General features: G+C 55.4%; 54 protein-coding genes and 1 other annotated feature (1 of these 55 cut by a window edge). Of the genes, 9 read left to right on the top strand and 45 right to left on the bottom strand.

Features of this window, described 5'->3' with window-relative positions; genetic code table 11:
* Positions 1–139: 139 nt before the first annotated feature.
* Positions 140–928 (top strand): hypothetical protein, encoded by a 789-nt coding sequence (locus tag ACAF76_RS16075; protein ID WP_400161872.1) that lies wholly within the window; start codon positions 140–142, stop codon positions 926–928.
* Positions 929–978: 50 nt separating this feature from the next.
* Here ACAF76_RS16075 and amt read toward each other — a convergent pair whose 3' ends face one another.
* The 25 genes from amt to ACAF76_RS16200 form a co-directional block, all read right to left on the bottom strand.
* The gene (gene amt / locus ACAF76_RS16080; RefSeq protein ID WP_400162077.1) at positions 979–3,279 is read right to left on the bottom strand and encodes an ammonium transporter; all 2,301 of its coding nucleotides are present in this window, start codon (positions 3,277–3,279) and stop codon (positions 979–981) included.
* 230 nt (positions 3,280–3,509) lie between these two features.
* Positions 3,510–4,022, bottom strand: coding sequence for a hypothetical protein (locus ACAF76_RS16085; protein WP_400161873.1), 513 nt, complete (start codon positions 4,020–4,022; stop codon positions 3,510–3,512).
* A gap of 72 nt (positions 4,023–4,094) precedes the next feature.
* Complete coding sequence (locus ACAF76_RS16090; protein WP_400161874.1) at positions 4,095–5,786, bottom strand: hypothetical protein; 1,692 nt, start codon at positions 5,784–5,786, stop codon at positions 4,095–4,097.
* Positions 5,787–5,789: 3 nt separating this feature from the next.
* Positions 5,790–6,719, bottom strand: coding sequence for a hypothetical protein (locus tag ACAF76_RS16095; RefSeq protein WP_400161875.1), 930 nt, complete (start codon positions 6,717–6,719; stop codon positions 5,790–5,792).
* Positions 6,716–7,747 carry a bifunctional N-acetylglucosamine-1-phosphate uridyltransferase/glucosamine-1-phosphate acetyltransferase gene (locus ACAF76_RS16100; protein WP_400161876.1) on the bottom strand — a complete coding sequence of 344 codons (1,032 nt, stop codon included), beginning with the start codon at positions 7,745–7,747 and terminating at the stop codon, positions 6,716–6,718. Before ACAF76_RS16100 ends, ACAF76_RS16095 begins: the two co-directional genes overlap by 4 nt.
* Complete coding sequence (locus tag ACAF76_RS16105) at positions 7,744–7,953, bottom strand: hypothetical protein (RefSeq protein WP_400161877.1); 210 nt, start codon at positions 7,951–7,953, stop codon at positions 7,744–7,746. Before ACAF76_RS16105 ends, ACAF76_RS16100 begins: the two co-directional genes overlap by 4 nt.
* Positions 7,954–7,996: 43 nt before the next feature.
* A complete protein-coding gene (gene glmS / locus ACAF76_RS16110) occupies positions 7,997–9,829 on the bottom strand; it encodes a glutamine--fructose-6-phosphate transaminase (isomerizing) (protein ID WP_400161878.1) in 1,833 nt (610 codons plus the stop codon).
* A 53-nt stretch (positions 9,830–9,882) separates the two neighbouring features.
* The gene (locus ACAF76_RS16115) at positions 9,883–11,244 is read right to left on the bottom strand and encodes a nucleotide sugar dehydrogenase (protein WP_400161879.1); all 1,362 of its coding nucleotides are present in this window, start codon (positions 11,242–11,244) and stop codon (positions 9,883–9,885) included.
* 29 nt (positions 11,245–11,273) lie between these two features.
* Positions 11,274–12,053, bottom strand: coding sequence for a PleD family two-component system response regulator (locus ACAF76_RS16120; protein WP_400161880.1), 780 nt, complete (start codon positions 12,051–12,053; stop codon positions 11,274–11,276).
* Complete coding sequence (locus ACAF76_RS16125) at positions 12,050–13,495, bottom strand: glycosyltransferase (protein ID WP_400161881.1); 1,446 nt, start codon at positions 13,493–13,495, stop codon at positions 12,050–12,052. Before ACAF76_RS16125 ends, ACAF76_RS16120 begins: the two co-directional genes overlap by 4 nt.
* 17 nt (positions 13,496–13,512) lie before the next feature.
* Positions 13,513–14,682: a HEAT repeat domain-containing protein gene (locus ACAF76_RS16130; protein WP_400162079.1), complete on the bottom strand. Its 1,170-nt coding sequence runs from the start codon at positions 14,680–14,682 to the stop codon at positions 13,513–13,515.
* 25 nt (positions 14,683–14,707) lie between these two features.
* Complete coding sequence (locus ACAF76_RS16135) at positions 14,708–16,873, bottom strand: hypothetical protein (protein ID WP_400162080.1); 2,166 nt, start codon at positions 16,871–16,873, stop codon at positions 14,708–14,710.
* Between the two features lie 508 nt (positions 16,874–17,381).
* Positions 17,382–17,630, bottom strand: a complete 249-nt coding sequence (locus ACAF76_RS16140; protein ID WP_400161882.1) for a glutaredoxin family protein — start codon at positions 17,628–17,630, stop codon at positions 17,382–17,384.
* 24 nt (positions 17,631–17,654) lie between these two features.
* Complete coding sequence (locus ACAF76_RS16145) at positions 17,655–18,578, bottom strand: NAD(P)/FAD-dependent oxidoreductase (protein ID WP_400161883.1); 924 nt, start codon at positions 18,576–18,578, stop codon at positions 17,655–17,657.
* 242 nt (positions 18,579–18,820) lie between these two features.
* Positions 18,821–20,032, bottom strand: coding sequence for a diguanylate cyclase (locus ACAF76_RS16150; RefSeq protein ID WP_400161884.1), 1,212 nt, complete (start codon positions 20,030–20,032; stop codon positions 18,821–18,823).
* 25 nt (positions 20,033–20,057) lie between these two features.
* On the bottom strand, positions 20,058–20,387 hold the full coding sequence (locus ACAF76_RS16155; protein WP_400161885.1) for a DUF3870 domain-containing protein: 330 nt from the start codon (positions 20,385–20,387) through the stop codon (positions 20,058–20,060).
* A 381-nt stretch (positions 20,388–20,768) separates the two neighbouring features.
* Positions 20,769–21,674 (bottom strand): N-acetylmuramic acid 6-phosphate etherase, encoded by a 906-nt coding sequence (gene murQ / locus ACAF76_RS16160; RefSeq protein WP_400161886.1) that lies wholly within the window; start codon positions 21,672–21,674, stop codon positions 20,769–20,771.
* Positions 21,667–22,650, bottom strand: coding sequence for an N-acetylglucosamine kinase (locus ACAF76_RS16165; protein WP_400161887.1), 984 nt, complete (start codon positions 22,648–22,650; stop codon positions 21,667–21,669). The genes murQ and ACAF76_RS16165 overlap by 8 nt, the downstream gene beginning before the upstream one ends.
* A complete protein-coding gene (locus ACAF76_RS16170) occupies positions 22,637–23,461 on the bottom strand; it encodes a carbohydrate ABC transporter permease (protein WP_400161888.1) in 825 nt (274 codons plus the stop codon). The genes ACAF76_RS16165 and ACAF76_RS16170 overlap by 14 nt, the downstream gene beginning before the upstream one ends.
* Before the next feature lie 46 nt (positions 23,462–23,507).
* A complete protein-coding gene (locus tag ACAF76_RS16175; protein WP_400162081.1) occupies positions 23,508–24,446 on the bottom strand; it encodes a carbohydrate ABC transporter permease in 939 nt (312 codons plus the stop codon).
* Between the two features lie 69 nt (positions 24,447–24,515).
* A complete protein-coding gene (locus tag ACAF76_RS16180) occupies positions 24,516–25,814 on the bottom strand; it encodes an ABC transporter substrate-binding protein (RefSeq protein ID WP_400161889.1) in 1,299 nt (432 codons plus the stop codon).
* 62 nt (positions 25,815–25,876) lie between these two features.
* On the bottom strand, positions 25,877–26,920 hold the full coding sequence (locus tag ACAF76_RS16185; protein WP_400161890.1) for a serine hydrolase domain-containing protein: 1,044 nt from the start codon (positions 26,918–26,920) through the stop codon (positions 25,877–25,879).
* A gap of 11 nt (positions 26,921–26,931) precedes the next feature.
* Positions 26,932–27,789 carry a MurR/RpiR family transcriptional regulator gene (locus ACAF76_RS16190; protein ID WP_400161891.1) on the bottom strand — a complete coding sequence of 286 codons (858 nt, stop codon included), beginning with the start codon at positions 27,787–27,789 and terminating at the stop codon, positions 26,932–26,934.
* A 188-nt stretch (positions 27,790–27,977) separates the two neighbouring features.
* Complete coding sequence (locus ACAF76_RS16195) at positions 27,978–28,673, bottom strand: metal-dependent hydrolase (RefSeq protein ID WP_400161892.1); 696 nt, start codon at positions 28,671–28,673, stop codon at positions 27,978–27,980.
* 167 nt (positions 28,674–28,840) lie between these two features.
* Positions 28,841–29,035 carry a hypothetical protein gene (locus tag ACAF76_RS16200; RefSeq protein ID WP_400161893.1) on the bottom strand — a complete coding sequence of 65 codons (195 nt, stop codon included), beginning with the start codon at positions 29,033–29,035 and terminating at the stop codon, positions 28,841–28,843.
* A 324-nt stretch (positions 29,036–29,359) separates the two neighbouring features.
* On the opposite strand from ACAF76_RS16200, the gene ACAF76_RS16205 reads away from it, so the two are divergent.
* Positions 29,360–29,950 carry a hypothetical protein gene (locus tag ACAF76_RS16205; RefSeq protein WP_400161894.1) on the top strand — a complete coding sequence of 197 codons (591 nt, stop codon included), beginning with the start codon at positions 29,360–29,362 and terminating at the stop codon, positions 29,948–29,950.
* 68 nt (positions 29,951–30,018) lie between these two features.
* On the opposite strand, the gene ACAF76_RS16210 is transcribed toward ACAF76_RS16205, so the two are convergent.
* Together ACAF76_RS16210 and ACAF76_RS16215 are read right to left on the bottom strand one after the other, a co-directional pair.
* Positions 30,019–31,212 carry a M20 family metallopeptidase gene (locus ACAF76_RS16210; RefSeq protein ID WP_400161895.1) on the bottom strand — a complete coding sequence of 398 codons (1,194 nt, stop codon included), beginning with the start codon at positions 31,210–31,212 and terminating at the stop codon, positions 30,019–30,021.
* A 70-nt stretch (positions 31,213–31,282) separates the two neighbouring features.
* Entirely contained in the window at positions 31,283–32,518 is a 1,236-nt protein-coding gene (locus ACAF76_RS16215) for a Zn-dependent hydrolase (RefSeq protein ID WP_400162082.1), read from the bottom strand.
* Positions 32,519–32,693: 175 nt separating this feature from the next.
* Positions 32,694–32,964 (top strand) — a binding site (T-box leader).
* 60 nt (positions 32,965–33,024) lie between these two features.
* Here ACAF76_RS16215 and trpS point away from each other — a divergent pair.
* Positions 33,025–34,011, top strand: coding sequence for a tryptophan--tRNA ligase (trpS, locus tag ACAF76_RS16220; protein ID WP_400161896.1), 987 nt, complete (start codon positions 33,025–33,027; stop codon positions 34,009–34,011).
* A 68-nt stretch (positions 34,012–34,079) separates the two neighbouring features.
* On the opposite strand, the gene ACAF76_RS16225 is transcribed toward trpS, so the two are convergent.
* Positions 34,080–34,760, bottom strand: coding sequence for a queuosine precursor transporter (locus ACAF76_RS16225; protein WP_400161897.1), 681 nt, complete (start codon positions 34,758–34,760; stop codon positions 34,080–34,082).
* A gap of 167 nt (positions 34,761–34,927) precedes the next feature.
* On the bottom strand, positions 34,928–36,220 hold the full coding sequence (locus ACAF76_RS16230) for an NCS2 family permease (RefSeq protein ID WP_400161899.1): 1,293 nt from the start codon (positions 36,218–36,220) through the stop codon (positions 34,928–34,930).
* Positions 36,221–36,363: 143 nt separating this feature from the next.
* On the opposite strand from ACAF76_RS16230, the gene ACAF76_RS16235 reads away from it, so the two are divergent.
* Positions 36,364–37,233 carry a LysR family transcriptional regulator gene (locus ACAF76_RS16235; RefSeq protein WP_400161900.1) on the top strand — a complete coding sequence of 290 codons (870 nt, stop codon included), beginning with the start codon at positions 36,364–36,366 and terminating at the stop codon, positions 37,231–37,233.
* Here the strand turns inward: ACAF76_RS16235 and ACAF76_RS16240 are convergent.
* The 7 genes from ACAF76_RS16240 to ACAF76_RS16270 all read right to left on the bottom strand — a co-directional run bounded on the left by ACAF76_RS16240 (position 37,195) and on the right by ACAF76_RS16270 (position 43,882).
* Positions 37,195–37,683, bottom strand: coding sequence for a DUF523 domain-containing protein (locus ACAF76_RS16240; protein WP_400161901.1), 489 nt, complete (start codon positions 37,681–37,683; stop codon positions 37,195–37,197). The two genes, ACAF76_RS16235 and ACAF76_RS16240, sit on opposite strands and share 39 nt — an antisense overlap.
* Positions 37,684–37,714: 31 nt before the next feature.
* Positions 37,715–38,638, bottom strand: a complete 924-nt coding sequence (gene coaA / locus ACAF76_RS16245; protein WP_400161902.1) for a type I pantothenate kinase — start codon at positions 38,636–38,638, stop codon at positions 37,715–37,717.
* A 195-nt stretch (positions 38,639–38,833) separates the two neighbouring features.
* The gene (locus ACAF76_RS16250) at positions 38,834–39,292 is read right to left on the bottom strand and encodes a Dps family protein (RefSeq protein WP_400161903.1); all 459 of its coding nucleotides are present in this window, start codon (positions 39,290–39,292) and stop codon (positions 38,834–38,836) included.
* Positions 39,293–39,398: 106 nt separating this feature from the next.
* A complete protein-coding gene (locus ACAF76_RS16255) occupies positions 39,399–40,601 on the bottom strand; it encodes a M20 family metallopeptidase (RefSeq protein ID WP_400161904.1) in 1,203 nt (400 codons plus the stop codon).
* Entirely contained in the window at positions 40,598–41,530 is a 933-nt protein-coding gene (locus ACAF76_RS16260) for an LD-carboxypeptidase (RefSeq protein WP_400161905.1), read from the bottom strand. Before ACAF76_RS16260 ends, ACAF76_RS16255 begins: the two co-directional genes overlap by 4 nt.
* 86 nt (positions 41,531–41,616) lie before the next feature.
* A complete protein-coding gene (locus ACAF76_RS16265; protein WP_400161906.1) occupies positions 41,617–42,324 on the bottom strand; it encodes a response regulator in 708 nt (235 codons plus the stop codon).
* Positions 42,325–42,328: 4 nt separating this feature from the next.
* A complete protein-coding gene (locus ACAF76_RS16270; RefSeq protein ID WP_400162083.1) occupies positions 42,329–43,882 on the bottom strand; it encodes an ATP-binding protein in 1,554 nt (517 codons plus the stop codon).
* A 123-nt stretch (positions 43,883–44,005) separates the two neighbouring features.
* Between ACAF76_RS16270 and ACAF76_RS16275 the strand changes: the two genes are divergently transcribed.
* Positions 44,006–45,055 carry a DctP family TRAP transporter solute-binding subunit gene (locus tag ACAF76_RS16275; RefSeq protein WP_400161907.1) on the top strand — a complete coding sequence of 350 codons (1,050 nt, stop codon included), beginning with the start codon at positions 44,006–44,008 and terminating at the stop codon, positions 45,053–45,055.
* Positions 45,056–45,063: 8 nt separating this feature from the next.
* Here ACAF76_RS16275 and ACAF76_RS16280 read toward each other — a convergent pair whose 3' ends face one another.
* Both ACAF76_RS16280 and ACAF76_RS16285 read right to left on the bottom strand, forming a co-directional pair.
* A complete protein-coding gene (locus ACAF76_RS16280) occupies positions 45,064–45,750 on the bottom strand; it encodes a response regulator transcription factor (RefSeq protein WP_400161908.1) in 687 nt (228 codons plus the stop codon).
* A gap of 151 nt (positions 45,751–45,901) precedes the next feature.
* Entirely contained in the window at positions 45,902–46,651 is a 750-nt protein-coding gene (locus ACAF76_RS16285; protein ID WP_400161909.1) for a stalk domain-containing protein, read from the bottom strand.
* Between the two features lie 324 nt (positions 46,652–46,975).
* On the opposite strand from ACAF76_RS16285, the gene ACAF76_RS16290 reads away from it, so the two are divergent.
* The gene (locus ACAF76_RS16290) at positions 46,976–48,232 is read left to right on the top strand and encodes a dicarboxylate/amino acid:cation symporter (protein WP_400161910.1); all 1,257 of its coding nucleotides are present in this window, start codon (positions 46,976–46,978) and stop codon (positions 48,230–48,232) included.
* An 89-nt stretch (positions 48,233–48,321) separates the two neighbouring features.
* On the opposite strand, the gene ACAF76_RS16295 is transcribed toward ACAF76_RS16290, so the two are convergent.
* The gene (locus tag ACAF76_RS16295; protein ID WP_400161911.1) at positions 48,322–48,585 is read right to left on the bottom strand and encodes a hypothetical protein; all 264 of its coding nucleotides are present in this window, start codon (positions 48,583–48,585) and stop codon (positions 48,322–48,324) included.
* Positions 48,586–48,817: 232 nt separating this feature from the next.
* Here ACAF76_RS16295 and ACAF76_RS16300 point away from each other — a divergent pair, with 232 nt between their 5' ends.
* From ACAF76_RS16300 to ACAF76_RS16310, 3 genes are all read left to right on the top strand, one after another.
* A complete protein-coding gene (locus ACAF76_RS16300) occupies positions 48,818–49,315 on the top strand; it encodes a cation:proton antiporter regulatory subunit (RefSeq protein ID WP_400161912.1) in 498 nt (165 codons plus the stop codon).
* A gap of 2 nt (positions 49,316–49,317) precedes the next feature.
* Positions 49,318–50,547: a cation:proton antiporter gene (locus tag ACAF76_RS16305; protein ID WP_400161913.1), complete on the top strand. Its 1,230-nt coding sequence runs from the start codon at positions 49,318–49,320 to the stop codon at positions 50,545–50,547.
* 159 nt (positions 50,548–50,706) lie between these two features.
* Entirely contained in the window at positions 50,707–51,054 is a 348-nt protein-coding gene (locus ACAF76_RS16310) for an antibiotic biosynthesis monooxygenase family protein (protein WP_400161915.1), read from the top strand.
* Here the strand turns inward: ACAF76_RS16310 and ACAF76_RS16315 are convergent.
* The 6 genes in view from ACAF76_RS16315 to ACAF76_RS16340 are tightly spaced (at most 41 nt apart) and all read right to left on the bottom strand, a layout consistent with a single transcriptional unit that may run on beyond the window.
* Entirely contained in the window at positions 51,032–51,670 is a 639-nt protein-coding gene (locus tag ACAF76_RS16315) for a bifunctional precorrin-2 dehydrogenase/sirohydrochlorin ferrochelatase (protein WP_400161916.1), read from the bottom strand. The two genes, ACAF76_RS16310 and ACAF76_RS16315, sit on opposite strands and share 23 nt — an antisense overlap.
* Positions 51,671–51,711: 41 nt before the next feature.
* The gene (gene cobA, locus ACAF76_RS16320; protein WP_400161917.1) at positions 51,712–52,482 is read right to left on the bottom strand and encodes a uroporphyrinogen-III C-methyltransferase; all 771 of its coding nucleotides are present in this window, start codon (positions 52,480–52,482) and stop codon (positions 51,712–51,714) included.
* Positions 52,479–53,528 carry a nicotinate-nucleotide--dimethylbenzimidazole phosphoribosyltransferase gene (cobT, locus tag ACAF76_RS16325; RefSeq protein WP_400161918.1) on the bottom strand — a complete coding sequence of 350 codons (1,050 nt, stop codon included), beginning with the start codon at positions 53,526–53,528 and terminating at the stop codon, positions 52,479–52,481. The genes cobA and cobT overlap by 4 nt, the downstream gene beginning before the upstream one ends.
* The gene (locus ACAF76_RS16330; RefSeq protein WP_400161920.1) at positions 53,525–55,048 is read right to left on the bottom strand and encodes a cobyric acid synthase; all 1,524 of its coding nucleotides are present in this window, start codon (positions 55,046–55,048) and stop codon (positions 53,525–53,527) included. Before ACAF76_RS16330 ends, cobT begins: the two co-directional genes overlap by 4 nt.
* Positions 55,045–56,418, bottom strand: a complete 1,374-nt coding sequence (locus ACAF76_RS16335; RefSeq protein ID WP_400161921.1) for a cobyrinate a,c-diamide synthase — start codon at positions 56,416–56,418, stop codon at positions 55,045–55,047. Before ACAF76_RS16335 ends, ACAF76_RS16330 begins: the two co-directional genes overlap by 4 nt.
* On the bottom strand, positions 56,415–57,230 hold the 3' portion of the coding sequence (locus ACAF76_RS16340; protein WP_400161922.1) for a cobalt-precorrin 5A hydrolase. 324 nt of this gene lie beyond the right edge of the window; only the last 816 of its 1,140 coding nucleotides appear in the window; its start codon lies off the right edge, out of view — the gene reads right to left on this strand; its stop codon occupies positions 56,415–56,417. Before ACAF76_RS16340 ends, ACAF76_RS16335 begins: the two co-directional genes overlap by 4 nt.

A 57,230-nucleotide genomic window follows, 5' to 3' on the forward strand; every position in this document is an offset into this window, starting at 1 on the left:
CCTCGCGTTTATCGGCGAGATGGCAGCCTGTTTGTCGATTTTTGCGCATGATTTCGCCAAATGCGAATACTTTTGTACCCGGCTTGTCATGCATCATCTTGCAAACCTTGGAAAAAATATAGGCAGGAGGTGGTCACAGATGACCTACAATCAATTTTTCAATCAACCAACACAAGCATTCCAATCTGGCTTTTCCCAACAATCAGCAGGAGCCATGTTCCAACCCGGCTTTGCCGGAACCAATGCGCAGGAAGTACAGCAGCAAAACCAACCTCAATTCTCCCAGGTTTCGTCCGCAGGTACATACGGTTTTTCCAACGCGGGCGGATTTGGCGGGGCACAAGCAATGTTTCAGCCTGGTTTTGCCGGTACTAACGCGCAAGAGGTAAGACAGAACAACATGCAGTCCCAGCAAAATCAAGGTGCACAGCAGCAATTCGGCGGATTTGGCCAGTTCCAGCAGCCTTCGTACCAATCTGCCTTCTCCGGTCAGGCTGGCTCGATCTTCTCGCCAGGCTTTGCCGGAACCAATGTGCAGGAAGTTCAGGCACGCAACAACAACAGCTTTGGCGGCTACGGTTTGGGCAGCTTCGCAGGCGCATCCGGCTTCGGACTGAACAACCAGGCGACCAACAGCATCTTTTCTCCGCAATTTGCCGGCACCAACGTCCAGGAGGTCCGCCAGCAAAATCAGCTGTCCGCACAAAACCAAACAGGCTACGGAGGACAGTTCCAACAGCAGCAACAATACCAGCAGCAGCAGCAGCAGTTCCAGCCGCAACAGCAATTCCAATCGTTCGCCAATTCGGCCGGCATCGGCATGAATCCGCAAGCGATGTTCCAGTCTGGCTTCGCTGGCACGAACCCGCAAGAGGTACGCGCCCACTTTTCTCCCTTTGGCGGTTCGCTGACACAAGGCAGCTTCTAAGACGAAAAAACCGTGATTGTCCAACGACAGTCACGGTTTTTTTCATGCGATCAGGATTCGGGGAGAGAACGGCCCGTTTTGAAGGTTTTGACCATTTGATCCAAAAGGCTGCTTTCACTCCGCAATTCGTTTACGGTGCCATTGATCTGGAAGGAATAATCGTAATTTTGCTCGATCCGTTCGATGACTTCCCTCATCTGCTTCATCAGTTTTTCAAACTCTGCTTGCTGCAGCAGCCGGTTTTCCTGCATGCTGGCAGTATTGGTCTGAACCAGCTCCATGCTTTGCTGGAAGCCGAGAACCTTTTTGTACATGTCGCCGATCCCTTGCGCCGATTTACGGATTTTATCGGGAACACTGGTCAGTTCCTGATTCAGCTTCTGGAACACCTCGCGAAAATGCACAATGTTTTCCTCTCCGCTCACGATCACTCTGCCTGTATCGTCCATCACGCCACCGATCTGATCGGCGGACAGCCGGGATGCGGCAGCCAGCTTTTTGATTTCATTGGCGACGACGGCAAATCCGGCACCGTACCGACCAGCCCGCGTAGCTTCGATGCTGGCATTGAGCGACAATAGATTGATCTGGTCGGATATTTCCCGGATCGTATTGGTCACATGCTTGCTTTCCTCGGACGATTTGGAAATTTCGTGCATGGACATAACCAGCCCTTCTACCGCTTGCCGCGCCTGTTCCAAGTGCTCCTCCACGCTTCCGATGTAAAAAGCCATATCGCTCATTCGCTTGCTCATTTCCTGCATGTCGAGCCCGATCTGGCGGACACTGGCGTAATTGTCGTACAAAGCGGCGATCACCTGCTTGTCCGCTTCCATTTCGGCATCCATTTGCTTATGAATACTTTGCACGTAATCAAAGGTGTGATGAATCGAATCGTACTGTTCCCTGGAATTGACCTCCAGCTTCCCGCTCAACTGCAAAATGGATTGGGAACTGGAGGAGACATGCCGGGTCTGTCCTTGGACTTGCTCGACGAGATGATGAATCCGTTCGAGCAAATAGTTGATCGAACGATTGATCTCCGAAGTATCCTCGCCATGCTCCTCGCTGAGTTTGCGAGTCAGGTCGATTTTTCCCGAAGCGATCTCGTGCATCGCCGTGACGGTATCCAACAGGGAGGTGCGGGCACCGTGCTCGGAGATATTGAGTCCGACCAGTTCGTCCTCGCGGCTTACGCGAAGCAGGTTTGTTTTCTTCAGCAGCCAGTATATCAGGATGCCCAGACCAAACGACCAGACGAATACGACCCCTGCCCCCAACGCCTGGATGCCGACCTGTTCCCATCTGCCGCCAGCCGCCAACATATCGGACTGGCCAAAAAAGCCGACAGCCAGCGTTCCCCACACACCGCAAAAGCCGTGTACCGCGATCGCACCCAAAGGATCGTCCACTTTCGCCTTCTCATCGAGCAGGCGAATCGCCAGGACGACCAGCACACCTCCGATTGCACCGATCAACAGCGAAGAGAGCGGAGAGACAACATTGCATCCGGCTGTGATCGAGACGAGTCCGGCGAGTACGCCATTGAGGATGTCCTCTACGCGCGGCAGACGATCCAGAAACCAGCTCGTGAACATCGCCACCATCCCGCCGGCAGCGGCCGCCAGCGTTGTGTTGAGGGCGATCTGGGCAATTTTCGGGTCAGCAATGGTAGTAGAACCCGCATTAAATCCAAACCAGCCAAACCATAGAATCAACACGCCAAGAGCTGCAAGTGGAACATTGGAAGCAGAAAACTTGGTAGACTTTCCATCGGGGCCGTACTTTCCGATCCGCGGCCCGATGACAATCGCCGCGCCCAGGGCAATCCACCCGCCGACGGAGTGGACAACGGTGGAGCCGGCAAAGTCCATGAATCCCATGCCTGCCAACCAGCCTGGCTGACCGCCGTCCAGCGCTCCACCCCAAATCCAGTGCCCGGCAATCGGGTATACGAGCAAGGAAACGAAGGCGGTACCGATGATGTAGCCGGAGAACTTGGCCCGTTCCGCGATCGCTCCAGAAACGATCGTCGCCGCTGTGCCGGCAAACGTGATCTGAAAGAACAGAAAAGCCCATGACCACGGATCATCTCCCATACCGGAAAAGAAAAATCCATTCCCGCCAACCCAGCCATCCAGCGAGGTACCAAACATCAGGGCAAACCCGAATGTAGAGAAAAGAATGGTCGCGACGATGATGTCTGCGATATTTTTCATCGCCACGCTAATCGAATGTTTTGCCCTCGTCAACCCGCTTTCCAGCAAGATAAAACCCGCCTGCATAAAAAATACAAGCGCCGCGGCAAGGACAACCCATATAAAGTTGACGTTCATCTGCAATGTCTGCATGGAATCCACGCGATCCACCCACCATATTAAATTTTATGACTTATAACGTAATAAAATATGACATTTAAAGTTATATTCATGTAGTATTTTTGCACTATTTATCGGAAAAGTAAAGCGTCTTTCGGCACCGCTGCACAACATTTACAAAAAAAAAAAAACAAACAGCCTGCTTCATAAGCAGACTGCTTGTTTTCCCATGTATTCCCCTGCACGTACGCAAGTTCTCTTCTTCACGCCCTCGTCGCCTGTACGGCCTCGTACAATTCGTGGAGTTGCTGCAAGCTCGTATCATCGACCGTAAAGCGAATACCGCCAAACGAGTACGCATCCTCCTTGATGCAGGACCAGTCAGGTGTTTGCTCGTGCTGTGCCTGGACACAACGGCTCGGATCATCCAACTGCCTGCGAACCTCGAGATGGGTGTGCAAAATCGTCCGAAATGCTTCCCTGACCCGGGCGAGTTCTTCGTTATCGGCAGCCAGCCTGTACAGGGCCAGGTCGATTTGCAGCCAACAGGTCGTGTAAAAGTGGTACTCCAGAAACAGCGTGTGCAGGCTGTCGCGTACTTGCTCGTCATCGCCGCTGTGTTGGCACTCATCCCACGCCTTTCGCACCTCTGCCTTTTTTTCCTGGATCAACTCGTAGTGACTGACGGCGCCCCGGTAAAATTTGCGGACGATGTTGTACAGCATCTCCGGCGTGCGGGGAGGCAGTCCCTTGTAGCGGTTTTCTACGTCCCGCATCTGTTGCTCGCCTCTTTTCCAAACGCTTTTCTTCTATTGTACAACATTGCCGCGCGCCAGGCTTGCGGAAAGTCACTCTTTGGCGTTCTTCCAGTAATCGTAGGCGTGGACGGCGATTCCCTTGAACGCCCCGTACGCTTTCAGCGATTGGCGCACCAGCGCGAGCTGCATGTTCATCGCGGACTTGCCCTCCTCGAAAAAACTGACGAAGTTCCCTTCGTGGCTCTCCTTGATCTCTACGGCTACAACGAGCTCCTTGCCTATGCTCTCTGCGTAGCGGATCTCGCTGTCGACCAGGCTCAAAATGCCGCCCTCTCCTTCGGCGTAATCGCGGAACGCCATCAGCGTCGTATGGTCCAACTGGCTGATCATCCAGTGGCTAAATGGCAAATCCGGCTGTCCCGGAGTCGTTGCATTGTCCAGCCAGGCGGCCAGGTCGACGCTGCTTTGCAGGCGCGGATGCTCCTCCAGCCGCTGTGCGAATGCCTGAATATTTCCCATCCACTGCCGCAAAAGCCCTTCCTTGTCGAGCGACCAGAGCGGCAGCACGTACGGTTCGACGTCGAGGTGGATGCCGACAAAGCGCTCGTCTTCAGCGGCTTGCTCATTGTAGGCGCGCACCCAATCTACCAGGCGGAAGATTTTCTCCCGGCTCTCCGTCAGCGCCCAGACGGGATGGCCGCCCAGCGCGTGCAGTTCGATGCCCTGCGCGCTCGCTGCGCGGTTAAACTCCCGGTACACCTCCTGCGGCAGACCCATATCGATGCGCACGTAGAGCAGGTTGATCCCCTCCTTGCGGGCGAAGTCGAGAATCTCCTGCTTTTCCGAGCGGATCTGCTCAGCCCTCCAGATGTAGGTGCCGAGTACCTGTTTGTTCGCTACCGGTAGCGACACTTCCCGCAGTTCTTGCCAATACCGGTAATCGTGAATGGCGATGCCGCCAAAAGCGGGATGTTCGGCAAGCAATTGCGCGACGATGCGGATTTGCTTCTCCATTTCGGCAACGCCCTCGTCGGCGAACGTCGTATGGGGCTCATCCTGCGATTTGAGGTTGACGGCGACCAGCAGCTTTTTGCCCTGCTCCGCCGATTGCTGCAACTCCTGTTCGACCAGCTCGACAATCCCGTTTGCTCCTTCCGCCTGATCCCGATACGCCATCACCACAACCGTATCAAACCGGCGAATCATCCAGGCGGAAAGAGAAAGTTCCGGCTCGCTCGCAGCAGGAATCTCATCGAGCCAAAACGCGATCGCAGCGCTCGTGTGCAGACCAGACTCCGCTCGGACTTCCTGCAAAAAATCCTCGATGTTTTCCTGCCACTCCCGGACGACCCGCTCCCTCTCCTGCTCCCAGGCGGGCAGCAAGTACGGCTCAATGTCGAGCTGTATCCCGCGAATCCGCTCCTCTGGCTGTACCTGCTGATTGTACTGCCTGACCCATTTGGCGATGCGCAGCATGCGGTCCCGGTGTCCTGTCAGCGCCCACGCCGGATCACCCGCCACGGCGTGCACTTCGATTCCGCGCTGTGCTGCCTCCCTTAGAAACGGGCGGTATGCGGAAAACGGCCTGTCCATGTCAAATCTGACGTACATGAGGCTGATCCCTTGCTCCTTGGCAAAGTCGAGAATTTCCTGGCGCTCCTCGATCATCCGCTCCGACTGCCACAGCCAGGTCGCTTTTTCTTCCCCGTCTTCGGAAGAAAAGCCGTACAGGAAGCAAAGGCTCAGCCCGAGAGCGCTAAGGGTAAAACGGACGTCTTTCATTCATTATGATTTCTCCTCTCGCTCAAGAATCGTCGTCCAGCTTTCAAAATCGTGAATTGCACTTCCCGCATAGGACGGGTTGCGGCCCAGTTCCTCTTGCAAAAGTGCCAGTTGGCTCTTCATTTCAGCCGTGCCGTGGGCGTGGAAGCTGACGTTCTCCCCTTCCCCCGAATCGCGGATGTTGACGCCGACGATCACAGAGCGATCCCGCAGCCCATCTGCTTCCACGATGATGTTTTGCACGATGTCGACGATGCCGTTGGCTCCTTGCGCATGGTTGCGATAGGCCATCAGCGTAATGCTGTCGAGCCGCTCCAGCATCCAGCCGCTCACTGTTTGCTCGGTGCCGGGTACGTGCAGCTCATCGATCCAGAAGGGCAGGTCGGCGCCAACCGGCAGGGCGGAGTCTTTTTTCGTCTCGACGACCAGGTATTCCATGTTTTCCAGCCATTGTCGCACGATCTGCTCCTGCTGCTTTTTCCAGTCCGGCAGCACATACGGCTCGATGTCTACGTGAATGCCCGCAAAGCGCTCCTCTTCTTTCACCTGGCTGTTGAACGCCTTGACCCAACTGACGAAGTAACCGATACTGCCGCGATTGGCTGCATACGCCCAGTTCGGATCGCCGCCAAGCGCCTCCACCTTGATCCCGGCCGCATGTGCATGCTGGTTGAAACGGCGATAGGCTTCGGGCGATACCTCGACCGGCTTGATGTGCAAGTAAATCAGAGTGATTCCGTTTTGTTCGGCAAAGGCGATGATCTCTTCCGTCTGGCTTTCGATCCGCTTGGCATCCCATATCCACGTCGCCATCGTATGTGCGGGGCGGTTGTGAACGGACAACAACGACAGCAGCACGAGTACAAGCACAGCCGCCAACAGTGTGTACCATTTCAACACAGCCACCCCGCGCCCAAACGCCTGTCTGCTCATCTTGCTGTGACAATCTCCCGCAAGCGAGGATGTATGTGCTCGCCGATTTGCCCGACGGCTTCGTCTGCCTGGATCAGCCTGTCTTTTGCATGGAGAAAGGAGAGGCTCGTCCCGCTTAGCACCTGGCAATCGACAAGCTGGACGTGAGGACCGATGCTGCAGCCCTCTTCGATTTTCGTCTTCCCGCGCAAAAAGGTTCCCGGATAAATCACGCTGTCCTGTCCGATCTCCACATCTGCATCGATATAGGTAGCTGCCGGATCGATCAGCGACACGCCGTTTTGCATGTGCCGCTGATTGATTCGCCGGCGCAGCAGGGCTTCCAGCTGTGCAAGCTGTGCCCGATCGTTCGCGCCCCTGCCTTCATCGGGATCGTCCCCGACGTATGCGGAGATGGTGCAGCCCTCTGCATGCAAAATGGAAATGACGTCAGGCAGATAATACTCGGCTTGCGCGTTTTCGTTTTTTACCTGCGCAAGATAGGCGAACAGCTTGCGGTTGTCGAAGCAAAAGATGCCGGTGCTGATTTCGCTTATCTTTTTCTGCCCCAGAGTCGCGTCCTTTTCCTCGACGATGCGGATCACATCGCCGCGTTCATCGCGGATGACCCGCCCGTATCCGGCGGGATTTTCGACGATTGCGGTCAGTATCGTCGCAGCCGCTTGCTTGTGCGTGTGATGCAGGAGCAACTGCTTTAACGTCTCGCTTCTCACAAGCGGTGTGTCGCCGTTGAGTACAATGGTCACGCCGTCTTCGTGCTGCAACATCTCTCGACTCATCAACACGGCATGAGCTGTCCCCAACTGTTCATGCTGGTACGCATAGCGGACACGCTCTCCCAAAAGATTCCGGACGGCATCCGAGCCGTGCCCAATGACGACGACGCGCTTGTCCAACGGCAGCTCGTCGAGCATGTCCACGACATGCGCAATCATCGGCTTGCCGCATACCGGGTGCATCACTTTGTACAGTCTGGACTTCATCCGCGTGCCTTTGCCAGCCGCCAGTACGATTGCGTGTATGTTCATCCTGCCGCCTCCTGTCTGTTGCTCGTGTTGTATGAAATCGCTCTGGATGCGAGCTCCTCCCGGGAGAAGTACGGCCGCAGTTCTTCGGCCAATCTGTCGATGAGCGCCCGCGCGCCAATATCGTGTTTTTGCGTCCCCAGCAAGTACGCCTGCAGCATGATCCCAAGCAAAACGTCCTGACTCAGCCTCGGTTCCTGATTGCCCACGAAACCATCCTCCTCTCTTCGCTTGCCCGCATGCTCTCTCTATTTATTCAACCGTGACGCTTTTGGCCAGGTTGCGCGGACGATCCACGTCATTTCCCAGTGCTGCAGCCGTATAGTAGGAGATGAGCTGCAACGGAATGACGCTAAGAATCGGGGTGAACAGGGGAAGGGTGCCTGGAATCAGGCAGACATCGTCGACCGAGCGATGCAGTTCGACGTTATCATCCAGGGCGATTCCCAACACAACGGCGCCTCGCGCTTTGACTTCGGTGATGTTGTTCACCATTTTTTCGTGCAAATCCGCCTGTGTCGACAAGGCGATGACGCGCGTTCCTTCTTCGATCAGGGCCAGTGTGCCGTGCTTCAGCTCCCCTGCGGCGTACGCCTCGGAGTGAATGTAGGAAATTTCCTTCAGCTTCAGCGAGCCTTCCAGGCAGACAGCATGATCGAGTCCCCGACCGATAAAAAACAGTTGCTGCTCCTCTTTGATCGCATCTGCGAACTGGCGGAGTTTGTCGGCATGGGACAAAATCGCCTCCACCTGGTCGGGAAGCTGTGCCAGCGCCTGTAGCAGGGTGGCGCGCTCCTGATCGTCGATCGTCCCTTTCCCTTGGGCAAAATAGATGCCCAGCAAGTAAAAGGCGAGCAACTGCGAGGTGTAGGCCTTCGTCGATGCGACGGCGATTTCCGGTCCGGCGTTGGTCGTCATCACCTCGTCCGCTTCCCGGGCGATCGTGCTTCCCACTACATTGGTAATCGCCAGCACGCGAGAACCGTTTCGCTTCGCTTCGCGCAAGGCGGCCAGTGTATCTGCCGTTTCCCCCGACTGGCTGACGACGATCGTCAACGTGCCCGGCGTATAGAGTGGTTTGCGGTAGCGAAACTCGGAAGCGACATCGACTTCCACCGGGATGTGGGCAAGGTGCTCAAACACGTGCTTGCCGATCAGCCCTGCATGGTATGCCGTCCCGCAGGCGACAATGTAGATTTTTTCGACCTGCCGCAGCTCATCGGGACGGATGCGCAGCTCGGGCAGCACGACCATGCCTCCGGCTTCGTCGATCCGCCCGGTCATCGTGTGGCGCAGGGCATGCGGCTGCTCGTGAATTTCTTTGAGCATGTAATGGTCAAAGCCGTCCTTTTCCGCCTGCTCCTTGTCCCACTCGATGCGCACCAGCTCCCGCTGAACCGGCCGGCTCGTATCTACGTCCAAGAGCGTGACAGAATCTTTGGTCAGCACGGCAAGGTCTCCATCCTCGAGGACGTATACGTCCCGGGTATGCTCCAAAATGGCCGGAATGTCCGAGCCGATATACTTCTCGCCAGCGCCTATGCCGATAATGAGCGGACTGGCATAGCGAATCACGACCAGCTTGTCCGGTTCGTATTCGCACATGACCGCCAAAGCGTATGCACCGCGGATGATGCCGGCGACTTTTTTCACCGCCGCGACCAGGTCATTGTCGTACCATTTGGCCAGCAGATGGGCGATCACCTCGGTATCGGTCTCGGAAGCAAAGGCAACCCCTTCCTCAATCAGCTCCTGCCGGATATCCAGGTAGTTTTCAATAATTCCGTTGTGGACAACCGTAAATGCGCCGGACTGGTCTGTGTGGGGATGCGAATTGTCGTCGGACGGTTTTCCGTGGGTGGCCCATCTGGTGTGGCCAATCCCGACCGTTCCAAGCAGAGGCTGGCTTGCGACCTGTTGCTCCAACGCCTCGATGCGCCCCTGTTTCTTGCGCACAGTGATGCCCTGCCCATTGCAAACAGCAATTCCCGCCGAGTCGTAACCGCGGTACTCCAGTTTTCTAAGTCCATTGAGCAAGATAGGCTGTGCCTGACGGTAGCCTATGTATCCCATGATTCCACACATGTTTCGCCTTCCTCCTTCTCCTCCGCGACGAGTCTGCCGCGTCCTCGTTTGTATCAGGCGAGCAGGCTCACCTTTTGCTTTTGTGGCTGGATCGTGACTGCCTTGCCCAGCTTGAAAATATGCGAACCCTCCACTCCGTCAAAGGCGTTGCGCGTGTCGATCACCGCTACCCCCAGACTTGCCAGCTCCTCGTAGTCGAAGCTGCTGTGGTTCGTAATCAGCACCATGCAATCATAGGTACGGAACTTGTCCAGATCGTAGGGGATCGACTCGACGATGGCTCCAGCCTTGTTGACAAATTGGCGTGCATGCGGGTCGTAGTACTCCACCTTGGCTCCGTTTTTGGCGAACAGTTCGTATATTTCCAGTCCCGGCGATTCCCGCAGGTCGTCAACGTCCGGCTTGTACGCCATGCCGAGAATCAGGATGCGCGAGTTGTTCGTAGACTTCGCGTACAGATTGAGCACCTGCACGGTTTTGTGCAGCACGTACTCCGGCATGCTGTCGTTGATCGATTGCGCGATGTCGATAAACTGGCTGTGGAAGCGAAAGCCTTTTGCCTTCCAGGACAAATACATCGGATCGAGCGGAATGCAGTGTCCGCCGATACCCGGTCCCGGGTAGAACGGCATGAAGCCAAATGGCTTGGTCGAAGCAGCTTTGATCACCTCCCAGACGTCGATGCCCATTTTGTCGCACATCAGCGCCATTTCGTTCATAAAGGCGATATTGACGCTGCGAAAGGTGTTCTCCAGCAGTTTGGACATCTCTGCTACTTTTGGCGATGAGACGGGGACTACCGTTTTGACCAGTTGGCTGTAGAGCAGATTCCCCAGCTCCACGCATTTGTCCGTCGTCCCGCCGATTACCTTTGGCGTGTTATAGGTGGAATACGTGCGATTGCCCGGGTCTACTCGCTCCGGCGAGTAGCAAAGGAAAAAGTCTTCGCCCACCCGGTATCCGAGCTTTTCCAGCTCCCACTGGATCAATTCCTCCGTCGTTCCCGGGTAGGTGGTGCTCTCCAGCGTAATCAGCATGCCTTGGCGCATGTAGGTTTTGATCTGGTTGACGACATTGATGATGTAGGAGGTATCCGGGTCCTGATTGGGGCTAAGCGGTGTCGGCACGCAGATGCTGACCGCATCCAACTGTCCGATCACGCTGTAGTCCGCAGTCGGATGGAAGCGGTTGGTCTTGTTACATTCCCGGATCGTCTCATCCGACACGTCCTGGACATACGAGACGCCTGTCTTCAGGCTCTCCACCTTGCCCACATGCAGATCGATCCCGTACACGCTGTACCCGCTTCTGACTGTCTCGACAGCGAGCGGCAGCCCGACGTAGCCAAGGCCGATCACGCCGACTTTTGCCGTTTTCGCAGCAATTTTTTGTTTCAGTTCCTCGTATCTCCCCATCTCGTTTCTCTCCTTTTTCCATTTTCGATTTATGAAATCAGACGCTTTACTCTCGCTGCCAATTCCACCGGTGAAAAAGGCTTGGTGATGTAGTCGGAAGCTCCGAGAGCAAACGATTTTTGCACGTCTTCTTCCAGACGTTTGTCCGTCAGCACCACAATCTTGCTCTTTTGCCCCGGCTGATCTCCCTGAATCTGCTGAATCAGCTGGTAGCCGTTGATAACCGGCAAATTCAGGTCTGTGATGACCAGGTCGGGAGCGATCTCCCGGTATTTTTGCATGCCTGCCATGCCGTCGCTGGCAACCGTCACCTCGTAGCCTTTGCGCTGCAAGTAAATGCGCAGAAATTCAGTAACGGTCTGATCGTGGTTGACCAGCAAAATCCGGGCGCTCTCCTCTTTGTCGAGCAGCCTCTGGTCGAAGAAGCGAATCTCGGCAAAGCCTTCCAATCCGAGCAACTCCCGCACCATTCGCTCTACCGTTTCGGGAGAGGCTGGCGAACGCTCGGAAAACCCTGCGAGCAGCAAGCTGCCCGCCAGCAGATTGCGCTCCAGCAAATACTCCTTCAGCATCAGCGCGTAGTAGTGCGTGCCCGCAAGCCTCTGATTCTCCAGCAGTACCGCCAGCATCTGCCGCTGTCCGTCATACACAAATTCAGCGGACTGATCCTTGTGATTGGTCTGCCAATCTTTCGTTAGCCGGGCCAGCGACTTGTCTGCCCCCTCCTTGCATACTGCCAAAATCACGCCCCACGCCTGTGTGCCGGGCAGCAGTTTTGACATGAGCTGATCGATGTTTGCCTGTTTCATCCTCTCGCCTCCAGTCCTGAAATGGTCGGTTTTTTGTCTTCGGTCTGCCAGCTCGTCCGGGTCATCGTTCCCCAGGAATTGTTGTTGCGGAAATACTCGATGTGACCGAGGAAACGCCAGATGACACCGAGCTGCCGATAGCCAAAGAACATCAAAATGGTATAGAAAAGCATTTTGACGATATCCTGAAAACGCGGATAGCGGCGAAATGCGATTTCCTCCAGCAAAAGCGCGCCGATCCCCAGCATGACGCCAAACGCCAGATTGAGCAGACCGTACAGCCACAAGACGTGGGCATTGGTCATATCCATCAGGGCGTAGCCAATCAGGGCCAACAGCCCGGAGATGCGGAAGTACGGGTTCAGCGTCTCAAACAGGATGTTGTACGGCAGTGTCACCAGTCCGAATATTTTGTATTTCGGGCGAAACACCATATCTTTTCCGTACTCGATCATGTTTTTCAGGTTTCCCCGCCCCCATCTGCGGCGTTGGCTGCCGAGGATCCTGAACGAATCCGGCGCCTGGGTCCAGCAGACGGCATCGGGGCAAAACGCGACGCGGTACGGCAGTTTGTTTTCCAGCATGTACTTGTGCAGCTTGATGATGATGTTCATGTCTTCTCCGGGGTAGCCTTCGCGGTAGCCGCCGACCTTGGTGACGTAATCCTTGCGAAAGACACCGAAAGCTCCCGAGACGATGATCAGGCCGTTGATCGCGCTCCACCCGATCCGCCCTCCCAAAAACGCCTTCATGTATTCCACGCATTGCATCATCGGCCAGAACTTGTTGGGCAAGCGGATTTCCTTGACGACCCCGTCTTCAATCGTGCAGCCGTTGGCGATCCGCACATTTCCGCCGATCGCCACTGTCTCGTCGGGATTCTCCATGTAGACGTTGGCGATGCGGATCAGCGCGTCTTTTTCCAGCAGCGAATCCGCGTCGATGGATGCAATCAGCGGGTAGTTGGAGAGGTTGATGCCCGCATTCAGCGAATCCGCTTTGCCCCCGTTTGCCTTGTCGATCAGGTACAGGTTCGGGTAGTCCGGGTTGTGGTAAATTCCGCGCAGCTCCGAAGTGTGGAGCAGCGGCTTCGTCACTTTGCCCTCGGACCGCTGCAACCCGAATTCCTCGATCAACACTTGCAAAGTCCGGTCTGTGGAGCCGTCGTTGACGACGATCACCTCGTAGATCGGATAGTTGAGCGACAGCAACGATCTGACGCTCTCCATAATCGTCAGCTCCTCGTTGTACGCCGGTACCAGAATCGAGATCGGCGGAACCTGCTCGGAGCCGGAAAGCGATTGGTACCGGGAATACAGGGAGCTTTTCAAAATGCCCACGATTTTTTTGAACGAAAAGCCCATGATCACCGCGTAGAGCGAGTTGATCACGATCACGTAAACGGTGGCGAAAATTCCGTAGTACAACAGAAAATCTCTCATCGCTGCCCCTCCTTCGTTTATTTTTCCATGGAATGGGCAGTCTGCAGCGAACCTCTGCTCCATGTATCGTACAGTCGCCGTTTGGCTTCGGGCGGAAGCTGCTCCTTTGCGGCAGGAGGCTGCCTGACGCTGCGTTCCAGTTGTCCCTGGAGGACTTGCATGGCCAGCTCTTTTCTTGTACTTTCCTCGTTTTCGTCAACGATTTCGCACAGCGCGAGAAATCCTTCCACCTGCAACTGGGCCAGGCTGTGTGTGCTGTTGTACGATACCCACCAGTTCGCATCTGCCGTCGCTTGTTTGAGTTGCGGGATGTATTCGCTCATGCCCAGCTCTCCGATCGCTTTGGCTGTGACGGCGCGAATCTCCCAGTCGGAATGGGACAAGAGCAGGTTGACCGTCGACGCGGAAAGCAAGCGTGCATCCCGGCACATGAGCTTTACGACGCGAATACGAATCTCTTTGTCTCGGGATGCGACGAGCCTGTGCAGCAGCCGCTCCCGCTCCGCCAGCGAGAGCGGGGAGAGACCGATCAGCCCGAGCTTGACCAGCTTTTCGTCTTCCGCCTGCAAGAAGGAAGCATAGAGCGGTCCGGTATCCAATGGGCTTTCATGGAGAATGTCGACAAGCAGTTGCTGGCAGTTCTTCCCGTGGGCCATCACGCTTTCCACCATCTCGCGCACATCTTCGAGCCGGGGGGCGCTTTTGGCAATCGCGCGGGCCACGATGAAAATCGTCGAGTCGTAGGCGCTCGCTCGCAACAGCTTCAGCATCCCCGGAACAGCCGCCTGGGAGCGCATCATTCCGAGGTTGTAGGCGGCATCGATTCGCACCCACTTTCGCACGCTTTGCAGACGGCGCAGGTCGTACTCCTCCAACCCCATCTCCTGCAACAGCGCGATCAGCTTCAGGCGGTGTACACCCGTGACGCGATCCATCAGTTCAAACAGGTGCTTTTGCAAAATCTGTTTTTCTTTTTGCGACGGATTCCTGTATGGCAGTTTGAACCGTTCCTCTTCCTCGGCGTGCGCCTGCAAGTAGATCAGATAGTCGTGGTACGTATGCAGGCAGCGGGCTGTTTGTTTGTCGGCTGCAATATGGCGCAGCTTGAGCACAAACAGGACGAGCAGGCCGACTGTTGCGGCACCGCCGATTCCGTAGAGGAGGAAGACGGCAAATCGCAGCGGCATCTCCACATTTCCACACTCCATCCACTCAAGGTTTTTTGTTCGTTACATGCACAGGTTGGTCGATTTCCTGAAACGCTTTTTGGATCGCGTAATAGCTTTGCTTTTTTCGCTCGTAATAGCGCACTTCTTCCCACGGCTCCCAGGTATAGACGGGGAGCCGGGAGAGCGTGTACGGCACATCTGTCGCATCACTCGCGAGGGTACTGGTGCCGTCGCTTCGCTCCATCCAGGGCAGCAAACGGATTCCCTCGGCTGTTTCGGTGACAAATTCCCTGCCCGCATCCTGATAGCTGATCGCCTGCAAGGAGCTGGGATCGGCAAATCCGAGCAGCATCCAGGGAATACGCAGCTCGACCACATTTCCTTTTGCCTGCCAGGCAGCAAGCGAGTCGTAGGCCGGATCATCCCAATCCGTCGTGCCTCTGCGCAGACTCCCGACGACGACTTCCTCCATCGGGTAGTGGGCCTTGCTGTCCGGCGGTTCCATCTCTAGTCCGACAGCCAGCTTCCAGGGCACGAACAGACCGGAATCGTCTTGCATCGCCTGCTCGTCGACGGGCAGCATACCGTAGCGCTTGCCGTAAAGACGGGTGTGAAAATCGTAGTTGGAGGCGATCTGAATCTGGCTGTCCTCCGCTGTTCCCAGACGGACCAGCAGTTCCAGTCCTTCGTCCAGCTTCAGCTCGCCTAGCTGCGGCGCATGCCGGTTTCCGCCAGGCAAGGTGTCGATCCCAAACGACACGACTGCCGACTCCGGCTGAAACGGCTTCTCCAACCGGGCCATGATGTAGACGTACGCCTCATCGTGCGCCATCCAGATTTCTTCAAAACCCGGCGCAGCAACATCGATTCGCTGTTTTTCGTTGTCTGCGAGCTTGTCCCAATCGCCTGTCTCCCCGTCGATCGCCAGTACATGTTCCTTGCCGGCGTGCATCCCGATGATGCCGAACAGCTTTTCGTTGGTCAGCACGTTCAGCCAGAGCGAGCGCCGGTCCGTGGGCAATTCAAAAGGCATTGTGTTCCATGTTTTTTTGAACCACTCGTCCTGCCAGACGAACAGAATCGCTCCGGCGTACCCTTCGTTGTGAATTTCTTGAAGCAGCTCCGCGTCGATCTCGCCTTGCCGCTGTTCGGTGTGGCCGCCCTGATCCCGCCCGAGCAGACCTATGTGCGCAATCCCCCAGGAAGCGGGGACGCCAAACTCCGTGACGAGTATCGGCATGTCCTTGTGATGCTGCTTCAGCTGGCGGAGGTACGCCTTGTACGTGTCGATTTCTCCCTTGTCGTTGCGCACTGTTTGCAAGTTCGCATCGTAGCGAAACAAGTCAGGGTAGTACGGGTAGACATGGTAGGAAGCAAAGTACCCCGCTGCCCAGTCGACGGGCTCGACATGGGTCGGATCGACGCTGACCAAATCCTCGTGGTAGAGCGGCTCTCCGGGATGTGCAAGCGGATCGGTCGTCACCCAGTTGGTAAAGCTGATCGGATGCTGCCAGCCGTACTTGCTTTCTTCCTCGGCGACGAGATCAATCATCTCTGCCAGCCAGCTTTCAAAAGGACTCGCCTCCTGCTTCGCCTGAAAAAAACTGCCGCGATAGGGAGCTGTCTTGCGATGAAGCTCGTTGGTCCTGTCCACCATCAGCGGGTCCCACTCCGTTCCGACATGCCAGCCGATCAGGTATTCTCCGGCATTGCTGCGGTACTCGCCGCTTGCTTTTCCGCTTTTTTCCGGTAGTGTCGCCTCGCCGTATACGGCGGCTACCGCGTCACGAATCTCCTCGCGAAATTGCTCGCGGATTTCCGGCAAGAACGCGTCCTGCTTTTCGATCAAAAGCTCCTCGGGGCTCCAGATCCCCTGCATCAGGTAGAGCGGAGCGCCATCCTTGCTGCGGTTGAATTCAACGAGCGCCGTGTAAAAATCAGGCGGATGGATCGTATAGACGCGCAGCACATTGGCTCCCATTTCATCCATCATCGCAAACCAGCGAAGATAATCGTCTTTGGTGATCGGCAGCTCTCCCGGAAAATGCCCCGGCAAGGACGCCCCCAGGTTGATTCCTTTTGCAAAAAACGGCTTCCAGGCCTCGTTTTCATAAACTTCCAGTCGGTCCCCATTCGTCCGAAATTTCATGCGAATTCCGTCGTCTGTTTCCATGCTTTCCACGCGATTTCCATCGAGTGCCCACCACATGCCAGAAATCGCGGCAGCCAGTACGAAAACGGACGCCCACGTATAGAGACGCTTTCGATTCGTTCCCAATTCTCTCACCTCCAATGAACTCGCCAGAAGAACAGGTGATACGCCATCGGGGAACCCTTGCGACAAAACCAGACAGAAGGCTGATCGTCTGCGTAAATTGTATACAAAGCCGGTCCGCCCTTCCCATAGACTGATTTCCCTAATCTGATTAATCACGCTTTGTAATCAAAATGTAAAACTCAGCATCATTTGTCTATTTGGTCCTACATTTTTGGGAGACGTATCATGCAACCAGGACCTTCTTTTGCCCCATCGTGTTGCCCGTGTCACGACTATTCGCTCAGCCGGGGCATCCAGATTTTTTTGTAAAAAACAGGATGTTGCACCCAAAATCAAAACGAAAAAACGACAGCAAAAAACCCGCTGTCAACAAGACAACGGGTTTTCATACGCGTATATGGGAGGTGGAACAGCGCTTTTGGTTGAATCGAAAGACGGATTACTCCGCTTTTTCTTCCAGGGCTGCGAGAGCTTTTTTGATGCGGTTCGGGTTGAAGCCGAGAATTTGCTTTTCGCCAATCACGGTCAACGGAACAGACATAATGCCGATTTTGCTCAGCTCTTGACGCGCTTCTTCAGACAGATCGATGTTGCGCTCTTCGTAGGAAATGTTTTGCTCTTCCAGGTATGTTTTCAATTGCTTGCAAAAACTGCAGTTAGTGCTGGAGTATACGATTGCTTGTGCCATGGTTAACTCTCCTTTTTTCGTAGATTATTTATATTGGGGAACGATTTTGGAGCGCTTGTTTATGTAGCGGTCCACAGCCATTGCTGCGATCGCGCCGTCAGCGGCAGCCACAACAGCCTGCTTCACTGGTGTTTTCCGCACTTCACCGGCTCCAAAAACGCCAGGAACGGAAGATTGCATAAACTCGTCGAGAATCATAAAGCCTTCCTCATCGAGGGGAACTTGTCCATCGAGGAAATCCGTTCCCGGTTTGCTGCCGGACAGGAAGACGAATACGCCGTCTACGTCGAGCATTTCCTCACTACCTTCGGCCGTACGGATTTTCACGCCTTCGACCGCGTTCTGCCCGACGATTTCCAGCGGACGTGTGCGGAAGAGCAGCTCAGTCTTGGGCAACTCGGGCACTTCGTCGACACCTTGCAATTCGGCGCGCGGAACGAGGAACGTAATCTTGTCCGCAAACTTGGTCAGCGCATGTGCTTCTTCCAGCGCTTCCTCGGAATCTCCGATGACCGCTACGTGCTTTCCTTCGTAGAAAGCGCCGTCGCAGGTCGCGCATGTACTTACACCGCGTCCCAGCAATTCTTCTTCGCCGGGCAGCATCCGGTTGCGTCCTTTTGAACCGGTCGCGACGATCACTGCCTTGGCTGTAAACGTCCCGTGAGCGGTAAAGATGCTCTTTTCCTCATCTTCCACGTCTACTGCCGTAATCGTCGTCTGAATGAATTCGGCACCAAAGCTCTCTGCCTGGCGACGCATTTTATCCAGCAATTCCTTCCCTGTCAATTCTCCTTCAACGCCAGGGTAGTTGGCAATTTTGTGGGTCAGAGCAAGTGCACCGGAGCCTGGTGCTTTGTCGATGACCAGCGTCTTCAAATTCCCTCTCGCTGTATAGATCGCAGCAGATGCTCCTGCTGGTCCTCCACCAATGATGATGACATCATACATGGCGGCTCCCCCTTTCTCGCTATCACATTAAAATTATTATAAACTAGGAACATTTCTCATTTTACCTGAACGCCAAATAAAGTCAATATCTTTTTATAATAATTGTAAACTACATTGCATCTTTACGAAATGATTGTCATCGTTTCTCCTATTTTTGACCTTTTTTTCAAAAAAAAGAAGCACGCACTCAGGAATCAAGTGCATGCTTTTCGCAGCGGCCACTGGCTGTGCCATCGGCCGGGTCAGGTCGCATATACGGTCGTACAGTTTTTCCCTTTCCGCTTGGAGATGTACAAGGCTTCATCGGCCGCCCGCTTCAGCCCGTCGGCATTGTTGGCATCGGCTGGAAAAGATGCGATACCGGCACTCACCTCGACAGGGATGGAGAGGTTGTCCTGATAAAGAGGATTGGCGCGCAAATAGTCACGAATCTGCTGCACCTTCTCCATCGCTTCCTCTGCTGTGATGTTGGGCGAAAGCAGCATGAATTCGTCTCCGGCGTATCGGTACGTAGTGTCTCGTGGTCCGGCGATCAGCTTCATCGCCTCGGCAATGCGCTTGATCATCGCGTCGCCGAGATGGTGACCGTACAGGTCGTTGACCGATTTCAGACTGTCGGAATCGAGCATGATCAGTGTGACGGAAGCATCCGGCTTGACCAGCATCGCCTCCAGGTCACGGTGAAATGCACGGTAATTATACAAGCCCGTCAGTTCGTCCTGAAACGACATCTGGTACATCCGGTCGTACATGCGGGCTGTCGTGACTGCGCTGGCTACCTGGAAGCCGATGATTTTCAACAGTTCCTCATGCTCTTGCTTGTAAGCGTACTCACGATACGACTGAGCGGAAATGACACCCATCACCTGCTGCCCCACCTTCAAGGGCACGAAAATACATGTGTTGGTATCGATCTCCGGGCTGCCCCAGCGGATCATTTCCGGCTCGCTCGGCTCGTTTTGCATCGTGCGAATATGGATCGTCTGCCCGGTCTGAATGACGCGGGAGATCATCCCCTGCCCAAACGGAATCGTCAACGGACCGTAGTTGACCCCGCCATCCACGCTGATCGGGATCTGGATTTCGCTATCACCTTCATCAAAAAAAGCGATCAAAAAGGCATCGGCCCGCATGACACGGGAGACAAGCTCAAAGGCTTTCCATAAAATCTGGTCCTCCTCGAACGTCATGGCAAACGTATGCGTCAGATCACCCAAAATTTTCATATATTCTGACATCGAAAACATTTTGTGTACACGTTCGTGCAACCGGACAATCTGGTCTATCACCTGTCCGTGCACAACGCAATCAGCCTGCGGCAGCATAAAGGCAAGCTCTCGCTCTACTGCTGCAACCTCTTCCCGGTTTATGTGCTCGATCTGGTTCAACCACACGCTATACCGCTCCAATAGCTGTCGAGTATACGCATCTTTGTCTGCAAAATCTTCGTGCATGTACAACCCTCCGACACTGGGTAGCTTACCTTTTTTTTTCGTAATAACGATCGACAGCGGCGCGGATCGCCTGAAGGACGGCCCCTTGTCCAGGACCGAGAAAACGCTCCTGAATTTCCTGGGTCAGCTCCTTCATTCCATGTGAAACAGATTTTCCCACCACCAAATCGACCAGAAATCCGTTTGTCTTTTCCATGACAAATGAAAAGCTGGCGTCACAAATTACGTCATGCTCCGAATCAATGATCAGCACGCACCCGATCACCGTCGATACTTCGTACAGAGCAGTCCCTTTGGGGATTTGGGCAAAGCCTGCCGTTAAGACAGTCCGCTTGTTCATCCTGGCTTCACTCACTCATTCCTCCACTACATTCTGAAATTGCGCGCTCAAGGCCTGCTGCAATGGGACGATAAAACGGCTACCTCTGATACAGAAATAGCCTAGAAGTCAAATTGATAGCAAATGATTATTAATTCTACATTACTCCTTTATTATTTTCCATCCTTTTCCTATCAAAATGTGCACCATTATATAAAGAATGAAGTCTTCCGTCAGAGAGAGCATGGCAAACGTCCAGCTACCATTCTGTACACGCAAAAACCCAGTATTTGTAAAGGATTTGTAGGGGAAGGGCAAAGGGCACGAATTCCTGCAGGGGAAACGGCGTACAGCTCCGCCATTAGCAGAAAAAAACATGCAGCTCTCCCCTTAACGGAGCATGAGCTGCATGGTTTGCTACTTCTCTTGTTCGATTGCCAGACGCACCTTGCCTTGCGCCCGCGCGATTCTGCGCAGCGCCTCCTCATGGGACACGCCCGTTTTTTGCATGACGATCGCCACCCGGACATCGCCGGCCGCCGCTGCAATCAGCTTCTCGGCCTCGCCGTAATCCACGCCGGTCACCTGCATGATGATGCGCTTGGCCCGTTCCTGGAGCTTTTGATTGGTCGCCTGCACATTGACCATCAGATTGCCGTACACCTTGCCGAGCTGCACCATGCTGGCTGTCGTCAGCATGTTCAGGACCATTTTGGTGGCAGTGCCCGCCTTAAGCCGGGTAGAACCGGCGACGACTTCCGGGCCGACGACGACATTGATGGACACATCGACCCCGTGGCTGATCTCTGGAGTCGGATTGCATGACAGCGAGACGATTTTCGCCCCACGGCTCTTGGCTGCCTCCAACGCGCCGCGGACGTAAGGCGTTCTGCCGCTGGCGGCAATCCCGACGACCACGTCGCGTGCGCTGACAGCAGCGCGCTCGACATCCTCGTATCCCAACTCCAGGGAATCTTCTGCTCCCTCTACCGCTTCGCTCAATGCCACAGGGCCGCCCGCGATGATGCCCCGCACGAGGGACGGTTCTGTCCCGTAGGTCGGAGGGCACTCGGAAGCATCCAATACACCGAGCCGACCACTGGTTCCCGCTCCGAAGTAAAGCAGCCTGCCGCCCCGCTCCATCGCGCTTACAATCAGCTCCACAGCTTGGGCGATCTCGGGGAGAACCTGGCGTACAGCACGCGCCACCTTTTCGTCCTCCTCGTTCATCAGCGTGACGATTTCCAGAGCGGACATTTCGTCCAGTCGTTCGCTCGCCGCATTGCGCATTTCAGTCTGAAGCTGGTACAAGTTATCATTCATCGACATAGCTTCCTTTCCACGCTTCGTTCATCTGTAGCTGCCTGATGACCTTCTCGTCCAGGAGCGCTCCCGCACGCTCCAGCGCAGCCGCCAACGCGCCGGTCACAGGCGTAACGACCGGCTGGCATACGTGAAATTCTGCAATGTGCAGAAGCTCCTGGCGCACCAATGTGTCTGTCGTCAACAGTCCGCCAGCCAATACGACAGGCAGGCTTTCCCCCATCTTTTGCTGGCAGGCGGCTGCAAGCCCGGCGAGCTCGGCAGCGGCCTGCCGCACCAACTGCCTGGCGACAGCATCCCCGCCACGCGCCGCCGTCTCCGCCAGGCTGCTCAACGACGCCAGCTCCTTGCGCGGATTGCCGCTGCCGTAGAGAATCGCGATCAGCTCGGGGACCGTTTGTACCGCGTAATGGGCGAGCAGCAACTGGCTCAGCGCGGTCGGCTCCGCTCTGCCGTCGAAAGCCCGCAGTGCCGCACTCACAGCCTGCCTGCCCAGATCGAATCCGCTGCCTTCATCGCCGACCAGATAGCCCCAGCCGCCGACGCGATACCGCTCCCCCCTGCTGTTGATCCCGTAGGCTATCGAACCGGTGCCTGCGATCAGCACGATTCCCGGCTTCCCCCACGTTCCCGCGTAGAGGGCTGCGACCGCGTCGTTGTCGAGATGTAGCCGCTCCTGCCACTCTTCTGCGAAAGCGTCGGTGAGCAGCTGCATAATAGCCGGGCGATCCGCGCCTGCCAGACCGAGGTACAAGGCTTCAACCTGATCCCGGCTCGTTCCGGCGCTTTGGATCAACTCGTCGATCAACTGCCTTAGCGTCCGCTCGACTTCGCTCCAGGGACGGGACAGCGCATTGGAGCCGTCCCCGACTGCGATCGCTGCCACCCGGCCCGCCTCGTCGCAGATCGCTCCTCTCGTCCGGGTACCTCCTCCGTCTATGCCGATAAACCAGCGACTTTGCTTATTTGACCGCACCTGCCGTCAACCCCTCCATAAATTGCCGGGACGCTACCAGGAACACGGCGATCATCGGCAAGGCAGAGAGAGTCAGACCGGCAAACAGCAGGCTCCAATTCGTCTCGTACTCGCCGAACAACACCATCATCCCTACCGGAATCGTCTTTAGCGCATCCTCTTGTATAAAAATGAGCGGAAAGAAAAAATCGTTCCAGGCACCGATAAAATTGATGATGACGACCGTTCCCAGCGCAGGCCGGATGAGCGGCAGCAGCACCTTCCACAAAACCTGAAAGTGCGTGCAGCCGTCGATGCGCGCCGCTTCCTCCAGCTCGACCGGAAGCGCCCGGAAAAAACCTGTCAAAATCAACACCGAAATCGGAATTCCGGTCGCCGTGTAAATCAGGATCAGCGACCAGAGCGAATTGATCAACCCGAGATTTTTCATCAGCATAAACAAGGGCACGATGCCCAGCTTGATCGGAATCATCAGCCCGGCAATGAAAAAGAAGTAGAGCAAACCGGTCCATTTAAAGGAGAAGCGGGCCAGGTAAAAGGCTGCCATCGCTGAAAAAAGCGCGACCAGCACCACCGAAACGACGCTGACGATGACACTGTTGAGCAGAAAACTGCCAAACGGAACGGCCTCCCACAATTTCTGGTACGACTCCAAATGGAGCGATAGCGGCAGCGAAAACGGATTCGCCAAAATGTCCATGTTGCTTTTGAAGGAGGAGGCGACCATCAGAATCATCGGATAGACGGCCACCACCATAAACAAATACGCAAACAGATACTGCAACGCCCGCGTGCCGATACTCGTCTTCATGCACCTTTTCCTCCTTTTCTCGACGCTGTCATCTTCCCTTCCCCCATCAATGCTGCACTTCCCGTTTGCGCATCAGATAGAGTGACAGCGCGGAGACGGAACCGACGATGGCAAACAGCACGACAGCAAGCGCGGAACCAAGACCGATCGACACGTCTCCGCCGCCCGCACTGCTAAATGCCAGGCGGTAGAAGTACACGGCCAAAAGGTCTGTCGAACGGAACGGCTCGCCCATCGAGCCTTGCATCGCGTAGACCAGTTCAAACGCTTCGAATGCCTGGATGAAGGTAAAGACTGTCATAATCGTGATGGACGGCATGCAGAGCGGCAGGTAGATTTTCCACAACAGGGTCAAGCCCTTCGCTCCATCCAGCCGTGCCGCTTCCACCAACTCCTCCGGGATCGACTGCAGCCCGGCGAGAAAGATCAGCATGGCAAACCCGATTCCGAACCAGCAGTTAACGAGAATGATCGACATGAGTGCCGTATCGGGGTGACCGAGCCACGGCTGCGCCCAGTGCCCCAGCCCGACATTGGTCAGAAGCGTATTCAATGCCCCGTAGTTCGGATTCAAAATCAGCTTCCACAAAAACCCGACGACGATCACCGAGAGCAGACGCGGCATGAAGATCGCCACTTTCAGGAACCCCGCTCCGCGGATTTTGCGGTAAATGACGAAGGCAAGCGCGAAGGCGATGCCGTTTTGCACGATCATCTCCACGACGAAGTACAGGACATTGTGGCGAAACGCATTCCAGAACATCGCGTTGTACGGCTCGATCTGGAACAGCGTCAAAAAGTTGTTCAGCCCTGCAAACACTCCGCGCTTCAATCCTTGCCACTCGTACAAGCTGTAGGTGAAAGCGGAAAAGATCGGATACACGACAAAGAGTCCATACACAATCGCCGCCGGGATCGGGAAAAGGTGGACGAGCCAGCCCAGCTTTCCTTTCGGCCGGATTGTATATCTGCTGTAATTGCTGATGACCTTCACCCCCCAGTGGAAAACACGGTGCGAGAGCAGCAAGAGCGTCCCTCCCGCACCGGCCTGTTCTTACTTCTTGAATGGCTCAAACCAGGTTTCCGCGGACTTCTGCACTTCTTCCACGACCTGCTCCGGCGTCATTTCGCCGAGGTACATGCCTTGCAGGGCGTTTTCCAGCGTTTGCTTGGTCGTCGGATTGCCTCCAGTAAAATGAACGACCATCAAGTAGGACGAGGAATTGTTTTGCGCCAATTCTGACATTTTGTTCACCAGCGGATCGTCTACCGAGACGCCAGGTACGGCACTGATGCGTTTGAACTCGTTGGCGAACTGCTGGCCAAACTGCGTAGTCGTCATGTATTCCATGAACTTGAGTGCTGCTTCCTTGTTTTTCGACTTGGCATTCACGGCGTAGGAACCGTCAACCCAGGTGGTGAGAATTTTTTGTCCGTCGTCGCCAGGCATCGGGAAGAAATCGAGCGGCAGATCGGGGTTCAGCTTCAACAGACCTTCCAGTTCGAAGTTGCCGTTGATGAACATCGCTGCTTTTCCCGTCGCGAACAAGGTGCGTTGGTCATTCAGATCCAGCCCGATATAATTTTCCGGGAAATAAGGAATCAGTTCTTGCATTCGCTGGATCGAGCGGAGAAATTCGGGGCTTTTCAGATCGGTCTCTCCGTTCAGCAGCTTGTCGACGTACGCGTTGCCGCCGTACGTGCCGGGGGCGATCACGCCATGTGCCAACGACAACAGCCAGCCTTCCTTTGCACCGAAGGCAATCGGCGTAATCCCCTTGTCTTTCAACGCCTGTGCTGTCGCGATCAACTCATCCCAGCTCTGCGGCTCGCTCAGCCCGTTTTCCTCGAAAATTTGCTTGTTGTAGTAGAACTGCGTGGTGCTCAGATTCAGCGGGACTCCGTAAATCTTGCCATCCTTGCCTGTCGCTACAGCCAGTGTCTCTTTCGGGAAGTTGTTGATGCCAGGCAAGTTGTCGAGTGGTTCCAAATACCCTGCCTCCGCCAGCGTCAGCCCTGCGGCATACGGGCGAAGCTGGAGAATGTCGGGGCCGCTGTCGCTTTGCAGCGCGGTGTTGAGGATCGTGTTGTATTCGGTAGCCTTGAACGGTTTGAAGTCGATCTTGATGCCGGGATTATCTGCCTCGAATGCGGCGATCAGCTTGGCGTAGCCCTCTGTGTCCTCTACCCGCCAGCTATGCATGCTGACAGTGACCTGCTCTGCTCCTCCCTCGTTGCCTGTCGGTTCTGTTCCTGTACCCGTGTTTGAATCCGACGTGCTGCTGCATCCTGCCAGCGCCAGCAAAGCGGCCAGGCTGACAGATGCCAATCTGTGAAGACGACTTTGTTTCATGCCAAATCCTCCCCCATTTTTCCTGAAATCCAGTTTTTCTGGTTCTCTCCTCGCCTACTCTATCAAGTCAGGCTCTGCCGAAGCTCGGCCGTGACTGCATCGTGTAAAAGCGGGCGCAATGCGCGAAGCTGGTGGTTGCGCCCCAGATGGACCACATTCGTCAAAAACACGACTGCCCACTCGTGTACCGGATCTATCCACAGGCTGGTGCCGGTAAACCCGGTGTGTCCGAAGCTGTCCGGATGAAATCCGCCGCCGCAGCTTTTGCCGGAGCTGCTGCCTTTTCGCTCCCAGCCGTATCCCCTGTCTTCGTTCAGTCCCTGGGTGTGGCAGCGGATTGCCTCCATGCGCCAGTTGGCTGAAAGGATTGCCCGCTCTTCATCAAGCCAGCTCAACGCATACAAAGCGAGGTCGTCTGCAGTGCCAAACAGCCCGGCATGGCCCGCGACTCCTCCCATGGCGTACGCCTTTTCGTCATGCACCTCACCCACGAGATAGTCGCCCGTCAATGCGCAAAATTCTGTAGATGCAATATTTTGAAAATGGGATTTATTCGGACAATAAAGGCTATGCTCCATCCCCAGCGGAGAGAAGATGCGACGAGACGTATACGCATCAAGCGGCTCGCCGGTGACGCGTTCCAGCAGCAGTCCCAGCCAGATCATGCCCAGGTCGCTGTACACGACCCGACTGCCTGCCTCGTGCAGGAGCGGCTGTTCGTATACGAGCTCCGGGAGCGGCATCGGTTGGTCACGTCTGCGCACTTGCAAGTCTGCGGGCAGCCCCGACGTGTGCGTCAAAAGCTGCGAGACGGTAATGCCTCTCTTGTCTGCCGGTGCGCCGGGAAAGTAGTCGCCGAGCGGATCGTCTGGCGAGATGCGTCCCTCCTGCATGAGCAGCAACAGCGCCGGCAAGGTGGCCGTGACCTTTGTCAAGGAAGCGAGATCGTACAATGTCTCACTGGTCACAGGGGCACGGCTCTTTACATCGGTGACGCCCGTTTCATAAGAAAAGACAATGCTTCCCTTATGCACCACGCGCAGCGCCGCACCCGGCAACAGACCTTGCCGGGTCCAGTCCATTAGCAATTTCCTGACCGACTCCATAAAGCTCCCCCTCACTCCGGTGTCCGCTTCGTTCGGCTGACCGCCAGTCTCGTTTTTTCCAGCAGCGGGATGACCTGGTCCTGCTGTCTACTCACCATTGTCATAAACAGGATGTCGATCACGTTCAACTGCGCGATACGCGACGCCATCGCCCCGCTGCGAATACTTTTTTCCACCGAACTGGTAAACAGGCGTATATCGGCCAGTTCCGCGACGGGAGACGGTCCGAACTTGGTCAGCGAAATAATCGTCGCTCCCTGCTGCTTGGCCTCCGTCAGCGATTGAATCACGTCTTCTGTCTGCCCCGAGTAGGAGATGCCGATTACGACATCCCGCTCAGTCAGGCTCACCGCAGACGTAAGCTGTGCGTGGAAATCGCTGTAGGCATCGCACCACAGGTTGATCCGCGAAAACTTTTGCCGGATGTCAGCCGCGATGACGGCAGATGCGCCGACTCCGTAGACATCGATTTTTCTCGCTCGGGAAAGAGCCTCCGCGGCACGCTCCACCTCTTCGCTCGACAAGACGGACAGGGTGTCCTGGATCGACTGGATATTGTTCCAGCTAACCGCTTTCATAATTGAGTCGACCGAGCCTTCCATCATAATTTCCTGATAGCTCCCGAGTGTCGTCTGTTTGTTCAAATCACCGGCAATCCGCAGCTTTAGCTCCTGGTACCCCTTCATATTGAGCGAGCGCGCAAGGCGAATGATCGTCGCTTCAGAGACGCCGCTCAGCTCCGCCAGCTTCTGTACCGAGAGCTTTACGACTTCCTCCGGATGCTCCAAAATATACGTGGCTACTTTCCGCTCTGACGGTTTCAACTCGTCCACAACCGCCTGCAGGCTTACCAAACCTCCGTTTAACATTACGCCACCGCCGTTCCATCCAAATCTTACCTCTTATTGTATGGAGTAATATTTCTTTAGTCAATTATCAAATATTAAATAATATTTCATAACAACAATACGCGGAAGACTTGTGCGCTCCCATATAAAAAAGCCGCCATCGGTACGGATGGCAGCTTGGCTGTCAGTAAATAATTGGCTTGCTCCCGTTATGGCAAACGGTATGACTCGCCCGGCTTCAATGCCTTGCCGCGAATATCTTCTTCTGCCAATGCAGCTACGAATGCATCCCCGTCCTGCTGGATTGGCGGGAACGTATTGTAATGAATCGGCACGACGAAATCGGCCTTGACCCACTTTGCGGCAATATGTGCGTCTTCGGGTCCCATCGTAAAGTGATCGCCGATCGGCAGGAACGCCAGATCGATGTCATACAGCTCGCCAAACATCTTCAGGTCGCCGAACAGCCCCGTATCTCCGGCATGATAGACCGTTTTGCCGCCCATTTCGACGATAAACCCGCCTGGCATTCCGAGGTACACGATCTGTTGCTGCTCGCTTGCGATGACCCCCGAGCTGTGGAACGCATGGGTCATTTTTACTTTGCCAAACGGCAGGCGAAGCGATCCGCCCAGGTTGATCCCGATCGTCTTGACCCCCTGCCACCCGAGGTATGTAGCCAATTCGTGAGTCGCCACAATGGTTGCATCGTTTTGCTTCGCGAGTTCGACTGCATCCAGGATGTGGTCCTGGTGCCCGTGCGTGAGCAGAATGTGCGAAACCCGAATGTCAGCGAGCTTCGTCGTCGCCAGCGGATTGCCTGAGATAAACGGATCGAACATGATTGAATGGTCTCCAGCAGTCAATTGAACGGAAGAATGACCGTGGTACGTGATTTCCAACATGGTATCCCCTGCCTTTGTGTCATATTCATTACCTATCTATGGTAACATGTACAGGCTATGCAGTGAAATCTCGTATTTCATCGAAACTCGCATTTGCCACACAGGCAAAAAGCTGCCCTGTCCAGGCAGCTTGATGTGACGTAACTGTCGTGTGCCGTCTTTCGCCATTAGTGATGGCGTCCCAGCTCCGTTACAGCGACAATTTTGGAGTTGCGGATGATCGTGCGGTGTTTTCCGTCGTTGTCACGCAAGATAATGGTCGACGATTTTACTTCGTCCAACCTCCCCGTGTAGGTGCCATCAACCGTCTCTACTCGTACTTGTTTTCCCAAAAATCGTTCTACCTGATCTCTGAAAGCCATCTTCGATCCCTCCTTCCCTTGTATCCTATGTACATGCGGCATCACCCTCTTACGCACATGCGGAGAACAGGGGAAAATGTACGAGTATACGATGTACAAGTGCCTCATCTCTCCTTGGTGAGTTGACTGCTTTTTTCCGCTGAAATCTACGCAAGCTCGACAAAGTGAGAAGGTTTTCGTGATCAAGGCGTGCCACAAGCGCTTTTTGTTACCGAAGGGTGCAGGAATTTGTCGCACGATTGGCACAGGAAATGACGAGCCTGACACAGAAAGGCTATAGCAAAAACTGTGCACGAGGTTGGGATGCGACAGGAGGGATTGTTGATGGGAAACGTCATTGAATTGGTTGCAAGAGAAAAGACGTATACGGGCAGGGAGGTAGCCCATATGCTGGGCATCGGGGCAAGTACCTTGCGCAAGTGGAGCATGCTGCTGGAGCAGCATGGCTATTGGTTTGTGCGGGACAGCCAGAATCGCCGCGAGTACCGGCAAATCGATGTAGCCGCCCTGCAGCGGTTTTACCGCCTGACCAAAGATCAGCTCTTTCCCCAGGAAGAAGCGGCACAAATGATCGCGAGCCAGCAGATGCCCGAGCCGGCCCGCAGAGAGAGCGCGCCCAGTCTTTCCGCGGCACCGAGCATGCCAGCACCGCAGCCTGTGGAGTTGACTTCTGCGACCTTTGACGCCAAGCTGCAAGCGTTGGCTGCCCGGGTACACATGCAGGACCTTGCCCAGCACGATTTGCTGCAGCGAATTGAAAAGCATGAAGCGTACATTCGCAGCAGCCTGAAAGAGCGAGACAGGCGCCTGACGAAGGCGATGAAAGACATCCTCGACACCAAGGCCCAGCTCGCACGAATCCAAAACCAGCAAAGGAAAAGCTCGATATGGCACCGTCTGTTTCGCATCGAATAGCCGTACACTGACAAGACCTCCTGCATCCATCGGACAGGAGGTCTTGTTGTATTGTTTCGTATCGCTGCCTAGCCTTCCATGACGATTTTGCGAGCGGCGTTGACAAACATCTTCACGCCGACTTCCAGCGCATTCTCTTCAATGGCAAAGCGAGGGTGGTGGTGCGGGTAGGTAATCCCTTTTTCCCGGTTGCCCGCCGCGATGTAAAAGAAGCAGCCAGGCGCCTTTTGCTGGAATGCGGAAAAGTCTTCTCCGCCCATGTTCGGACGGATGTGCTCGACCCACTCCGCGCCCAGCGATTCGACCACGACATCTTCCATCAGACGGGTCACTTCCGCGTCGTTGATGACCGGGCGATAGCCGTTTTCGTATTCGAACTCATAGCTGGCTCCGTGTGCTTCCGTAATTCCCTTTACGACGCGCTCCATCAATGTCGGCATGTTGGCGCGCAACTCGGGATTGAAGCTGCGTACCGTACCGAGGATTTCCACGGAACCGGGAATGACATTGTGCGTCGTACCGCCGACGAACTTGGTCACGGACACGACCAGGTTGTCCAGCGGGTCCGTATTGCGGGCGACGATGTGCTGCAAGTTGGTCACGACCTGTGCGGCGATGGCGATGCTGTCGATCGTTTGATGCGGCAGCGCTGCGTGACCGCCTTTTCCTTTGACCACGATGTAGAAAGTGTCCGGGGCAGCCATCATCGGCCCCGGGCAAATCCCGACTGTACCGAACTCCATCGACGCCCACAGGTGCGAGCCGATCACCAGGTCCACGCCGTCCATCACGCCGGCCTCCACCATCTCCTCGGCCCCGCCGGGAGCGAGCTCCTCCGCATGCTGAAAGAGGAAGCGGACTTCTCCTTTAATCTGCTCCTTCATCCCCGCGAGCAGCTTCGCCGCTCCCAGCAGCATTGCCGTATGCCCGTCATGTCCGCAGGCGTGCATCACTCCGGGATTTTGCGAGGCGTACGGCAAGTCGTTCTCCTCGGTAATCGGCAGGGCGTCCATGTCGGCGCGCATCGCCAGCACCTTGCCCGGCGCAGGGCCGATCAATCGGGCCACGACACTCGTCCTGGTCGGTCTGGTCACCTCCAGATTGCCGAACGAAACAAGCGTATCGTAGACGAACTGGGCTGTGTTTTCTTCGTGAAAGGAAAGCTCCGGATTCTGATGCAAATACCGCCTCCAGGCAATCACCTGCTCTTTGATTTCTTCCACCGCTTTGTTCAGCGTTTCCACTGCGCTCGCTGTCGTCATCCTTGCTTCTCCTCCTTTATGTATGCCCGCTGCTGCTGGCAACGGACTGATTATTTCGTCTGTCGGGAAATTACGATTGTTCCGTCGCCAAAGTCAGGATGGTGCGATACAGCACATCCGCACTCTTGGCACAGTCCTCTTTTGACGTATACTCCGCCGGGTTGTGGCTGATGCCGTCTTTGGAGCGGGCAAACATCATTCCTACCGGGCACAGGTCGACGAGCTGCATCCCGTCATGCCCCGCGCCGCTCGGCAAGGTGAATACCGGCAGCCCCTCCGCTTCGCAAGCCTCCTGAATCGCCTCCTGCACTTCGCGGGAGCAGCGTACCGGAGCGACACGCTGCATGTTTTCCACTTGCAGCCTGATGCCGCGGCGTTCGCAAATCACGCTGGCATCGCGCATGATCCGCTCTTCTACCTCGTCGCGTACCGCCTCGTCCACATCGCGCAGGTCGAGCGTGAACTCGACTCTTCCCGGAATCACGTTCACGCCTCCGGGGAATGCTTGCAGCTTGCCGATCGTGCCGACCGTGCTGCCCGTCCGGGACGCCTCCCGCTCGATGCACAACATGATTTCCGCGGCAGCAGCCAGTGCGTCGCGACGAATCGTCATCGGCGTAGTGCCAGCATGCCCTGCCTCGCCTTCGAGTGTGAATTTCACCCAGATCGGTCCGGCGATGCCGCTTACGACGCCGACGGCCAGCTCGCGGCTCTCCAGCACTTTTCCCTGCTCGATATGCAGCTCCAAATACGCTTTCACGCTGCCCGGCTTGCGTACCGCATTGCCGATCTGCTCCGGGTCCAGCCCGCTCTGCCGCATCGCCTCGGCAATCGTGATGCCGTCTTTGTCCCGGGCCTGCAAATCTTCCGGCTTCAGGCGTCCGGCGATCGCCCGACTGCCAATCATGCCAAATCCGAAGCGCGTCCCTTCTTCATCCGTAAACGCGATCACCTCGATCGGATGATCGGTCTCAATCCCTTGCTCCTGCATCGTCTGCAGGGCTTCCACGCCTGCTAGCACACCCAGCGGTCCGTCAAAGTCGCCGCCATGCGGAACCGAATCGATGTGCGAACCGACAAGCACCACAGGAGCGGCAGGATTTCTCCCTTCCTTGCGACCGATCAGGTTGCCTGCCTCATCTTCCCGCACCGTCAAACCCACTTCCCGCATAAAGCCTGCGACCAAATCTTTGGCTGCCCGCTCTTCCGCAGTAAAGGAGAGGCGCTTCACTCCGCCGCCCACTTCCTGCCGTCCGATTTTCCCCAGTTGCATCAAACGGTCCCACAAACGCTCTGCATTGATCATAAGCTGAGTCACCCTCTTTTTCCTGCTTTTGCCAATCCTCATCTGTGCAGAAAGCAAGGTTGGTATGAACCCATTGTAGAGTAGACAGACAATTTTTGAAAGATCAAAGTCGGGACTGCCATCCCTCTTGCTTTTTTTTCAAGCAGTGAGTAAAATTAGTGATCAAAAGCTAGACTCGATTGCGATGAGGAAGAAGAGTAGCCATTGTGCGAGACCGAAGAGAGCTGATGGGTGGTGCAAATCAGCGTCGAGCAGATGGTGAATGGGCTTCCGAGCTCCAGACCGAAGCCGTCCTGTGGCGGTGTGTAGGCTCTGGCGTCCTTTGTCCCGACGTTACCAGGGACACCGTATCGAAAATGATGGTACGGAGCAAAGCGATTTTGCCCATGCTTTCTTGGCATGCAGCAAAATAACAAGGGTGGCACCACGGTTCATTCGTCCCTGTCGAGGACGGATGAGCCTTTTTTGTTTTTCATACAACAGATTGCGAAAAGGAGTAGGTAACGATGAAAACGATTTTTTCCGGGATTCAGCCAAGCGGTATTCTCACCTTGGGCAACTACCTGGGGGCGATGAAGCATTTTGTGCCGCTGCAGGATCAATTCAACTGCTACTACTGTATCGTCGACCAGCATGCGATTACCGTCCCGCAGGACCCGGCTGTGCTGAAGCAGAACATCCGCCGCCTGGCAGCACTCTACCTGGCAGTCGGCCTCGATCCGAACAAGGTCACGCTGTTTATCCAGTCGGAGGTTCCCGCTCACGCCAAACTGGGCTGGATTATGATGTGCACATCGTACGTCGGCGAACTGGAGCGGATGACGCAGTTCAAGGACAAGTCTGACGGACGAGGCGAGTCCATTCCGGCCGGCTTGCTCGTCTACCCGCCGTTGATGGCTGCTGACATTTTGCTGTACGATACCGATTTCGTCCCCGTAGGCGAAGACCAGAAGCAGCATTTGGAGCTGACCCGTGACCTGGCTGCCCGCTTCAACAGCCGATACGGCGAGACCTTCAAAATTCCTGAAATCCGCCTGCCCGAAACGGGAGCACGGATCATGTCGCTCGCCGACGGCACGAAGAAAATGAGCAAGTCCGATCCCAACCAGGGGGCATTCATTTCCATGCTCGACGATGCCGATACGATCACGAAAAAGATCAAACGGGCGCAAACCGACTCGGACAGCGCGGTACGCTACGACAAGACGGAAAAGCCGGCTGTCTCCAACCTGATGACAATCTACTCGCTATGCTCCGGCAAAACGCTGGAGGAGATCGAGGCGATGTACGAAGGAAAAGGCTACGGTGCGTTTAAAACCGACCTCGCCGAAGTAGTCGTGGAGACACTCCGCCCTGTGCAGGAGCGCTACAACGCCTTGATCGACTCGCCCGAGCTGGACGACATCCTCTCTGCCGGGGCCAAAAAAGCCAACGATGCCGCCAGCCAGATGCTGCACAAGGTAGAAACAGCGATGGGAATGGCCCGGCTGTAGTGTACCGAACATGCCAATACAAAAAGGGGCGTCCGCTCGCAATCCGTTTGCGAGGGACAGCCCCTTGTTTATTCTTCCGCCACTTTCATCCTGCGCGCGATGTAGAGCACAGGCGTCGCGGCGGCTGACACGACGAATTTGATGAGATAGGTCGTCAGCAAAATCTCCAGCCAGACGTCCAACGGGTACAGCCCCCAAAATGCGATCGTGCAAAAGGTAAGCGTGTCGAGCAGTTGGCTGACCAGCGTGCTGCCGTTGTTGCGAATCCACAGTTGCTCCGGGCGCGGGCATTTTTTCTTCAGCCAGGAATAGAGCTTGACGTCGACGAACTGGCTGAGCAAATAGGCGCTCAGACTGCCGATCGCCAACTGCGGCATCACCTCGAACAGGACGGTGAGCGACTCGTGCGCCATGTCCGTCTCGACAGGCTCGAAGCGAAGCACGAGCTGCATGATGATCGTCGTCGCAATCAGCGAGAAAAAACCGAACCAGACTGCCTTTTTCGCCGCCTTCTCGCCGTATTTTTCATTCAGCAGGTCGCTCGTCAAGTAAATCGACGCGTAGATCGTGTTGCCCAGCGTCATCACCAGCCCGAACATTTCGATCGTCTTGACAACCTGCAAGTTGGCCAGTACGGTGGCAAAGCCGACCCAGGCATACAGTCCCATCCGGCCGAACAAGCGGTAGCAGAGCAGGAATAGGGCAAAATTGACGATCACAAAAAAAATGCCTAACCAAAGATTGTACATATAAAGTGCCTCCTAGTTTTGGTAACGCGGGAGATTCCGAACCGCGGCCCAGTCTGGGCGTCCAGTCACCCATTCTACGCCTTATTGTTTCCCCGGGCAAGCAAAAAGAAAAAGGACCTGCGCATTCCATCAGCCAGGACCTTTTCCGATCAGTATTGGCGGTAAGTTTACATCAGCGTCGGCAGGATCAGGTTGACCAAAAAGAGTCCTGCCACCACGTACAGCAATGCCGGTACTTCCCGTCTTTTTCCCAGCGCCAGCTTGAGCAGCGGATACGCGACGAAGCCGAAGGCAATCCCATCCACAATGCTGTAGGAAAGCGGGATGACGGCGATGATCAAAAACGCCGGGAAGCCCTCCGAGAAGTCCTTCAGGTTGATCTTTTGCACATTTTGCAGCATCAATGCGCCAATGATGATCAGCACCGGCGCGATCGCCCCGTCGGGAATCAGCGCAATGACCGGCAGCATCGACAGCGAAAGGAGCAAAAGCGTACCTGTCACCAGCGCAGTCAGTCCGGTACGTCCGCCAGCGGCGATGGCTGCCGCGCTTTCCGCCGTCGACACGGTCGGACTCGTCCCGAGCAAGCCGGAGAGCGCCGTCGAGACTGCATTCGCCTGCAAGGAACGGCGAAAGGCAGATTCTCTGCCAGCCATCGCGGTCTGAGCGTGAATCAGACCGATGTTTTCAAACAAAAGCACCAGCGTCAGCGAAGAGCTGGCGATCCAAAACGGGAGCGTCCACAAAGCGGAAAACGACAGCCCGGCAAACAACTGTCCGTATTCGCCCAGGGAGAAGCCGCCGCTTTGGGCGGGCTGCGCGACTCCGAGCATCATCCCGATTCCGGTACCGACGGCGATGCCAATCAGAAAATGACCGGGAATGTTGCGGACGAACAGCACAAGCATGACGACGAGCGAAACAATCGTGACAACCACCTGCGGGCTGGACAAATCCCCCAGGGCGACAAAGGTAGTCGGGTGGGTGACGATCAAGCCGCCCTTTTGCAACCCGATAAACGTAAGAAACAAGCCGATCCCGACGGTAATCGCCTCTTTCAGCGATGCGGGGATGGCCTGCGCAATATGCTGGGCCAGCCGCGTAAAGGCAATCGCGCTAAAGATCAACCCTGATACAAACACAGCGGCCAATGCTTCCTGCCAGGAAAGTCCCATCGTCTGGCAGAGCGTGTAGGTAAACAGTGCATTGATGCCCATGCCGGGCACCAGAATGAGCGGTGCATTGGCCCAGAAAGCCATCAGCAGCGCACCGAGAAAAGCGGTACATACAGTCGCGAGAATCCCCGCCTGCAACGGAATTCCTGCATCCTGCAAAATCGAAGCGTTTACGGCAACAATGTATACAATGGTGACAAAGCCGATGATCCCGGCTGTGATTTCCCGTTGAATCGTCGTGTCGCAAGCGCGCAGGCGAAACACTCTCTCCAGCCACACACGCACAAAAAGTCCCTTCTTTCTCTCTTGTATTTGTTCGGAATGATTGCGATTGCTATGCTATCATAGGTGTACCAATATGAAAAATATCGAGTAAATCTGTTTTCCATATCATTTTCATATCGAACATACAGGAGTGCAGGAACGTCATGGATATTCGCCAGTTGCGCTACTTCATCGCCATCGCCGAAGAAGGCCAGATCACAGCGGCAGCCAAACGCCTGAATATGGCCCAGCCGCCGCTAAGCCAGCAGTTGAAGCAAATGGAAGAAGAGTTGGGAGTAACGCTTGTGGAAAGAAAAGGAAAGCGTACGGAGCTTACGGAGGCTGGCCGTACCTTGTACAGGCAGGCACAGAACATCGTCCATCAAGTGGAGGAGATGATTTCCGAGGTAAAAGAAACGGGGGAAGGGATTCGCGGCAGCTTGTCGATTGGAGTCAGCGCCTTGTCCGCCTACTTTTTGCCGGAGAAAATCCGTTTGTTTCAGCAAGCGTATCCATTGATTACATACAAAGTCTGGAAAGGCGACACACAGTTGCTCAACGAGTGGCTGGAAAAGCGCACCATCGAGGTCGCGATCGTCCGGCTCCCTCACTCGCTGACAAACTGTACGACGATCCCGCTGGAAGAGGAGCCCTTCGTCCTGATCGTCCCCGCTGCCTCGGCACTGGCGACACAAGAACGGATCCACATGCACGAAGTCGCCGCGCTCCCGCTGATCATGCCGAGCATCCCCGGGCTGGGCATCTACGAGCTTTTGGTCAAGGATTTTTCCCGTCTGGGCGTACAGCCCCGCGTCATCTGCGAATGCCCGGACATTTCCTTGATCGTCAGTATGGTAAGCGCCGGAATCGGGGCTTCCATCGTCCCCCGCTCAGCCTGGGAGACACACCAAAACAGCCAGATGCACAGCCTCATCATCGAAGGGACGAGCATCTCCTCCTCCGCGGCTATCGTCTGGCAGTCGGACCGTCATCTCTCAAAGGCTGCCCGGCGCTTTCTGGCGATGTTTGGGTAATGCAGGCTTTTCCCCTTCCTCGGATCGCACCTCGATGCCGTTTCGCATCAGCAAGGCTGCGGTCAGGCCGACTCCTGCCAGCTTGTTGCCGGAAAACGTCCCGTCATAAATAAACGAGCTGCCGCAGGACGGGCTGTTTTCCTTTAAAATGGCCTGCTTCGCTCCGACGGTCTGGGCCATGCGCAACGCTTGTCTGGCTCCGGCCAAATACAGCTCAGTCACGTCCCGCCCCTCCCGATCGACGATGCGGGCTCGTCCATCGAGCACGTCAAAGCCGTCTCCCCCGACGATTTCCGCCGGCGGACGGGGCGTCGGCAAGCCGCCCAGCTGCTCCGGACAGACGGGGATCGCTCCGCCTGCCGCCAGCAGCTCCACACCTTTTTCGTCACGGCACGATTTCTGGTCATAGCGGCACTCACAGCCGATTAAACAGGCGCTGATCAGTTTCATCCCGGCTCACCTCTCTGTCGCGGTCTACGTTTTACAGTCTGCGCAGCTTTACTCGCTGCACCGAATGGTTGGCTCCCTTTTCCAGAATCAGGCGGGCGCGCAAACGAGTAGGCAGAATGTTCTTTTTCAGGTTGATCCCGTTGATCTCTTCCCAGATGCCGGTCGCCACCTCAACCGCTTCTTCGTCAGTCAAACTGGCGTAGCGGCGGAAGTAAGAGAGCGGATTGGAGAACGCGGTCTGGCGCAGCAATTTGAAGCGCTCCACGTACCACTGCACGATGTCCTCTTCCTTTGCGTCCACGTAAATCGAAAAATCAAAGAAGTCCGATACAATTAATTCCGAATTGCGGCTGCGCGGCGGCTGCAGGACGTTCAACCCTTCCACGATCAAAATATCCGGCTGGCGCACCGTCTGCCACTGGTCGGGAACGATGTCGTAGAAGAGATGGGAATAGACCGGAGCCGACACCTCGGGAACGCCCGATTTGACATCGGACAAAAACTGGATAAACCGGGGCAGGTCGTAGCTTTCCGGGAACCCCTTGCGCTTCATAATCCCCCGCTCCTCCAGGACGCGGTTGGGATAGAGGAAGCCGTCCGTGGTCACAAGGTCCACTTTCGGGTGGTTCGGCCAGCGGGATAAAAGCGTTTGCAAAATGCGCGCAGTAGTGCTTTTGCCCACTGCGACACTGCCGGCGATACCGAGGATAAACGGCACCTTGGCGTCCTGTGTTCCAAGAAATGTGTGGGACGCCTGATACAGCTCCTGTGTCGCTCCGACATGCAGGTTCAGCAGCCGGGATAACGGCAGGTAAATCTCCGAGACCTCGGTCATCGAGATACTTTCGTTAACGCCTTGCAAACTGGCCAATTCTTCATCAGATATCGTAAGCGGCGTGGAATCCCGCAGGGAGCTCCACTGCTCGCGGTTCAAGATTATGTAGGGAGATGCCATCGGTGTACACCCTTTCCGTCTTGGAAGTGCTTTCGGCTAAAACTCACAAAGCTAGTTTACACTAGTCGCACTCAGTTGGGAATAACGGGTACGGGACAAACTACCCTTTGCTCCTTTGTTCGCTTACGCTGGCAAAACACCCCCCGTGCCATGAAAAAACTGACGCCGGCAATCCGGCATCAGTTTCACGTTTCCTTACTTGGTTTGTCCCAGGAAAGCCCGCAGCATCCACAGATGCTTTTCCAGGCTTCCGCATATTCCGATAAACATGTCTGCTGTCACTTCATCCTCAGCCGCATCCGCTGCCTTGATCCCTTCGTTCAGCTCCTCGACCAGTGTCGAGAAGTCCTTGATGACCGACTGGACCATGATCTCGACCGATTCGCCGCCGGCTGCTTCCTGGATGGAGGACATCTCCAAACAGGCCTTGAGTGACGAGACGGGTCTGCCGCCGATGGTCAGAATTCGTTCAGCCAGCTCATCGACATAGGAGGCTGCCTCTTTGTAAAATTCTTCAAACTTGCTGTGCAGCGTAAAAAAGTCGGAGCCCTTCACGTACCAGTGGTAGTGATGCAGCTTCATATACAGAACAGTCCAGTTGGCTACCTGCTTGTTCAAGACTTCGGTCACAGGCCGGCTCATCGTGATTGTCATCTGACGACTCTCTTCCTTTCATGGAAAACTTTTTCGTCAGTAGTGTGCCGCGACAAGCCGAACGCTATACTGTCTCAAGTCTTGGAAGCAGGCTGCCAAGCGGATGTCAGCGCTTCTCGTTTTCTTTCAGATAGACCAGTGCGTTGTACGCCTGAAGCGATGCGCCGACCGCCAGACTGCGCTCGTCCAGGTCGAAGTTGGGGTGATGGACGGGGTAGACGCACCCGGTTTCCTCATTGCGCACACCGAGATGGTAAAATGCACCTGGGACATGTTCGGCGAAGTAGGCGAAGTCCTCTACGCCCATGTTTGGCATCGCATTGATCCGGACGTTTTGCGTGCCCAAAAGCTCTTCGCCGTTGCGCTTGACCAGATCGACCAGATTGTCGTTATTGATCAGCGAGGTGTAGCCTTCGTTGATCGTCACCTCCGCCGTACCGCCGAGACTGCGGGCGCTCAGGTCAGCCAGCTCGCGCACCCGTTCCTTGACCAGCTTGCGCACGCCCGGGTCCAGGGTGCGAATCGTCCCCGACAGCTTCACTTCCTGCGCCAAAATATTGTTCGCAGTCCCCCCTTGGATGACGCCCAGGGTGATGACGGCAGCCTGGCGCGGGTCGACGTTGCGGCTGACGATCGTCTGCAAAGCCGTGATCACGTGTGCAGCGATGACGATAGCGTCGCGTCCGCTGTGCGGGTAGGCGCCGTGGCCGTTCTCACCGCGGACCGTGATGATCAGTTCGTCGGAGGATGCGTTCATCTGACCGTATCTCACACCGATTTGGCCGACGGGAATATCGCTGGAGACGTGCAAGCCGAATACCGCCTCGACTTTCGGGTTTTCCAATACCCCTTCCTTGATCATCGGCAGTGCGCCGCCGTCTGTCTCTTCCGCCGGCTGGAAAAACAGCTTGATGCACCCGGCCAGTTCATCCTTGTAGCTGTTTAAAATCCGCGCTGCTCCCAGCAGGCAGGTCGTATGCGCATCGTGCCCGCAGGCATGCATTTTTCCGGGAATTTTGGAACGGTATTCGCGATCCTCGGCTTCCGTGATCGGCAAGGCGTCGATGTCGGCACGCAGCGCGACGGTTGCCCCCGGACGCCCGCCTTGAATCAGCCCGACGATCCCGGTGCCCGCAGATTTGGTGTAGGGAATCCCCATTTCATCCAGATAGCGCATGATTTGCTCCTGCGTGCGGAACTCCTCAAAGCCGATTTCCGGGTATTGGTGAAAATCGCGTCTTACTTCGACCAGCCACGGCAGGATTTCCTGCCCCTGTTGCCAGACTTGTTCCTTTGTTACCGAACTCATATCGTGACACTCTCCTCGATGGTCAATTGGCAATTCGTCGCATCCAGACTGGCCCACACGCCCAATGGCAAAGCCATGTTGACCGGGCTGTGGCCGATCTGAATGTTCAAAATGGTCGGTTTCCGGTACGGCAGGACGATGTTTTCAAACACGTCAAGCACCGTGAAGCCCTCCCCTTTTTTTGGCTCGCAGCCTGTCCACGTCCCCAGGATAACACCTGTGCACTCGTCGAACAATCCGCCCAGTGCCATCTGCGTCAGCATCCGGTCGACCCGGTACGGCTCTTCGTCAATATCCTCCAAAAACAGCAGCTTTCCTCTGGTGTCCAGTTCATACGGCGTCCCCATCAAAGCGGCGACGAGCGAGAGATTGCCGCCTACGATCGGGCCGGACGCCTTTCCTCCGTACAGGCTGACGATCTCTTCCTCGGGCGGGTTGTGCAGCACCCCCAGCGGTTCGGGGATCATCAACGCCCGCTTGAGCACCTGCATCGACCAGTCTTCCAGACCATCCGCCAGTTCTGAAGCTGCCATCGGTCCGTGCAGCGTAGCCAGATCGGCGCATTGTCCGAAGGCTGTATGCAGCGCTGTAATGTCACTGTACCCGACGAAAAGTTTGGGATTTTCCGCGATGCAGTCGTAGTCGAGCAAAGGCAGAATTTGCGGTGCCCCGTAGCCGCCGCGCAAACACAGAATTCCGTCGATCTCGTCATCGGCAAACATCGCGTTCAGTTCTGCTGCCCGCTGCTCCGGCGTACCCGCCAAATACCCCCCGTAGTTTTGCATGCACGTCTCGCCCAGCTTTACATGGAATCCGAGGGCCTCTACTGCTGCGACCGCCTTGGGCACCACATCCAGCTTCTTCGGCGGGCTGGAAGGAGCGATCAGACCAACCGTGTCTCCCGCACGCAGTGCTTTTCCTTTGTTCATCTCCCATTTCCCCTCTCGAGCCGACAGCCCGTTTGCAATTCAAAAATAGAATAATCGAAAAATTGGTTCGATGCCACCCTTGCTTTTCAGGTGACAAGCATGTAGCGGTTGGTCGGTCTGCCGATTCCCCCGTATGTGACGTCGAGCTGGACGCGTCCCGACTTGACCAGATAATCGAGGTACCTTCTGGCGGTTACTCGGGCGATCCCTACCCGTTCTGCGACATCTTCCGCGGAAAGCGGTTCGGACTGCCCGGAAAGCTGGCGGATGATCTGCTCCAGGGTGACAGCGTGCAGCCCTTTGGGAAGCTCCTCTCTTACCTGCTCCGGGAGTCTTTTCGCAGGCTGCTGGTACTTGCCGAACAGCAGCTTGTCCACATCCTGCTGCGAAGCCGTCCCTTCCCGTCGCATCTCGCTGTAAAAACGCCGGTACTGTTCCAGCGACTGCGAAATGCGCTCAAACGAAAACGGCTTGATGATGTAATCCATCACCCCGTACCGCAGCATGTTTTGAATCGTCGGCTTGTCTTTGGCTGCGGTAATCACGATGACATCCACCGCTTCGCTTGCCGCGCGAAGCTGCGTCAGCGTCTGGACGCCGTCTTGCACCGGCATGAACACATCCATGATGGCCAGATCGGGCTGCAGCGCAGCGACCATTTGCACGCCTTCTGCCCCGTTGGCTGCGATGCCGATGACGCGAAAGCCGGGGACGCGCTCGATAAATGTTTTGTTGATCTCCTGTACCATCGGATCATCCTCGATGACGAGGACGCGAATGTCTTCCTGGGTCATGCACTCACACTTCCTTCATGGGAAAAGTCAAAAGGAAACTGGCTCCCTCTCCCGGCTGCGATACGCAGACCAGCTCTCCCCGTCCTTTTGTGACCAGCTGATGCACCAGATGCAGCCCGAGCCCCCGATGTCCACGCTCCTTGGTAGAAAAGCCTCGCTCCAGCATGCGCATCCGGGTCTGTTCATCCATGCCGATTCCGTTGTCCTCCACCAGCACCGAGCAGACTTCCTCGTCCTGTTCGATGCTGATCGTCACTTCCTTGTCCTTGCGCGGAGAGCTCTCCAGCGAGTCAAACGCATTTTCGATCAGATTGCCCAAAATCAGCACAAAGTCGTGGTGGTCCATGCGTGGCGGAAATTTTTCGAGATGGCTCATTCTGTCGATGATGACGCGTATGCCCAGCTCTCTGCCCCTGCTGACCTTGCCCATCAACAAGCCGGACACGCTCTCGTCCATGATTTTGGCGCTGAGAAAGTTGGTCAGCTCCTCCTGCTGTTCGCTTACTTCGAAGAGGTAGGCGAGCGCTTTTTCACTCTGGTTGAGCTGGATCAGCCCGGCGATGGTGTGCAGCTTGTTTCTGTGCTCGTGATTTTGCACCCGCAGCGCGTTGACGAATTCTTTTACGCCGGTCAGCTCTTCGGCCATCCGGGCGACTTCCGTCCGGTCCTGAAAAATCGCCAGCGCGCCTACGATTTTCCCTTCGACCTTGATCAGAAAGCGGTTGGACCACAACAGCGTGTTCCCGACGTGAATCTCGGTATTGGTAAAGTTCTGCCGCAGCTCCAAAACCTCCGGCAGACGGGTATCATGCAGAACAGAACGGATCGGCTTGCCCAGCACGTCTCCCTCAATGCCGAAAATCTGCTTCGCCTTGTTGTTGAATATTGTGATGTTTTCCCGATTGTCAATGGCGATCACGCCCTCGTGCATGGCGTGAAACGTCGCCGTCCGCTCCACGAGAATCCGGGCGATTTCATCCGGCTCCAGATTCAGCATCTGCTTTTTCATGTGCCGTGCCAACAGGTAGGAGCCCCACATGCCGAACAAGAGGGAGAGAAAAAAGGTGATGATGATGCTTCTCTGCTCTTCCCGGATGATTTCCCAAAAGCCCGGGATTACCCTGCCGACCATCACGACCCCGACCTGTTGATGCTGACCATCCATAATCGGGACGTAGGCGCGCAACGCTGTTCCCAGTTCGCCCTTGACCTTCTGCAAGTAGGAATGCTCGGTAAACGCGGCTTCCGCTCCGTTGTCGACAAACACGGTGCCGATCCGCCCTTCCAGAGGGTCGGAGTAGCGAACCCGGTCCATGTTCAGCACTACGATATACGTGACGTCATTGACGATGCGCATTCTGTACGCCGCCGGCTGGATCACCTCCCAGCCCTCGGGCTGCTGTACTCCCTGCTGGATCGCGGGAATTTCCGCTACCGTCCGGGCAATCGTCATCAGGCGCTGGCCCAGCTGCGTCTCCGCCATGCGAATAATCCCGCCAATCATCGTCAACTGGCTGATGATCAGCGAAAACAGGACAATGCCTACGGACAGCAGCATGATCTTCCATTTGATTTTCAGCCGTTTAAACAAAAAGCTCTTCCTCTCCGAAAGAATTGCCTGCTACCCTATAGTTTGGTACAGTGCATACAGGAAATCAACTGAAACAGGCAGGTGGTCCCCTTGAAATCGATGATGAGCATCGCTTTACTTGTACTGCTCGGCCTGGCAAGCGCCTTTTTCATCGGCTTTGGCTCTGATTTCGTCGCGGGTACATACGACCACGACCAGGAGCAGGAGGGGCTGTCCGAACGGCTGGTGATCAAGTTCAGCCATGTTGTGGCGGAAAATACACCGAAGGGTCTTGCCGTGGAGAAATTTGCGGAGTTGGTCAAAGAAAAGACAAACGACAAAGTAGAAGTGCAAATATTCCCGAATGGCATCCTCCATTCCGAAGAGACGGAAATTCCCGCATTGATAGAAGGCGATATTCAGATGATCGCCCCTGCTTACTCGCACCTCTCCAATCGGATTCCGCAGTGGGCAGTCCTGGAGTTGCCGTACTTGTTCCTGGACGAGAAAGATGTAGAACGCGCGTTTCAGGGAAAAATCGGAGAAATCCTGTTTGCCAAGCTGGAAGAGCTGGATATGAAGGGGCTTGCCTTCTGGGGGAGCGGCTTTAAACAAGTCACCGCCAATCGCCCGCTGATCATGCCGGAAGATTTTGCCGGGCAGCGAATCCGGATCATCCCCAGTCCTGTGCTTGACGCGCAGTTCCGTACATTGGGTGCCGTTCCGGTCGGCTCCTCCTTTATCGACCTGTACAGCCTGCTCGCCTCGGGCAAGGTGGACGGCGAGGAAAATACGATCTCCAATGTGTACACGAAGCGCTTGTACCAGGTGCAAAAGCATATGACTGTCAGCAACCACAATTACCTGGGCTACGCCGTCATCGTCAACAAGACGTTTTGGAACGGCCTCGAGCCTGACATCCAGCAAGCAATTGCAGAGGCTCTGCGAGAAGCGACGCAATTCAACAACCAGCTCTCCGTCGAGATGAATGAGCGGCAGTTCACCGAGCTTAAGCAAGAGGGGAGCATGAGTATCCACATCCAGACAGCAGAAGAGCGAGACATCTGGCGGGACGCTCTGCAGCCGGTGTACGATCAGTTCGCTCCAGGCATCGGCGAGGAACTGATGGAAGAAGTACAAAAGCTTCACCGCCAGTGGTGAAGCTTTTCTTATGATTTGAAAACGCTCAATTGATAGCCGACTCCGCGCAAGGTCCGAATCTCCCCTTCGTTTGCGGGCCAATTTTGCAATGTTTTGCGGATGCGCTTGATCGCCAAGTCGACAGCCCGATCGCTTCCTTCGTAATCGATGCCCCAAAGATGCTCGATCAGTTGCTCGCGGGTAAACGTCTGATTGGGGCGCGCCGCCAGAAACAGCAACAAGGCCAAATCCTTGGGATGAAACTGCAGCTCGACCCCGTGCAAGGTGACACTGTGGGCCTTGAAGTCGATTTTCAGGCTGCCAAAGATGCGCGTCTGCTGATCCTGTACCAATACGGACGGTCGGCGCAGCACGGCGTTCACCCGGGCGACTACTTCTTCGGCGACAAAGGGTTTGGTAATGTAGTCATCCGCTCCCTCATTGAGCCCTCTCAGCTTTTGCTTTGTACCTCCCAGAGCCGTCAGCATGATGACCGGGCATGCGCTGCGCTCGCGAATGTATTTGAGAACATCCCACCCGTCCATTTGCGGCAGCATGACATCGAGCAGGACGAGATCGGGCTTTTTTTCCTCAAACAGGCGTACCCCTTCTGCACCGTCGCGCGCCTGCCATACCTGGTATTCTTCCTTTTGCAAATACGCTTTTAAAATCCGGGAGATGACCTGTTCATCTTCGACCAATAAAATTTCCTTCATAGGAAAGCCTCTCCTGAATAGTACAGACATGGTACTTCGCTCTGTTACCCCTTTTCTCTTTTATAGTAGAGGATGTGTTGTTTGAAAATAGGAAAAAAGCCTTGCTTTCCCTGTATAAAAGGGGAGCAAGGCTTTTTGTCAATGAACGGGCTTAGTTGATTACTTTGCCATCGAGTTCGATGTCGCCGTTTTTCGCGAAACCTTCGAATTCGATCAATTCGTAATCATCATCGTCGATGTCGACAACGACGCCGATGACATCAGCATCTTCGAATTCTTTCCAGTCCCAAACTGCTTCAACGATGTCTTCTACAAACGCTTCGATCTTGCTTTTGCTCAGATCTTCCCAATCTTCCAGGTAGTCATAGCCATCGAGTTCGATGGTAATTTCCACTTCGTCTTCGTCGCCTTTAACGATGATGTCTTCAAAGTCAAATGCGCTGAAGTAATCGATGAATTCATCGTGGAGTTCATCTTCCAAATCTTTAATGTCGCCATCTTTGCTGTCTTTGTCGTCCAGTTCGTCTTCCAGGTCTTCGATCTCATCTTCCAGGCTGCTGATTTGGTTTTTCAGTCTTGTGATCTCAGCATCTTTGGCAGCGAGTTGAGCCTGAAGAGCAGGGTCAGGACGGTCTGTTACGTTGATGGTGTAGTTTACGCCATCCCACGAAATGTCCTTGTTGAATACACCTGCCATCATGCGTACCGGAATATACGTAGTTCCGTCAACGATGAAAGGCTCGATCGGTGTCGAAACTTGGTACCCGTTATACAAGACCTTGATATTGTTGTACTTTGCCTGCAGGTTTTTTGTTGCTACTTCTGCGCTTGCACCTGATGGGATTACAGCTGCCCCTGCGAGCAAGAGAGCAGAAGCGGACGCTACATAGCGCTTTTTCATAAACAAACTCCTCCATCCCCGGATGTGTTTTGTCTGACGTGTAACTATGTACCACGACTCTTCGACTTCTCCTACATTACATAGAAAACATGTCGAGAGTATGTCAATACATTACGAATCATACCACAACAGGAAGATTTAGAAAAACCCTATCATTCCAATTTCTAAAACTTTCCTGCGAGAAAGACAGTTGACACGCGATCAAAAAGACCAAAACAACCAATATGACCGGATTATTCTCAACCTCTCCGCCATTTCTTACAATTTCGAACAGGAAGAAAAAAAGCGCTTACATGCAGATATGCAAAAGAGAGGATGAACATCATGCGGATCAATTTCCGTAACCTGACTGTGCAAGTAGTAATCGCGATTATACTCGGCATTATCGTAGGACATTTTGCTCCCGCGTTTGGCGCACAGCTCAAGGTACTGGCTGATGTATTTGTGAAACTGATCAAAATGGTCATCCCCCCGATCGTCTTCTTCACCGTCGTAAACGGGATAGCCGGGATGGGCGACATGAAAAAGGTCGGAAAGATTGGCGGAAAAGCGTTGATCTATTTTGAAATCGTTACCACAATCGCGTTGGCCATCGGTCTTCTGGTCGTCAACTGGATCAAGCCTGGCGTGGGCTTCGACAAGAGCGGCCTGGAGGAAGGAGACGTCAGCAAGTATACGACGGCTGCTGCGGAAGGCGAGAGCCTCGTAGAATTCCTCATGGGAATCATTCCTGACAACGTCGTCGCGGCGATGGCTGGCGGAGACTTGCTGCCAATCCTGTTCTTCGCCGTCCTGTTCGGTCTTTCGCTGGCTGCGATGGGCTCTGCTGCCCAGCCGGTCATCAATTTCTTTGACAAACTTTCCCACGGCTTTTTCGGAGTCGTCAACATGATTATGAAGGTGTCTCCGATTGCCGCCTTCGGTGCCATGGCGTATACGATCGGCAATTTCGGCATCAGCTCGCTGACCAGACTGGGGCTATTGATGTCTGCTGTCTACATTACGATGTTCTTGTTCATCGTGATCATTCTCGGCTCGATTGCCCGCTTTTACAAGTTCAGCATTTTCTCGTTTATCAAATACATTCGCGAAGAGATTTTGCTGGTCGTCGGTACCTCGTCCTCTGAATCGGCCTTGCCGCGGATGATGGACCGCCTGGAGAAGTACGGCTGCTCCAAGTCGGTCGTCGGCCTTGTCGTTCCGACCGGGTATTCCTTCAACCTGGACGGCACTTCGATCTACCTGTCGATGGCCGCACTGTTTATCGCCCAGGCCTACGGTGTCGACCTGAGCGTCTGGCAGCAGCTTACCCTGCTCGGCATCCTGATGATTACATCCAAGGGAGCTGCCGGAGTGACGGGCTCCGGCTTCATCACGCTGGCTGCTACACTGGCTGCCTTCCCGATGATTCCGGTGGAAGGCATGGCTCTGCTGCTCGGCGTCGACCGCTTCATGTCGGAAGCGCGCGCGGTGACCAACCTGATCGGAAACGGTGTAGCTACTGTGGTCATCGCCAAGCACGAAGGCGAATTCGATCCGAGCCGCGGACGAAGCGTCGAATCCGAACAAGTGACAGCCTGATTGAGAATACACGACGGAAAGAACAAGTGTGTCCCAGGGAGACTTGTTTACAGCAAAAAAGCAAAAAGCGCGATTTTCGCGCTTTTTGCCTACTTCCCATGATCCATCGGCCTGGCCTTGCGAAGATCATGCTCAAACTGGCTTAGCAGCCGAATACGCTGCTTGATTGCCCCGTACTCATCCTCCCATCCGTTTTTTTGGGCTTCATGGACGACCTCTGCCTTTTTTTCCAGCTCTCTGCTCTCGTTGCGCAAGGCGATGACAATATCGAGAAATGTATCGAGATTCATCGCGCGAATCTCTTGAATCAGGTGCCATTCCACCTCTGTCAAGCGATATTGTTTGTTCGCCATTTTCCATCACCCTTATAAGATGTGTCGATTTTTCGCAATTTCGTTTCATTTTATTATTATCTTGACATTATATTAGTGTATAATCATAAGTGTAAACAGTTTTTTGATGGCTTTATGTCCCGCTACATGGAGATACTAATACCATAATCACGGTTGCGTGAATCTATCCATAATGGTTTTTGATCCATAGGGACCGAAGCAAACCCCAAATGTTGCTAAAGGAGGCTGTTGCATGTTTTCAATCAAAGAATCTGATCTGCCTGGTGTTGGTAAAAAATACCAAATTGAAACAAAAAGCGGAGACAAGCTCGTAGTTGTCATTCACGATGACGGCCGCAGAGAACTGTACCACTTCGACCATGACGATAACGACGAATCCATCTCCATGGTTACGCTGGATGACGATGAAGCGCGTCAAATCTCCGCGATCGTGGGCGGCATGACATACAAACCGTCTGCATTGGAGACAGTAGAAATAGCTTTGGACAAACTGGTGATCGAATGGTTTAAGATCGATCCGAGATTCGTCTGTGTCGGCAAGACAATTGGTGAACTAAACTTCAGACAGGAGACGGGAACAACCGTTATCGCGATCATTGAAAAAGATCAGAAGCAAACGATCAATCCCGGACCTGATCAGGTTTTGTCTGCTGGTTCTACTCTCGTCGTCGCGGGAGAAAGGAAGCAGGTGAAGACGCTTAAAGCGAAGCTGAGTTCGGGAGGTGAGTGACCTTGGAGCATATAGTGTTTGAAATTGGCCTGGCTCTTGTCCTGATGGCAGTAGCCGGTTACTTTTCGATCAAATTGAAATTCTCGATTGTCCCCTTTTACATTTTGATTGGGATGGCGGTGGGGCCCCATGCCCCTCATCTCGGCCTGATTGACCTGCGCTTTATTGAAAGCGCAGAGCTCATCGAATTTTTAGGCCGTGTCGGGGTCCTCTTCCTGCTATTCTATCTCGGGCTTGAATTTTCTGTCGGACGTCTGATCAAGGCGGGCAAGTCCATCGCTATCGGCGGTACGATTTACATCGCCATCAACTTTACGCTTGGTTTATTGTTTGGTTACTTTGCCGGTTTCCCGCTGAAAGAAACATTGATTATCGCGGGGATCACGACTATTTCCTCCAGTGCGATCGTAGCCAAGGTACTCGTCGACCTGAAGCGTACAGCGAATCGTGAAACCGAAATGATTCTCGGTATTATCATGTTCGAGGACATCTTCCTGGCCGTTTATATCTCTATTGTATCCGGTCTGGTCCTGAGCGGCGCGACCTCCCTTGGCGAGGTTTTGACATCTGCAGTCGTAGCACTCGGCTACATGCTGCTGTTGATTATCGTCGGCCGCAAGCTGGTTCCTTTGCTCAACCGCTTCCTCAACATCAAGTCCAATGAAGTGTTTATGATCACCGTATTCGCAGGACTGTTCCTGATCGCCGGTTTTTCCGAAACGATTCACGTAGCAGAAGCCATCGGTGCTCTCCTCGTCGGGTTGATCCTGGCAGAGACCGAACATATGAAGCGAATCGAGCATCTGATCCTGCCGTTCCGCGACTTTTTCGGGGCCATGTTCTTCTTCAGCTTCGGCTTGACGATCGATCCGATGTCCCTTGGCGGTGCGGTCTGGCTGTCGATTGGTGCCGTGCTCGTTACGCTGGTGGGTAACTTTGTGGCCGGATTGCTCGCCGGACGGCAAGCTGGTCTGTCTGCAAAGGCATCTACCAACATCGGTTTGACCATCGTGTCCAGGGGTGAATTCTCCATTATCATGGCCAATCTGGGCAAGTCCGGCGGATTGTTGGACATTTTGCAACCGTTCGCCGCTCTCTACGTACTCATATTGGCCATCTTGGGGCCGTTGCTGACGAAGGAGTCCAAGCACGTCTACAATCTGTTGAACAAAGTGTTCCCTATGGACAAAAAGCAAAAGGCAAAACCGCCTGAACATGAGACCCATTCATAAAAATGCAAACACTCGGCTGCCTGTAATCGGCGCAGCCGAGTGTTTTTTTGGTTGTATAACTGCCGGACAAGTTGAAATTGCACTAGAAATAAGAATCATTATCAATTACAATGAAAAGAGAAGTCCCTGTAACGGGGCTGCCAGAATGGAGTGATGAGCATGTTTGTCCAAATGCGAAAAATGACCGTAAAAGAAGGATATGCCGAGCAAGTTGTCGAGCGTTTCAGCAAGCCGGGATTGATCGATCAGCAGGAAGGATTCGTCGATTCTACCGTCATGGTTAAAAAAGTGCCGCGCGGCGAAGAAGAAGTGATCGTAATGATTCGCTGGGAATCGGAAGAAGCGTGGAAAAACTGGGAGAAAAGCGACGCCCATATCGCCGGGCACAAGGCAAACATGGGCAAGCCCAAACCGGATTATTTGCTCAATGTAGAAGTGGGCCGCTATGAAGTAAAAGCTGTACGCAAACCTGAGGCTGATTCGGTTACGGCGACAGAGGGCGTGTAAACAGCTTCTCTGCCTCCACATCCCTGCGTTCGATTTCGCCAGACTTGGTCCAGTTGTAAAAACGCTCGTCCAATAGAGCCGACAAAATCGAACGCTTCTCCTCTTCATCCAGATCGAGCGAAAGCAGCCTGCGCCTCATCTTCCCCAGAAAAAGCGTGTAATCCTCGTATTCTGTTCCCAGCCAGTCTTCCAACTCGGCGCGGAGCTTTTTCGCCAGCCCCGGATTGTGTCCCCCCGTGGAAATGGCAACCTGCAAGTCTCCCCTGGTCACGACGGCAGGTACGACAAAGCTGCACAGGTCGGGACGATCTGCGATATTGACCCATTGCTGCGGCAAGGTCGCCTCATAGACAATGAGGTTGACTGCCGGATCACTAGTCGCTGCGACGACCACGACCATCCCCTGTACATCCTGCGGGAGAAACGGGCGACGCTGCCAGAAAATGGCACCTGAACGCGACCACTCTTCTACAGACGCTGTGCCCTCGGGCGAGACGACCGTCACCGATGCCCCCGCCGCGAGCAAGCCGGCGATTTTTCGCTGTGCCACTTTCCCTCCGCCGACGACCAGGCATGGTTTGTCAGTCAGCCTGACGTACATCGGATAGTATCCCATTGCTTTTCCTCCCAACCTGTCTGCTTTGGTACCCGACTCCCCTATTGCAACATTTGCGGGTCAAACCAGTTGATCTTGTCGCGCATCTGTACTACGTCCCCGACCAGAATGATCGCGGGATTGGCAATCTCCGGATGCTCTGCCAGCCTGTCCTCGATCGTCGCCAACGTGCCAGTTGCCACAGCCTGGCGCTCTGTCGTGCCCCAGGTAATGATCGCCACCGGAGTGTTCGCGTCTCGTCCGTGAGCGATCAACTGCTCCCGGATCATGGACAGATTGCCTATGCCCATGTAAAAGGCAATTGTATCGATCCCCTGTGCCAACGCCTGCCATTTTTCTACCGCCAAGTCCGGTCTTTCTTCACGCAAATGGCCCGTGACTACCGCAAAGGACGAGCCGTGCTCGCGATGCGTGACAGGGATGCCCGCATAGGCGGGAGCAGCGATTCCGGCAGTCACGCCGGGAACGATTTCAAACGGGATGTTGTGTTTCGCCAAATGCTCTGCTTCCTCTCCCCCGCGGCCGAAGACGCAAGGGTCCCCTCCTTTGAGACGGACGACGGTATGCCCCAATGCGGCCTTTTCCACCAAAAGCTGGTTGATCGCTTCCTGGCGCATCGTGTGCTGATCGGGCAGCTTGCCGCAGTAAATGCGCTCTGCCTGCACAGGAGCGTGCTCCAGCAAGGCGGGATTGGCCAGCCGGTCGTAGACGACGACATCTGCCTGGCGCAATGCCTCCACTCCTTTTAGCGTAATCAGCTTGGGATCGCCTGGACCGGCTCCGACCAAATACACTTTTCCGCCTTTGCTCATTTTTCACTTACCCCCGCCGAGGAGAAGGTCGCCATTTCGCTTGCCATCCGGCAGGCTGCCTCCACCAGTGGATAAGCCAATGCAGCCCCCGTCCCTTCGCCAAGGCGCAGCTTCAGATCGAGCAGCGGCTCTTTTTCCAACGCTCGCAGGACAAAAGCATGTCCTGGCTCCTGGGAGCGATGTCCTGCGATCAGGTAGTCGGCTGCTTGCGGACTCAACCGCACAGCCAGCAGGGCGGCTACCCCGGCGATAAAGCCATCCAACAGCACGGGTACGCGTCTCGATGCCGCACCCAGGATCGCTCCGGTCATCGCGCCGATCTCCAGTCCTCCTACCTTGGCGAGTACATCGAGTGGCTGCGCAGCGTCCGGACGGTGCTGTGCCAGTGCCTGTCGCACCACTTGTTTTTTCCGTTGCCAGCCCTCGTCGCTGACTCCTGTGCCGCGGCCGACGATTTCTTCCGGGTCAGCTCCGGTCAGTGCAGCCAGTACAGCGCTGCTCGCGGTCGTGTTGGCAATGCCCACTTCTCCGACGATCAACAGCTTCGTCCCTTGTTCGATGATCTCATAGGCAGATTGAATCCCGGCGGCAAGGGCTTTCTCCGCTTCCTCCGAGGTCATCGCCTGTTCGCGCAAGATATTGCCGCTGCCAGCCCGCACGCGTCTGTTGTGCACACCAGGGGCGTTCACTTCCTCCTTGACCCCTACATCCACAATCATTTGCAAAGCCCCGATCTGGCGGGCAAAGACATTGATCCCGGCCCCTCCGGCAGCCATGTTGGCCACCATTTGCACGGTTACCTCCTGCGGATAGGCGGATACGCCTTCTGCCGCCACCCCGTGATCGGCTGCGAAAACGATCACACCGGGAGGAGAGACATGCGGAATCGGCTGGCCGGTCATCGCTGCCAGCTCGATCGCCAGCGATTCCAGACGGCCCAGACTGCCCAATGGTTTGGTCAACTGATCGACATGCTGTCTCGTCTGTGCGGCTGCCGCTTCATCTCGCGGCGGAATAGTGGGGATTTGCCCGAAAAAAGATGTCATCGCTTTCGTCCACTTCCTTCCTGTTGAAATTGTCTCATTTTTTTCTCGATCAAATCCAGACGCACATGTTTGCGGACTGTCTCAGCCAGCAAGTCGTAGCCCTGCTCGCGCAATGCCACAAACGACGGGCGATCCTCAATCGGAGCCAAGCCTTTCTTTGCCCGAAGCTGATTGAGCAGCAGCGTCCGAAAGGAATCATTGTGAAAAATCCCGTGAAAATAGGTACCGATCAATGTGCCGCTCTCGTCACAGTACCCGTCGAAGCGATCCTCCATGACGAGAAACGGAGACTGGCTATCGGTGTAAATCGACTGGCCCATGTGGATTTCGTATCCTTCCAGCTCCAGGCTTTGCCCGGCAAATCGTGCCGTTCCTTTTGACAGGACGGTGCGCTTTTTCTGCTCCATCGTCGTCACCATCGGGATCAAGGCCAGCCCCTTGCTCATCTGCTGCGGCGACTCCACGCCATGCGGATCGCGTATTTCACTGCCGAGCATCTGGTAGCCGCCGCAAATCCCGATCAACTGGCACCGACCTGCCCGCCAGATTGTCTCAATCCGTGTCGCCAAGCCGCTCTGCCGCAGAAAATCAAGGTCTTCAATCGTGTTTTTGCTCCCCGGCAAAACAATCAAGTCAGGGGCACCGAGCTCCTCCGCCTTGGTGACAAAACGAACCCGGCAGTCCGGCTCCACCCGAAACGGGTCCACATCGGTAAAGTTGGAGATGCGCGGATAGCGGATCACCGCGATGTCCAGCTCTCGTTGTGCCTCCTGCTGCCCTTGGTAGCGCTGCAGGATCAGCGAATCTTCGGCGTCGATCCACAAGTCGGGCAAAAACGGGACGACCCCCAGCACGGGCTTTCCCGTATACTGCTCAAACCAGTCCAGACCCGGCTTGAGCAAGCTGAGGTCGCCGCGAAACCGGTTGATGATCACGCCGATCACACGCTCGCGGTCTTCCGGTTCCAGCAGTTGGAGGGTACCGACGAGACTGGCAAAGACACCGCCTCGCTCGATGTCCGCCACGAGGATGACCGGAGCGCCGGTAAGCCGTGCCACCCGCATGTTGACCAGTTCACGGTCGTTGAGATTTACTTCGGCCGGGCTGCCCGCTCCCTCGATGACGATACGTTCATACGATGCGGCGAGCCGCTCGTACGACTCCCCGATGATCCGCAGCCCCTCGTGGTAAAAATCGCTGCGGTAGGCGGTCGCCTTCATATTGCCATACGGTTCGCCGCGCACGACGATCTGCGACTCCGACTCGCGCGAGGGCTTGATCAAGATCGGGTTCATGTCGACGGTCGCGACGATGCCCGCTGCTTCCGCCTGCACGCCCTGTGCCCGCCCGATCTCCTTGCCGTCCAGCGTGACGTACGAGTTGAGCGCCATGTTCTGCGATTTGAACGGCGCAGTCTTGTAGCCATCCTGGGCAAATATCCGGCAAAAAGCGGTGGCAATCGCACTTTTTCCGGCATCCGAGCTGGTTCCCTGGATCATTAGCGGAAGGGCTTTATTCACGTCCTCTGCACCTCCTGACAACGCCCGATCCAGCGTTCGACCAGCACCGGATTGGAAGCAAAATGCAGATGGGTGTAGCCCGCTACCAGATTTCCGCTGGCGTACCCTTCCTGCTTGCTGCCGCGCAAGCCTTTTGTCTCATAGGCGTACGGCAGCACATCGTCGGCGGCATACGTCGAGTAGTGGAACTCGTGCCCTTTTGCTGTATCATCGGGGCCGATCAGAAAATTGTCTGCGGCTCCGCGAACTTCCCGATAGCCAAGCGCAGCGAGCTTTTTCTGCATCGTCACCTTGCCCGGGATGATCCCTGCCATCGGATAGCTCTCCCCGGACGTGGTCACAATCGCCTCCGTCAGGTACATGTAGCCGCCGCACTCCGCCAAGGTTGGCAGCCCGGCTCGAATCGCCTGGCGCACCGACTCCAGCACGTCTGTGCGTGCGGACAGCTCGGCGGCAAACTCCTCGGGAAATCCTCCCCCGATGTACAAGCCGTGCGCTTCCTCAGGGACGCGCTCTCCGGCTAGCGGCGAAAAGAAGCGAACCGTGGCTCCATACGCCTGCAACAGCTCCAGATTCTCCGGATAGTAAAAGTGAAAAGCGGAATCCTTCGCCACGGCGATCGTCACTTCCTGTAACGGACGCCTGACGGCAAACAACTGCGGTTTTGCCGCAAGAGCCGGACGCTTGGCCAGCTCCCAAATCTGCTCGATGTCGACGGTCTGCTCGATCAGCTCGGCCAGTCTGGCAAACAGCGGATCGAGCTCTCCCCGTTCCACCGAAGGAACGAGGCCGAGATGGCGCTCCGGAATTTCCATTGACTCTTCCCGTTTCAGATAGCCGACGACCGGAATCGCGCACTCTTGCTCGATCGCCGCCTTGACGATCTTGTAATGCCCTTCGCTGCCGGTCTTGTTGGCGATCACGCCGACGATGTTGGCTTCGGGATTGAGCAGTTGAAAGCCTTTGACAATCGCTGCGGCACTGCGCGCCATGCTCTGGCAGTTGACTACGAGCAGTACGGGAGAGTCGGTGAGAATACTGATTTCGGCAGTGCTCCCCTTGTCGCTTGTCGGCTCCTTGCCGTCGTACATCCCCATCACGCCTTCGATAATGGAAATGTCCGCCCCTTCGCTGCCGCGGACAAAAATCTCCCGCACAACGTCATGCGAGAGCATAAAACTGTCCAGGTTGCGCGATGCCCGTTTGGTCACAGCCGTATGGTAAGTCGGATCGATATAGTCGGGCCCGCACTTGAAGCCTTGCACGACATGCCCTCTTTTTTGCAAAGCAGCCATCAGTCCGATGGTGACGGTCGTTTTTCCCGCGCCGCTCCCCGTGCCGGCGATGACGATCCGGCGGCTTTCGCTCATCGTCTCTCCTCCTCACGGTACGGCATCAAGGCGATAGAAATCGTCGTATTTCCCGATTTTTTCTTGGTCAGCACCAGTTTGTCTACGCCAGCGTACAGCTTGGCAGCAGGCTCGCTGACTCCGTAGGCACCGGTGAATTTATAGACGGTCTCGGACGGCTCATCCAGCGTGACCTGGTTCAGCTCTTCCGGCGTGTACCAGACGAGCGGCCAGCCGAATTTTTCACAGACGGCAAGCAGGCCCGGTTCATCCTTTTTCAGCTCGATCGTCGCCAGCGCCTTGACGCTCTTGATCGAGAAGCGCAGCTCCTGCAACGTCTCGCGAATCACTGCCTCGATCTCCTCTGCCGAAGTGCCGCGGTTGCAGCCCATGCCGACGACGATTACCTTCGGACGGTACAGCACGCCGTTTTCCAAGATCGGCATCTCTTCTTCGGTGAGCAGCCGATGGGTCACGACCAGGGCAGCTTGCGGCCAATCTGCCAAGGCTTCCCCGATCGTGGCGTATTCGCGGATCGATGGCGGGATCGGCGTATCGTGCATCCACCAGTCGCGCTCGCCTGATTCGTTGATGACGGCGACACGCTCTTCGTTGACGACAGAGGCGCTAACCGGGGTGAGCTTTTCTGCCGACTCCCATTCCCAGCCAAAGCGGCGGCCAAACAGGTCGACCGGGATCGTCTTTTGCACATCGGAGGCCGTCGTGATCACCGGACGCGCCCCGATCACGGCCGCTACCTCGCGCGCCAGCTCATTCGCGCCGCCGAGATGGCCAGACAGCACGCTGATGACATGCTCGCCCCGGTCATCGAT

This window comes from Brevibacillus sp. TJ4, assembly GCF_044627595.2.
In the GTDB taxonomy this organism is placed as follows: domain Bacteria; phylum Bacillota; class Bacilli; order Brevibacillales; family Brevibacillaceae; genus Brevibacillus.

What these genes read in the sequence shown, in the direction of transcription:
- amt (WP_400162077.1), bottom strand. Translation starts at nt 3,279, where the DNA reads ATGCAGACATTGCAGATGAACGTCAACTTTATATGGGTTGTCCTTGCC.
- ACAF76_RS16115 (WP_400161879.1), bottom strand. Translation starts at nt 11,244, where the DNA reads ATGGGGAGATACGAGGAACTGAAACAAAAAATTGCTGCGAAAACGGCA.
- ACAF76_RS16120 (WP_400161880.1), bottom strand. Translation starts at nt 12,053, where the DNA reads ATGAAACAGGCAAACATCGATCAGCTCATGTCAAAACTGCTGCCCGGC.
- ACAF76_RS16310 (WP_400161915.1), top strand. Translation starts at nt 50,707, where the DNA reads ATGTTTGTCCAAATGCGAAAAATGACCGTAAAAGAAGGATATGCCGAG.
- ACAF76_RS16180 (WP_400161889.1), bottom strand. Translation starts at nt 25,814, where the DNA reads ATGAAACAAAGTCGTCTTCACAGATTGGCATCTGTCAGCCTGGCCGCT.
- cobT (WP_400161918.1), bottom strand. Translation starts at nt 53,528, where the DNA reads ATGACATCTTTTTTCGGGCAAATCCCCACTATTCCGCCGCGAGATGAA.
- glmS (WP_400161878.1), bottom strand. Translation starts at nt 9,829, where the DNA reads ATGTGTGGAATCATGGGATACATAGGCTACCGTCAGGCACAGCCTATC.
- ACAF76_RS16145 (WP_400161883.1), bottom strand. Translation starts at nt 18,578, where the DNA reads ATGTATGATGTCATCATCATTGGTGGAGGACCAGCAGGAGCATCTGCT.
- ACAF76_RS16185 (WP_400161890.1), bottom strand. Translation starts at nt 26,920, where the DNA reads ATGGAGTCGGTCAGGAAATTGCTAATGGACTGGACCCGGCAAGGTCTG.
- coaA (WP_400161902.1), bottom strand. Translation starts at nt 38,638, where the DNA reads ATGGCATCTCCCTACATAATCTTGAACCGCGAGCAGTGGAGCTCCCTG.
- ACAF76_RS16085 (WP_400161873.1), bottom strand. Translation starts at nt 4,022, where the DNA reads ATGCGGGACGTAGAAAACCGCTACAAGGGACTGCCTCCCCGCACGCCG.
- ACAF76_RS16200 (WP_400161893.1), bottom strand. Translation starts at nt 29,035, where the DNA reads ATGGCTTTCAGAGATCAGGTAGAACGATTTTTGGGAAAACAAGTACGA.
- ACAF76_RS16315 (WP_400161916.1), bottom strand. Translation starts at nt 51,670, where the DNA reads ATGGGATACTATCCGATGTACGTCAGGCTGACTGACAAACCATGCCTG.
- ACAF76_RS16255 (WP_400161904.1), bottom strand. Translation starts at nt 40,601, where the DNA reads ATGAGTTCGGTAACAAAGGAACAAGTCTGGCAACAGGGGCAGGAAATC.
- ACAF76_RS16215 (WP_400162082.1), bottom strand. Translation starts at nt 32,518, where the DNA reads ATGATCAATGCAGAGCGTTTGTGGGACCGTTTGATGCAACTGGGGAAA.
- trpS (WP_400161896.1), top strand. Translation starts at nt 33,025, where the DNA reads ATGAAAACGATTTTTTCCGGGATTCAGCCAAGCGGTATTCTCACCTTG.
- ACAF76_RS16150 (WP_400161884.1), bottom strand. Translation starts at nt 20,032, where the DNA reads ATGCACGAAGATTTTGCAGACAAAGATGCGTATACTCGACAGCTATTG.
- ACAF76_RS16235 (WP_400161900.1), top strand. Translation starts at nt 36,364, where the DNA reads ATGGATATTCGCCAGTTGCGCTACTTCATCGCCATCGCCGAAGAAGGC.
- ACAF76_RS16250 (WP_400161903.1), bottom strand. Translation starts at nt 39,292, where the DNA reads ATGACAATCACGATGAGCCGGCCTGTGACCGAAGTCTTGAACAAGCAG.
- ACAF76_RS16100 (WP_400161876.1), bottom strand. Translation starts at nt 7,747, where the DNA reads ATGAACATACACGCAATCGTACTGGCGGCTGGCAAAGGCACGCGGATG.
- ACAF76_RS16240 (WP_400161901.1), bottom strand. Translation starts at nt 37,683, where the DNA reads ATGAAACTGATCAGCGCCTGTTTAATCGGCTGTGAGTGCCGCTATGAC.
- ACAF76_RS16095 (WP_400161875.1), bottom strand. Translation starts at nt 6,719, where the DNA reads ATGAGCAGACAGGCGTTTGGGCGCGGGGTGGCTGTGTTGAAATGGTAC.
- ACAF76_RS16090 (WP_400161874.1), bottom strand. Translation starts at nt 5,786, where the DNA reads ATGAAAGACGTCCGTTTTACCCTTAGCGCTCTCGGGCTGAGCCTTTGC.
- cobA (WP_400161917.1), bottom strand. Translation starts at nt 52,482, where the DNA reads ATGAGCAAAGGCGGAAAAGTGTATTTGGTCGGAGCCGGTCCAGGCGAT.
- ACAF76_RS16205 (WP_400161894.1), top strand. Translation starts at nt 29,360, where the DNA reads ATGGGAAACGTCATTGAATTGGTTGCAAGAGAAAAGACGTATACGGGC.
- ACAF76_RS16270 (WP_400162083.1), bottom strand. Translation starts at nt 43,882, where the DNA reads ATGCTGCTGTCCGTAGGCATTGTCCTGTTTTCGCTGATCATCAGCCAG.
- ACAF76_RS16260 (WP_400161905.1), bottom strand. Translation starts at nt 41,530, where the DNA reads ATGAACAAAGGAAAAGCACTGCGTGCGGGAGACACGGTTGGTCTGATC.
- ACAF76_RS16135 (WP_400162080.1), bottom strand. Translation starts at nt 16,873, where the DNA reads ATGTGGTGGGCACTCGATGGAAATCGCGTGGAAAGCATGGAAACAGAC.
- ACAF76_RS16290 (WP_400161910.1), top strand. Translation starts at nt 46,976, where the DNA reads ATGCGGATCAATTTCCGTAACCTGACTGTGCAAGTAGTAATCGCGATT.
- ACAF76_RS16130 (WP_400162079.1), bottom strand. Translation starts at nt 14,682, where the DNA reads ATGCCGCTGCGATTTGCCGTCTTCCTCCTCTACGGAATCGGCGGTGCC.
- ACAF76_RS16125 (WP_400161881.1), bottom strand. Translation starts at nt 13,495, where the DNA reads ATGAGAGATTTTCTGTTGTACTACGGAATTTTCGCCACCGTTTACGTG.
- ACAF76_RS16190 (WP_400161891.1), bottom strand. Translation starts at nt 27,789, where the DNA reads ATGTTAAACGGAGGTTTGGTAAGCCTGCAGGCGGTTGTGGACGAGTTG.
- ACAF76_RS16195 (WP_400161892.1), bottom strand. Translation starts at nt 28,673, where the DNA reads ATGTTGGAAATCACGTACCACGGTCATTCTTCCGTTCAATTGACTGCT.
- ACAF76_RS16265 (WP_400161906.1), bottom strand. Translation starts at nt 42,324, where the DNA reads ATGACCCAGGAAGACATTCGCGTCCTCGTCATCGAGGATGATCCGATG.
- ACAF76_RS16285 (WP_400161909.1), bottom strand. Translation starts at nt 46,651, where the DNA reads ATGAAAAAGCGCTATGTAGCGTCCGCTTCTGCTCTCTTGCTCGCAGGG.
- ACAF76_RS16075 (WP_400161872.1), top strand. Translation starts at nt 140, where the DNA reads ATGACCTACAATCAATTTTTCAATCAACCAACACAAGCATTCCAATCT.
- ACAF76_RS16335 (WP_400161921.1), bottom strand. Translation starts at nt 56,418, where the DNA reads ATGAGCGAAAGCCGCCGGATCGTCATCGCCGGCACGGGGAGCGGCGCG.
- ACAF76_RS16140 (WP_400161882.1), bottom strand. Translation starts at nt 17,630, where the DNA reads ATGGCACAAGCAATCGTATACTCCAGCACTAACTGCAGTTTTTGCAAG.
- ACAF76_RS16280 (WP_400161908.1), bottom strand. Translation starts at nt 45,750, where the DNA reads ATGAAGGAAATTTTATTGGTCGAAGATGAACAGGTCATCTCCCGGATT.
- ACAF76_RS16225 (WP_400161897.1), bottom strand. Translation starts at nt 34,760, where the DNA reads ATGTACAATCTTTGGTTAGGCATTTTTTTTGTGATCGTCAATTTTGCC.
- ACAF76_RS16295 (WP_400161911.1), bottom strand. Translation starts at nt 48,585, where the DNA reads ATGGCGAACAAACAATATCGCTTGACAGAGGTGGAATGGCACCTGATT.
- murQ (WP_400161886.1), bottom strand. Translation starts at nt 21,674, where the DNA reads ATGAATGATAACTTGTACCAGCTTCAGACTGAAATGCGCAATGCGGCG.
- ACAF76_RS16210 (WP_400161895.1), bottom strand. Translation starts at nt 31,212, where the DNA reads ATGACGACAGCGAGCGCAGTGGAAACGCTGAACAAAGCGGTGGAAGAA.
- ACAF76_RS16170 (WP_400161888.1), bottom strand. Translation starts at nt 23,461, where the DNA reads ATGAAGACGAGTATCGGCACGCGGGCGTTGCAGTATCTGTTTGCGTAT.
- ACAF76_RS16300 (WP_400161912.1), top strand. Translation starts at nt 48,818, where the DNA reads ATGTTTTCAATCAAAGAATCTGATCTGCCTGGTGTTGGTAAAAAATAC.